At 71.0% G+C, this 44,778-nt stretch carries 42 protein-coding genes; 28 read left to right on the forward strand and 14 right to left on the reverse strand.

What is annotated here, in order from left to right:
• Nucleotides 1-80: 80 nt before the first annotated feature.
• On the reverse strand, nucleotides 81-1,520 hold the full coding sequence (locus tag Pma05_RS40085; RefSeq protein ID WP_203862776.1) for an MFS transporter: 1,440 nt from the start codon (nucleotides 1,518-1,520) through the stop codon (nucleotides 81-83).
• Between the two features lie 158 nt (nucleotides 1,521-1,678).
• Here Pma05_RS40085 and Pma05_RS40090 point away from each other — a divergent pair, with 158 nt between their 5' ends.
• Nucleotides 1,679-2,479, forward strand: a complete 801-nt coding sequence (locus tag Pma05_RS40090) for a helix-turn-helix domain-containing protein (RefSeq protein ID WP_203862777.1) — start codon at nucleotides 1,679-1,681, stop codon at nucleotides 2,477-2,479.
• A gap of 144 nt (nucleotides 2,480-2,623) precedes the next feature.
• Here Pma05_RS40090 and Pma05_RS40095 read toward each other — a convergent pair whose 3' ends face one another.
• Both Pma05_RS40095 and Pma05_RS40100 read right to left on the reverse strand, forming a co-directional pair.
• The gene (locus tag Pma05_RS40095; RefSeq protein ID WP_203862812.1) at nucleotides 2,624-4,426 is read right to left on the reverse strand and encodes a HAMP domain-containing sensor histidine kinase; all 1,803 of its coding nucleotides are present in this window, start codon (nucleotides 4,424-4,426) and stop codon (nucleotides 2,624-2,626) included.
• Nucleotides 4,426-5,100 (reverse strand): response regulator, encoded by a 675-nt coding sequence (locus Pma05_RS40100; RefSeq protein WP_203862778.1) that lies wholly within the window; start codon nucleotides 5,098-5,100, stop codon nucleotides 4,426-4,428. Before Pma05_RS40100 ends, Pma05_RS40095 begins: the two co-directional genes overlap by 1 nt.
• A gap of 100 nt (nucleotides 5,101-5,200) precedes the next feature.
• On the opposite strand from Pma05_RS40100, the gene Pma05_RS40105 reads away from it, so the two are divergent.
• From Pma05_RS40105 to Pma05_RS40120, 4 genes are all read left to right on the forward strand, one after another.
• A complete protein-coding gene (locus Pma05_RS40105) occupies nucleotides 5,201-6,397 on the forward strand; it encodes an efflux RND transporter periplasmic adaptor subunit (protein WP_203862779.1) in 1,197 nt (398 codons plus the stop codon).
• A 26-nt stretch (nucleotides 6,398-6,423) separates the two neighbouring features.
• Nucleotides 6,424-7,065, forward strand: coding sequence for an ABC transporter ATP-binding protein (locus Pma05_RS40110; protein ID WP_203862813.1), 642 nt, complete (start codon nucleotides 6,424-6,426; stop codon nucleotides 7,063-7,065).
• On the forward strand, nucleotides 7,062-8,240 hold the full coding sequence (locus tag Pma05_RS40115) for an ABC transporter permease (protein WP_203862780.1): 1,179 nt from the start codon (nucleotides 7,062-7,064) through the stop codon (nucleotides 8,238-8,240). The genes Pma05_RS40110 and Pma05_RS40115 overlap by 4 nt, the downstream gene beginning before the upstream one ends.
• A gap of 197 nt (nucleotides 8,241-8,437) precedes the next feature.
• Nucleotides 8,438-8,842: a hypothetical protein gene (locus Pma05_RS40120; RefSeq protein WP_203862781.1), complete on the forward strand. Its 405-nt coding sequence runs from the start codon at nucleotides 8,438-8,440 to the stop codon at nucleotides 8,840-8,842.
• Between the two features lie 57 nt (nucleotides 8,843-8,899).
• Here Pma05_RS40120 and Pma05_RS40125 read toward each other — a convergent pair whose 3' ends face one another.
• The gene (locus Pma05_RS40125; protein WP_203862782.1) at nucleotides 8,900-9,406 is read right to left on the reverse strand and encodes a monooxygenase family protein; all 507 of its coding nucleotides are present in this window, start codon (nucleotides 9,404-9,406) and stop codon (nucleotides 8,900-8,902) included.
• Between the two features lie 414 nt (nucleotides 9,407-9,820).
• Between Pma05_RS40125 and Pma05_RS40130 the strand changes: the two genes are divergently transcribed.
• Genes Pma05_RS40130 through Pma05_RS40140 form a run of 3 tightly spaced genes read left to right on the forward strand, consistent with a single transcriptional unit; the run spans nucleotide 9,821 to nucleotide 12,662 of the window.
• On the forward strand, nucleotides 9,821-10,660 hold the full coding sequence (locus Pma05_RS40130; RefSeq protein ID WP_239314130.1) for an alpha/beta fold hydrolase: 840 nt from the start codon (nucleotides 9,821-9,823) through the stop codon (nucleotides 10,658-10,660).
• Nucleotides 10,661-10,670: 10 nt separating this feature from the next.
• Nucleotides 10,671-11,945 (forward strand): MFS transporter, encoded by a 1,275-nt coding sequence (locus Pma05_RS40135; protein ID WP_203862783.1) that lies wholly within the window; start codon nucleotides 10,671-10,673, stop codon nucleotides 11,943-11,945.
• Between the two features lie 6 nt (nucleotides 11,946-11,951).
• Nucleotides 11,952-12,662, forward strand: a complete 711-nt coding sequence (locus Pma05_RS40140) for an alpha/beta fold hydrolase (protein WP_239314132.1) — start codon at nucleotides 11,952-11,954, stop codon at nucleotides 12,660-12,662.
• Between the two features lie 154 nt (nucleotides 12,663-12,816).
• Here Pma05_RS40140 and Pma05_RS40145 read toward each other — a convergent pair whose 3' ends face one another.
• A complete protein-coding gene (locus tag Pma05_RS40145) occupies nucleotides 12,817-13,521 on the reverse strand; it encodes a VOC family protein (protein ID WP_203862784.1) in 705 nt (234 codons plus the stop codon).
• Nucleotides 13,522-13,918: 397 nt separating this feature from the next.
• Here Pma05_RS40145 and Pma05_RS40150 point away from each other — a divergent pair, with 397 nt between their 5' ends.
• The 8 genes from Pma05_RS40150 to Pma05_RS40185 all read left to right on the forward strand — a co-directional run bounded on the left by Pma05_RS40150 (nucleotide 13,919) and on the right by Pma05_RS40185 (nucleotide 21,532).
• Complete coding sequence (locus Pma05_RS40150; RefSeq protein WP_203862785.1) at nucleotides 13,919-17,656, forward strand: purple acid phosphatase family protein; 3,738 nt, start codon at nucleotides 13,919-13,921, stop codon at nucleotides 17,654-17,656.
• A 204-nt stretch (nucleotides 17,657-17,860) separates the two neighbouring features.
• The gene (locus Pma05_RS40155; RefSeq protein ID WP_203862786.1) at nucleotides 17,861-18,223 is read left to right on the forward strand and encodes a DUF2089 domain-containing protein; all 363 of its coding nucleotides are present in this window, start codon (nucleotides 17,861-17,863) and stop codon (nucleotides 18,221-18,223) included.
• Nucleotides 18,220-18,480 (forward strand): hypothetical protein, encoded by a 261-nt coding sequence (locus tag Pma05_RS40160; protein ID WP_239314134.1) that lies wholly within the window; start codon nucleotides 18,220-18,222, stop codon nucleotides 18,478-18,480. The genes Pma05_RS40155 and Pma05_RS40160 overlap by 4 nt, the downstream gene beginning before the upstream one ends.
• A 21-nt stretch (nucleotides 18,481-18,501) precedes the next feature.
• Nucleotides 18,502-18,933, forward strand: coding sequence for an SHOCT-like domain-containing protein (locus Pma05_RS40165; RefSeq protein ID WP_203862787.1), 432 nt, complete (start codon nucleotides 18,502-18,504; stop codon nucleotides 18,931-18,933).
• 313 nt (nucleotides 18,934-19,246) lie between these two features.
• Entirely contained in the window at nucleotides 19,247-19,576 is a 330-nt protein-coding gene (locus Pma05_RS40170; protein ID WP_203862788.1) for a PadR family transcriptional regulator, read from the forward strand.
• Nucleotides 19,577-19,578: 2 nt separating this feature from the next.
• Nucleotides 19,579-19,950: a DUF1048 domain-containing protein gene (locus Pma05_RS40175; RefSeq protein WP_239314136.1), complete on the forward strand. Its 372-nt coding sequence runs from the start codon at nucleotides 19,579-19,581 to the stop codon at nucleotides 19,948-19,950.
• The gene (locus Pma05_RS40180) at nucleotides 19,947-20,759 is read left to right on the forward strand and encodes an ABC transporter ATP-binding protein (protein ID WP_203862790.1); all 813 of its coding nucleotides are present in this window, start codon (nucleotides 19,947-19,949) and stop codon (nucleotides 20,757-20,759) included. Before Pma05_RS40175 ends, Pma05_RS40180 begins: the two co-directional genes overlap by 4 nt.
• Nucleotides 20,760-20,770: 11 nt before the next feature.
• Nucleotides 20,771-21,532, forward strand: coding sequence for an ABC transporter permease (locus Pma05_RS40185; RefSeq protein WP_203862791.1), 762 nt, complete (start codon nucleotides 20,771-20,773; stop codon nucleotides 21,530-21,532).
• Between the two features lie 169 nt (nucleotides 21,533-21,701).
• Here Pma05_RS40185 and Pma05_RS40190 read toward each other — a convergent pair whose 3' ends face one another.
• Nucleotides 21,702-22,307 (reverse strand): hypothetical protein, encoded by a 606-nt coding sequence (locus Pma05_RS40190; RefSeq protein WP_203862792.1) that lies wholly within the window; start codon nucleotides 22,305-22,307, stop codon nucleotides 21,702-21,704.
• Nucleotides 22,308-22,583: 276 nt separating this feature from the next.
• Between Pma05_RS40190 and Pma05_RS40195 the strand changes: the two genes are divergently transcribed.
• Genes Pma05_RS40195 through Pma05_RS40210 form a run of 4 tightly spaced genes read left to right on the forward strand, consistent with a single transcriptional unit; the run spans nucleotide 22,584 to nucleotide 24,552 of the window.
• Complete coding sequence (locus Pma05_RS40195; protein WP_203862793.1) at nucleotides 22,584-23,294, forward strand: DNA alkylation repair protein; 711 nt, start codon at nucleotides 22,584-22,586, stop codon at nucleotides 23,292-23,294.
• A 60-nt stretch (nucleotides 23,295-23,354) separates the two neighbouring features.
• Nucleotides 23,355-23,729, forward strand: coding sequence for an ArsR/SmtB family transcription factor (locus Pma05_RS40200; protein ID WP_203862794.1), 375 nt, complete (start codon nucleotides 23,355-23,357; stop codon nucleotides 23,727-23,729).
• Nucleotides 23,726-24,199 (forward strand): SRPBCC family protein, encoded by a 474-nt coding sequence (locus Pma05_RS40205; protein ID WP_203862795.1) that lies wholly within the window; start codon nucleotides 23,726-23,728, stop codon nucleotides 24,197-24,199. Before Pma05_RS40200 ends, Pma05_RS40205 begins: the two co-directional genes overlap by 4 nt.
• A complete protein-coding gene (locus tag Pma05_RS40210; protein ID WP_203862796.1) occupies nucleotides 24,196-24,552 on the forward strand; it encodes a nuclear transport factor 2 family protein in 357 nt (118 codons plus the stop codon). The genes Pma05_RS40205 and Pma05_RS40210 overlap by 4 nt, the downstream gene beginning before the upstream one ends.
• Nucleotides 24,553-24,682: 130 nt before the next feature.
• Here Pma05_RS40210 and Pma05_RS40215 read toward each other — a convergent pair whose 3' ends face one another.
• Nucleotides 24,683-25,603 carry an acetyltransferase gene (locus Pma05_RS40215; RefSeq protein ID WP_203862797.1) on the reverse strand — a complete coding sequence of 307 codons (921 nt, stop codon included), beginning with the start codon at nucleotides 25,601-25,603 and terminating at the stop codon, nucleotides 24,683-24,685.
• Between the two features lie 255 nt (nucleotides 25,604-25,858).
• Between Pma05_RS40215 and Pma05_RS40220 the strand changes: the two genes are divergently transcribed.
• Nucleotides 25,859-27,760, forward strand: coding sequence for an NAD-binding protein (locus tag Pma05_RS40220; RefSeq protein WP_203862798.1), 1,902 nt, complete (start codon nucleotides 25,859-25,861; stop codon nucleotides 27,758-27,760).
• Nucleotides 27,761-27,842: 82 nt separating this feature from the next.
• Entirely contained in the window at nucleotides 27,843-28,580 is a 738-nt protein-coding gene (locus Pma05_RS40225; protein ID WP_203862799.1) for a class I SAM-dependent methyltransferase, read from the forward strand.
• A gap of 28 nt (nucleotides 28,581-28,608) precedes the next feature.
• Here the strand turns inward: Pma05_RS40225 and Pma05_RS40230 are convergent, their stop codons facing one another.
• Nucleotides 28,609-28,950: a DUF952 domain-containing protein gene (locus tag Pma05_RS40230; RefSeq protein WP_203862800.1), complete on the reverse strand. Its 342-nt coding sequence runs from the start codon at nucleotides 28,948-28,950 to the stop codon at nucleotides 28,609-28,611.
• Between the two features lie 227 nt (nucleotides 28,951-29,177).
• Between Pma05_RS40230 and Pma05_RS40235 the strand changes: the two genes are divergently transcribed.
• Nucleotides 29,178-29,342 (forward strand): hypothetical protein, encoded by a 165-nt coding sequence (locus tag Pma05_RS40235; RefSeq protein WP_203862801.1) that lies wholly within the window; start codon nucleotides 29,178-29,180, stop codon nucleotides 29,340-29,342.
• Nucleotides 29,343-29,435: 93 nt separating this feature from the next.
• On the opposite strand, the gene Pma05_RS40240 is transcribed toward Pma05_RS40235, so the two are convergent.
• Nucleotides 29,436-30,167, reverse strand: coding sequence for a hypothetical protein (locus tag Pma05_RS40240; protein ID WP_203862802.1), 732 nt, complete (start codon nucleotides 30,165-30,167; stop codon nucleotides 29,436-29,438).
• Between the two features lie 300 nt (nucleotides 30,168-30,467).
• Between Pma05_RS40240 and Pma05_RS40245 the strand changes: the two genes are divergently transcribed.
• Complete coding sequence (locus tag Pma05_RS40245; RefSeq protein WP_203862803.1) at nucleotides 30,468-31,241, forward strand: putative protein N(5)-glutamine methyltransferase; 774 nt, start codon at nucleotides 30,468-30,470, stop codon at nucleotides 31,239-31,241.
• A 36-nt stretch (nucleotides 31,242-31,277) separates the two neighbouring features.
• Here Pma05_RS40245 and ligA read toward each other — a convergent pair whose 3' ends face one another.
• Complete coding sequence (gene ligA, locus Pma05_RS40250; RefSeq protein WP_275414823.1) at nucleotides 31,278-33,698, reverse strand: NAD-dependent DNA ligase LigA; 2,421 nt, start codon at nucleotides 33,696-33,698, stop codon at nucleotides 31,278-31,280.
• 133 nt (nucleotides 33,699-33,831) lie between these two features.
• Here ligA and Pma05_RS40255 point away from each other — a divergent pair, with 133 nt between their 5' ends.
• The 3 genes from Pma05_RS40255 to Pma05_RS40265 all read left to right on the forward strand — a co-directional run bounded on the left by Pma05_RS40255 (nucleotide 33,832) and on the right by Pma05_RS40265 (nucleotide 36,721).
• On the forward strand, nucleotides 33,832-34,887 hold the full coding sequence (locus Pma05_RS40255; protein ID WP_203862804.1) for a cation diffusion facilitator family transporter: 1,056 nt from the start codon (nucleotides 33,832-33,834) through the stop codon (nucleotides 34,885-34,887).
• 252 nt (nucleotides 34,888-35,139) lie between these two features.
• On the forward strand, nucleotides 35,140-36,027 hold the full coding sequence (locus Pma05_RS40260) for a DUF1996 domain-containing protein (RefSeq protein ID WP_203862805.1): 888 nt from the start codon (nucleotides 35,140-35,142) through the stop codon (nucleotides 36,025-36,027).
• Between the two features lie 70 nt (nucleotides 36,028-36,097).
• Complete coding sequence (locus Pma05_RS40265; RefSeq protein ID WP_203862806.1) at nucleotides 36,098-36,721, forward strand: DUF305 domain-containing protein; 624 nt, start codon at nucleotides 36,098-36,100, stop codon at nucleotides 36,719-36,721.
• Nucleotides 36,722-36,750: 29 nt separating this feature from the next.
• Here the strand turns inward: Pma05_RS40265 and Pma05_RS40270 are convergent, their stop codons facing one another.
• From Pma05_RS40270 to Pma05_RS40285, 4 genes are read right to left on the reverse strand one after another with little or no spacing between them, the layout of a single operon-like run.
• The gene (locus Pma05_RS40270) at nucleotides 36,751-37,887 is read right to left on the reverse strand and encodes an ABC transporter ATP-binding protein (RefSeq protein WP_203862807.1); all 1,137 of its coding nucleotides are present in this window, start codon (nucleotides 37,885-37,887) and stop codon (nucleotides 36,751-36,753) included.
• A 3-nt stretch (nucleotides 37,888-37,890) separates the two neighbouring features.
• On the reverse strand, nucleotides 37,891-39,009 hold the full coding sequence (locus tag Pma05_RS40275; RefSeq protein ID WP_203862808.1) for an ABC transporter substrate-binding protein: 1,119 nt from the start codon (nucleotides 39,007-39,009) through the stop codon (nucleotides 37,891-37,893).
• Between the two features lie 30 nt (nucleotides 39,010-39,039).
• Nucleotides 39,040-40,890 (reverse strand): ABC transporter permease, encoded by a 1,851-nt coding sequence (locus Pma05_RS40280; protein ID WP_203862809.1) that lies wholly within the window; start codon nucleotides 40,888-40,890, stop codon nucleotides 39,040-39,042.
• 31 nt (nucleotides 40,891-40,921) lie between these two features.
• Entirely contained in the window at nucleotides 40,922-42,739 is a 1,818-nt protein-coding gene (locus Pma05_RS40285) for a thiamine pyrophosphate-binding protein (protein WP_203862810.1), read from the reverse strand.
• 252 nt (nucleotides 42,740-42,991) lie between these two features.
• On the opposite strand from Pma05_RS40285, the gene Pma05_RS40290 reads away from it, so the two are divergent.
• Entirely contained in the window at nucleotides 42,992-44,461 is a 1,470-nt protein-coding gene (locus Pma05_RS40290) for an aldehyde dehydrogenase (RefSeq protein WP_203862811.1), read from the forward strand.
• The last annotated feature ends 317 nt before the right edge of the window (nucleotides 44,462-44,778 follow it).

Below are 44,778 nucleotides of genomic sequence, written 5' to 3' on the forward strand. Positions count from 1 at the left end.
GCCGCCATCCTCAACGACATCAAGAGGTTGTCCGAACCATGTGGTGGCTATGTAGGGTTCCCGTGGTTGGCCGGAGCTTTTCAGACGTCGAGCGCATCTTCTGCGCGCTGATTTTGTCCGAGCGCGGTGGCTATGAGGACAGCGCCGAGCGCGAGGAGGGCGGCAGCGACGGTGAGCGCGAGTGAGAAGCCTTCCGTCGCGGCGTGCAGGGGGTCGTTCTGCACGGTCGGCGCGTCGCCGTGGCGTGTGGCCATAGCGACAAGCACCGCCACCCCCACAGCGCCTCCGATTTGTTGGACAGAGTTCAGGACGGCCGAGCCGAGCCCGGCGTTGTCGTCGGTGGTGCCTGTGAGTGCCGCGACGGTCAGGGCAGGCAGACTCAGTCCGCACCCGAGGCTCGTGACGAGCATGCCGGGCAGTACTCCGGAAGCGTAGCCGTCGCTCGATGTCACGCCGGACAGCAGCAGCAGCCCGGCTGCGGTGATCAGGAACGACATGACGAGGGCTGGGCGCACGCCGAGCCTGATCACCGCCCGGGAGGAGAGCCACATGCCCGCCAGGATGCCGGCACCGTAGGGCAGGTAGGCGAGGCCGGCCGCGAGCGGGCGGTAGCCCAGCACGGTCTGCAGATGCACCATCAACAGGAAGGCCATCGCGTACATGGCGGCAGAGAACAGCAGGGTGGCTCCATTGGCGACGGCGCGGATCCGGAAGGACAGGAACGGCAGCGGCACCAGTGGCTCGGCAGTTCGTACCTCGACCGCGACGAAGGCGACGGCCAGGAGCACGCCGAGAACCAGGGGTCCAACAGCGGCCGTGTCCCCCCAGCTCGACTCACCGGTCTGGAGCAGTCCGTAGACCAGGGACACAAGGGCACCAGTGCCCAGCACCGCACCGGGTACGTCGAGGCGTGCCGCCTGCCCGGCCCGGCTCTCGGGGACCAGGCGCGGGAGCAGCACGACGGCCGCCAGGGCTACCGGCAGGTTGATCAGGAAGATCCAACGCCAGGACGCGAGGCCGGTCAACGCGCCGGAGATCGCCAGGCCCATCGTGCCGCCCAAAGCCGCGATGCCTCCCCAGATGCCAAATGCCTTGGCGCGCTGCTCGGTACTGGGGAACAGCAGTGTGATCAGTGCCAGCGATGCCGGGCTGGCCATGGCCGCGCCCGCGCCCTGGACGAACCGCCCGGCCACCAGTTGCCAGGGCTCCTGTGAGAGCCCGCAGACCAGGCTCGCCGCACCGAACAGCGCCACACCGGTCAGGAAGACGCGCCTGCGGCCCAGCAGGTCGGCCATGCGGCCGAACAGTAGCAACAGCCCGCCGAAGGCGAGGAAGTAGGCGTTGACGACCCAGGCCAGGCCCGCGGTGCTGAAGCCGAGGTCGTCGCGCATGCTGGGGAGCGCGACACTCACCACGGTGTCGTCCAGGACGAGCATGAACTGCACGAAGCACAGCACCACCAGGGCCGGTCCACGGCGCCCAACGGCCTCGGCACTGGCCGTGGTTGATATCGACGTCATGCCGAGCGTCCTGCCCTCGTAAGCGGGCCGTTCGCACTGCGGTGGCGCCGGTGGCGCGGATGACTAATCGGCATGAGACGACGCTATGCACCCGCCGTGCTGGCCGCGATGCGCTACAAGGCCATGTCGTATCGCATTGAGGACATAGGCTCGGGAGCATGACCGACGCCGTCGTGTGTGCCGCCCCGACCGGGGTGGGCGCAATCGTCGTTGGGAGCTTTCCGTTGGCCTCTGGCCAGTGGTTCGTCCCGCACAGTCACCCGCAACACCAGTTGGCCTGGGCGCGGCGCGGGGTGCTCGGCGTCGCTATCGACGACGCCTACTGGGTACTGCCGCGCACACGGGCGTTGTGGCTGCCCGCGAAGGTTGTCCACCGGACCGGCGCGACCCGCGGCGCGGTGCTGTGCAGCCTCTACTTCGAGCCTGACCGATGCGATCAGGACTGGACGGATCCCACTCCGGTCGGCGTCGATGGGCTGCTGGCCCACCTGATCGTCTACCTGAGCCGCGACAACCTTTCCGATGACGCACGGCTACGGGCCGAGGCGGTCGTGTTGGACCTCCTGCGCCCCTTGCCGGCCACCCCCATCGATGTGCCGGATCCCGCCGACGAGCGCGTCCGCGCGGTGGCCGACGCGCTGCTCGCCAACCCTGCGGATTCCCGGAGTCTTGACGCACACGCACGGGTTGTCGGGGTGAGCCGACGCACCCTGACCCGGCTGTTCGTCCACGACACCGGCATGAACTTCGACCGCTGGCGCACCCATGTGCGGCTGCGTGCCGCGCTTCCCCTCCTCGCTGAGGGCCAGCCTGTTTCCCGGGTCGCGCACACCGTGGGATACGCGACACCGAGCGCCTTCCTCGTTGCGTTCCGGCGCACCGTCGGCACTTCTCCAGGCCGCTACCTCAATGGCGACGCATCGTTCGGGGCAGCTGCTACGAGCACCGACCATGAATGACCACCGCGAGGGTTCGGGCCTTGGGGAGCGGGAGAGCACGGTGTCCCGCCGCGATCACTTGCGGGCGGTAGGCCCGAGTAGCCGGCACTTCGCCGCCTTGGCCGGTACCGTGTTTGCCGGTCCGGGAGGCGCTGGACGACCTTGTCACTGCTCTGCAATCTGATCGCCGTCCCGGTAAGGCTTGTCTTGTCCCCTGTGGTCGGACCGTGCTCGTGCGACGAGTGTCCGCCTGCTGCTGTCTGTGGGTGGAAGCGTCAAGGTGAACACCGTGCCGGCACCGGGCGTGCTGCTCACCCTGAGATGCCCGGCGTGGGCTTGCGCCAGCTTTCGGGCGATGGTCAGTCCGAGTCCGCTGCCGCCAGTGGTACGGCTGCGGGAGGCGTCGATTCGCCAGAATCGGTCGAAAACACGAGGCAGATCCTCAGGCGTGATACCCGTTCCGGTGTCCTCCACTTCAACGCCGTGTGGGACGGGCCGCAGCGTGACGACACCGCCCGGGGGAGTGTGCCGGATGGCGTTGGAGACGAGATTCCCGATGATCTGCCGCAGCCGGTCCGGATCGGCCACGACGTGCGCCGGCGGCCCGTCCGGAAGCGACAGCGTGACCCCGGAGTGCGCGGCCGTTCCGCGATGAGAATCGGCGACCTGTCTCAGCACCTCGTGCACGTCGCAGGCGACCGGGTGCAGCCGCAGGTCGCCGGCGTCCGCGGCGGCAAGGTCGCGTAGGTCGTCGATGACCCGCTGCAGCAGCACCGCCTCCTCCAGGAGCAGGTCGACCAGGGTCCGATCGATCAGGGCCAGCCCGTCCTGGGCCGCCTCCAGCCAGCTGCGGATGTTGGTCAGCGGCGTGCGCAGCTCGTGCGCGACGTCGCCGACCATCTCGCGCCGCCGCCGCTCCACCGCGAGCCGGCGGGCGTCGAGGTCGTTCAGCGCGGCGGCGAGGTGGCCGATCTCGTCCCGACGGTCGACCGCGACAACCGGAAACCCGCCGGTGCGGGCCGCGGCCTTGGTGAGCCGGGTCAGTGGCCGGACCAGCCGTCGCCCGGCCACGATCGTCATCAGCACGGCGGCGGCCAGCACGGCCGCGGTCACTGCGACGATTCGGGCCGTGTTGCCGGGGGAGAGGTCGAACGCGGGTGGTGGCGTGGCCGATGCCGGATCGGTGACGAACAGCAGCGCGGCCGGTGCCACGTACGGGCGCAGCTGTGCCTGCCGGGTCTGGAACGCGCATTCGCGCAGCCGCTGCCCGGCCTCGGGAGCGGCGGCGGTGAAGGCGAAGTCCTCCGGGCTGAACCAGATCTCGTCGTTGCCGGCCGGCAGCCCGGCGCAGCGCGCGGTCGCCGAGGTCAGCTCGCGCAGCGGCCCGGCCTCGGTCGTCGTGACACCGTCGAAGACCGCGCAGTGGCCGGGATCGCCGCCGCGCACGGCCGGCCGCCCGCTGGGCAGTGTGACCTTCTCGGCTTCAATCCCGGCAGCGCGCATGCATTGCAGCTCCGCGTCGACCGGTTTGTGCAGATGGGTGATCTCCGCGTCGGTCAGCCGGTAGGGCCCGACCGCGCGTGGGTCGATCCGCGCGCTGCCGGCCGAGATGCTCAGCTCGACGTTGAGCGGGTCGATCAGCGCGGACGGCCGTGCCCCGCGCAGTGACGGGCCGGGCGACGTCTCCGCGATCAGGGTCCCGCCCTCGGTCATCAGCGTGATCCGCCGGCCGGTGGGGCCATGCCGGAGCACCTGCTCCGCGCCGTCCCAGGTGGTGTTGGTGGCGGCAAGCGCGATCAGCAGGTCGTACAGAGCGCGGTCGTCGGCCAGTACCTGGCCCTGCTCCTGGCGTAGCGTGCGGGTGGTCGTCTGCACCGCGAGCCAGGCGGTGGCCGCGATGGCGCAGACCGCGATCAGGATCGAGGTGGCGAGCAGCCGGACGACCAGGCTGCGCCGCCAGGGGACCATCACGCGACCAGCTTGTAGCCGGCGCCGTACACGGTCAGCAGCCGGGTGGGCCGCCGCGGATCGTCCTCGATCTTCTTGCGCACGTTCTTCACATGCGAGTCGATGGTCCGCTCGGTCGACTCGCGCTCCAGGCCGGCCGTCTGCCGCAGCAGCTGGGTACGGCTGAACACCCGTCCGGGCGCGTCCGCCAGCGCGGCCAGGATGCCGAACTCGCCGGGCGTGCAGACGATCTCGCGCCCGTCCAGCATGACCAGGTATCGGTCCAGATGGACGGTGAGCGCACCGACCCGCCGGACGTTGCCGGGGTCGACCGGAACCCGCCGCAGCAGTGTGCGTACCCGGGCCATCAGCTGCCGCGGGCTGTACGGTTTCGTCACGTAGTCGTCGGCGCCGGTGTCCAGCCCGAGCAACACGTCGTCCTCGGCGTCTCGCGCGGTCAGCATGAGGACCGGCACGTCGGACCGGGCCCTGATCATCCGGCAGGCGGTGAGGCCGTCGAGCGCGGGCATCAGTACGTCCAGCATCACCAGGTCGATGTCTCCGGCCCGGAGCCGGTCGACCGCTTGGTTGCCGTCAGTCACGACGACTGCCCGGTGCCCTTCGGCCTCCAGGTAGCGGCGGAGCACTTCCGCCTGCCGCGGGTCATCCTCGGCGACGAGCACATTCGCGCACATGGGGGCGGATTCTAGGCCGTTACCGCCCGGTTGATCCTCGATCAAACTCACACCGTGACCCGCACGGGTTCCACACAGTCCGTGCCCATCATCGGCGGACATGCCAGACGTTCGCCGAGTCAACGACGAGGAGACGGCCGTGATGCCCGCCGTCTCCGACCCACCATCCGGAAACCACCGACCTCCGGGGGTGCGCCGCGGCGTGCTCGCTGCCGCGGTGACCGCGTTGGCGCTGGTCGCCGCAGTGGGCGTCTACTGGCTTACCGGCCGGCCCTCGGCCCCGGTTGGGCCGGGGGAGGAGACGGCGGCGGTGGCGACGCAGCCGATCGTGCGGACCGACCTGTCCGCGCGCGACCAACTGCCGGGCGCCATCGGCTTCGGTCCGCCCCGGACCGTGAAGAGCGCCCGTGAGGGCACGGTCACCTGGTTGCCGGCCGCCGGCGCCAGGATCGAGCGCGGGCAGCAACTCTTCCGGGTTGATGACATGCCCGTCCCGCTCTTTTACGGCCCGCTGCCGCTCTACCGCACGCTGGACACGGTGGGCATGATCGGCCGGGACGTGAAGATCGTCGCCGAGAACCTGAACGCGCTTGGCTACCGGGTCCGACACCAGCCGGACACGGGTGAGAAGGTCTCCCCGCAGCCGAGCGCGGGCGGAGCCCCGGTGAAGGTTCGAGACGGCGAGGGTGTCTACACCGCGGAGCTGCAGAAGGCCGTGCGCCTCTGGCAGCGTGCCACCGGCCTGCCCGAGACCGGCACGATCGCGGCCGGGGACGTTGCCGTCCAGGGCGGCGCGGTCCGGGTCGACTCGGTCACCGCGCAGACCGGCGACCCGGCCGCGTCCGCGCTGCTCACCGTCACCGCCACCGGCAAGGTGATCACGTTGCTGGCCGAGCCTGTCCGCGCCTCCTCGATCCGCCGCGGCGACCAGGTCGTCGTCAATCTGCCGGACGGTACGGCCGCGGCCGGCCACGTTTCCGCGGTCGGTGCCGGCACCACCACACCGCCGGACGGGGCGGGGGAGCAGAAGATCGCCGTCACCGTGGTCACCAAGGACCCGGCCGCGGCCGACGGGCTCGACCGCGCCGACGTGACCGTGGATCTGAACGCGCAGACCCGTGCCGGTGTACTGGCGGTGCGGGTCGGCGCGCTGCTGGCCCTGCGCGAGGGCGGGTATGCGGTGCAACTCGCGGATGGGCCGCTGATCGCCGTGCAGGTCGGCATCTTCGCCGGCGGACTGGTCGAGGTCTCCGGCGACGGCCTGGCCGAGGGTGCGCTGGTGGTGACGTCCTCGTGAGCGTCATCGAGGTCCGCCGCGCCGGCATGACGTACGCCGGCGGGATTGTCGCCCTTGACGATGTGTCCCTGCGCATCGGCGGCGGTGAGCTACTCGCGATCGTGGGCCCGTCCGGGTCGGGCAAGTCGACGCTGCTCAACATCATGGGCACGCTCGACCGCCCGACCACCGGTACCGTGCTCATCGACAACCAGGACGTCGCCGGGCTGTCCGATGCCCGGCTGTCCCGGCTGCGCGCGCGCCGCCTCGGCTTCGTCTTCCAGCGCTTCCACCTCACCGACGGCCTGACCGCGGCAGAGAATGTGGCGGTCGGGCTGCTCTATGCGGGCGTGCCCCGGCGCCGGCGGCACGCGATGGCGCTGTCCGCGATCGCCCGCGTCGGCCTGTCGCATCGGGCCGGGCACCGCCCGCACCAGCTCTCCGGCGGCGAACGGCAGCGGGTGGCGATCGCCCGGGCGCTCGCCAACGACCCGGCACTGGTGCTGGCGGACGAGCCGACCGGTGCGCTGGACACCCGGAACGGTCGGGCCGTACTCGCGCTGCTGCGCCGCCTGCATGCCGAGGGCACCACGATCGCGGTGATCACGCACGACCGGGAGATCGCGGCGTCGATGCCCCGGTGCGTCGGGATCCGCGACGGCCGGCTCGTCTCGGACACCGCCGCATGAGCCCGATCGACCTGCTCGGATTGGGCCTGCTCGGCCTGCGGACCCGCCCGGCCCGCGCCGCGCTTTCCGCGCTCGGGATCGCGATCGGCATCGCCACCATGGTCGTGGTCACCTGCATCCCGGCGTCGAGCAGCGCCACGCTGACGCGGGAGCTCTCCGCTCTCGGCACGAACATGCTGCAGGCCACCGCCCCCGCAGGACAGGCGGCCCAGGTGCCGCTGCCGGAGGAGTCGGTGTCCATGGTGGAGCGCATCGGCCCGGTGACCGCCGTGAGTGCCGTGGCGAACACCCACACCGTGATACGCCGTTCCGACCGCTCCGATCCCGGTGACGGAGCCGGGCTGACCGTCCTGACCGCGTACCTGAACCTGCCGCACGTCCTGGAAGCGCGCGTCGACCGCGGGTCGTGGCTGACCGAGGCGACCGCCCGGTTCCCGGCCGTCGTTCTCGGCGCGGTCGCCGCGACCCGGCTCGGCATCACCGACCCGGCCGTGCCGGAGGGCGGGCCGCAGGTGCGCATCGGCGATCACTGGTTTACCGTCGTCGGCATCCTGGCGGCCACGCCGCTGTCACCGGACATCGACCGGTCGGCGCTGATCGGCTGGGAGTCCGCCCGGGCCTTCACCGGCTTCGACGGGCACCCGACCGTGCTGTACATCCGGGCGCACGAGCCGGCCATCGAGGACGTGCGGGCCGTACTACCTGCCACCATCAACCCGCAGAGTCCGGCGAACGTGCAGATAACCCGGCCGTCGGAAGCGCTGACCGCGAAGCGGGCCACGGAGAACACGTACGCGGGGCTGTTTCTGGGCCTGGCCGCGGTGGCACTGCTGGTCGGCGGCGTCGGGGTGGCGAACACCATGGTGGTGTCCGTGCTGGAGCGCCGCGGTGAGATCGGCCTGCGTCGCGCGCTCGGCGCCAGCCGCTGGCACATCCGAGCCCAGTTTCTCACCGAGTCGGTGGCGCTGGCAGCGCTCGGCGGTGTCGCGGGCACCACGTTGGGCGTGCTGGCCGGGGCCGGATGGGCGGTGCACCAAGGCTGGCTGGTGGTGATCCCGGCGTCCGCGACCGCGACCGGGCTCGGCGGTGCCCTGCTGGTCGGTGTCCTGGCCGGTGTCTACCCAGCTTCGCGGGCAGCCCGGCTCACCCCGGTCGAGGCGCTCGCCTCCGCGTGACACAGGTTTCACACACTCTTCGAGAAGGATCATCACCTATGAAGGTATTTGCGCGTATCGCAGTAGTTGTTGCGGTAGTCGGCACGCTCGCCGCCTGCGGACAGGCGGACACCTCCTCACCCGAAGTGGTCACGCTTCAGACGCCCGGTGTCGCCACGACCGGCGGCGCGCCCACAGCCTCGGGGGAGGAGCGCCCGGTGATCCGGCCGGACGCCACCGAGGAAGACATCCGGCTGCTCTGGAACGGCTGGGGCAAGTGCCTGGAAGACGCCGGCGTGCCGATGAACAAGGACGCGGCCGGCAACTACGGCAAACCGGACGGTGACCTGTACGGGCAGTACCGGCCGGCGGCCGACAAGTGTGCGGTGAAGCAGCCGGAGAGCTGGATGGACCGGGAACGGCGCAGCGACCCCGACTTCGCCGACCGTCTACGCGACGCCGTCAACTGCCTGAAGGAGAAGGGCTACCAGGCACGTGTCGACCCGGAGGGCCCCCGGATTGCCTACTCCAGCACCGAGGAGTTCGCCCGCGCCGACGCGGACCAGGCCACCTGCGAACGCGAGGCGTTCAGCGAGGCCATCGCCACCTACGGCAACGGCTGACCTGTTGTCACACTTGTTGGTGACGATCGCACGGAGAAGGTTCCGCGACCCGGCTGGTCAGGATCCATAGAGTTCCGTCTCGGAGATGGCCGGGCTGCCGCTGTCGGAGCGTCCCAGGCGGGCTGCGGAGCCGAACATGGGTCCATGGGCGCGCTGGAGCCCGGCGAACCTCCCGAAGCCGAGCGGTTTGGGCACGTCGTCGTAGACGGCCTCCATGCCGCCCCGTAGCGAGTACGTCTCGTGCCAGAACCCGGTGCCGCCGGAGTCCTGGAGGAAGTTCAGCCACCACTGCCGGTGTGGCTCGGAGCGGGCGAAGGCGAGTAGTGAGGGCAGGTCGCGCCAGTACTGGCGCATGCCCATGTTCATCGGGAAGAACGAGTAGTACACGGGCTCGTGCAGCAGCAGTCCGTCGGGTTTGTCCGCGACCGATTGACTGATCTTCCGGCCGAAGCTGAAGAATGTCCGGATCCCGTAAAGGTGGTTCACCCGCATGCCGAGGTAGAGGACCAGGAGGTCAGGGTAGGCGGACAGATCGACGGTCTGACGGTTCACTCTGGTTGGCATCGCGAACTCCTCAATGGTCTGCCGTTGTCCGGCCGCCGCCGTCCGGACTCGGCTTCGATGGATGGCCTGGGGTAGGGGCGGCGGCAGTAGTACACCAGGGCAGGCGGGGCACCGCCGCGGTAGTCACCTGGGCCAACGCCGGGCCGGTCGGCGCGACCGCGCCGACCGTCAAACGCCGGGCCGCTCGGTGTGACCGCGCCGACCGGCGGCGGATCGCGCACGAACTGGCGTCCCTCTGGACGGCCAGCAGAGGACGGGGACCCGTGGACCCCACTTCCGGACGGACTCCCTTTTCTTCGACCTCATTCCCGCAACGTAGGTCCACCCACTTGACGAGAACGGAATTTGTTCTGGATTCACCGGCCCGGTGCGGGCATGGCCTTGTTCAGTGCCTGTCAAGTAGGCGTTCGTACGGTGAGTCGGCTGGTCAACGAACTGAAGCCGAAGGGGTCCACACCGATGACGACCACTCGCCGTACACTGCTGGCCGGATCGGCCGCAGCCGCAGCCGGCGCCGCGCTCGGAGCGCCCGCCGCGCAGGCACACTCAGGGCGCGGCGGCATGCAAAAACCCACCGTGGTACTGGTACACGGCGCGTTCGCGGACGCCTCGGGCTGGAACGCCGTCGCCGGGCGGCTCATCCGCGCCGGCTACCCGGTCATCGCACCGGCGAACCCGCTGCGCGGGGTGGCCGCCGACTCCGCCTATCTGGCCAGCGTCCTGGCCACCATCGGCGGCCCGCTGGTGCTCGCCGCACACTCCTACGGCGGCCTCGTCGTGACAAACGCCGCGACCGGCAACAGCAACGTCAAGGCGCTGGTCTACGTGGCCGCCTTCGCGGCGGATCAGGGTGAGACGCTGCTGGGCTTGCAGACCACGTACCCGGGAAGCATGCTCAGCGAGACGGCGCTGGACTTCCGTCCGCACGGTGCGGGCGTCGATGGATACATCAAGAAGGCGGTCTTCCGAGACGTATTCGCCGGAGACGTCCCCAGGGCGACCACCGATCTGATGTGGGCCGGTCAGCGACCGGCTGACCTGCGCACGTTGCAGGAGCCGTCAGGCGTGCCGGCCTGGAAGACGACTCCTTCCTGGTACCTCGTGGCCCGCGACGACAACGTGCTGCCCGCCGCGGCGCAGCGGTTCATGGCGCGGCGGGCCGGCGCACGCACCGTCGAGGTCGCCGCCTCGCACGTCGCGATGATTTCCCAGCCCGCCGCGACAGCCGAGCTCATCATGCGCGCTGCCTGCTGAGGACGAGATGATGCATCAGCGCGCATACGAACGCCAGTGCACCGCGGAGGAGCAGCGGCACACGTCCGCGAAGTCGGCTATCGGCAAGCCGAAGCTGACCCTGTTCGCGCTGGCGCTGGGCACCTTCGCGATCGGCACCGGCGAGTTCGGCAGCAACGGCATCATCCAGCTGTTCGCGTCCGACCTGGACGTGTCGATCCCGGTCGCGACGTACGCGATCACCGCGTACGCCGTCGGGGTGATGGTCGGCTCTCCGGCCATCACTCTGCTCGCCGCCCGGGTCAACCGGCGCACCCTGCTCCTCGGCCTCATTCTGCTGTTCCTGGTGGGCAACGGGCTTTCCGCGCTGGCTCCGAACATCGCGCTGCTGGTCGTCTTCCGGTTCGTCGCAGGCAGCGTGCAGGGCGCGTTCTTCGGCGCCGGCGCCGTGGTCGCCGCTTATGTGTACGGGCCGGGCAAGGGCGGCAAGGCGTTCGCCACCGTGATGGGCGGGCTCACCGTCGCCACCATCTTCGGGTCGCCGCTGGGCACCTTCATCGGCCAGCACGCCGGCTGGAGCGTCATGTACTGGACCGTGGTCGCCGTCGGGCTGCTCGCCGGCACCGCCCTGGTGGCCTGGCTGCCACGCACCGACGACCTGCGCGGCAGCTCCATCACCAACGAACTGGGCGCGCTGCGCCGGGTCAACGTCTGGCTGATGGTCGCCGTCGCGGCGCTCGGCATCTCGAGCATCTTCGCCGTTTACACGTTCATCGGCCCGTTCGTCACCGACGCCGCGGGGAGGGACGCGACACTCATCCCGATCGCGCTCGCTGTGTTCGGCATCGGCATGGCGGTCGGCAACACCCTCGGCGGACGCGTCGCCGACCGGTACGAACACCGCGGTCTGATCTGGGGTTACGGCGGGGTCCTGGCGGTCCTGGCGCTGATCGGTGTGGCCGGCAGCGATCTGGTCATCCTGCTGCCGTGCCTGTTCGGCGTCGGCGCGACCATGATGCTCGCGATCCCCACCATCCAGGTCCGGCTGACCACCTTCGCCCCGGACGCCCCGACCCTGATGGGCGCGCTCAACCTCGCCGCCCTCAATCTGGCCAACTCGCTCGGCGCGATCGGCGGCGCGATCACCCTCGACGCCGGCTGGGGCACCCTGTCCACCGTCTGGGCCGGCGCCATCCTCACCACCGCTGGCCTGCTGCTGTACATCCTGACCGTCGCCCTCGCCCGGCCCGTACAACTTCCTGCCGTTGCGAGGCCCGTTTCTCATTTCGTCGAAACGAAAGGTTGATCAATCGTGAGCCGGAAGCCGACTATCGTGCTGGTGCACGGCGCCTTCGCTGGCGGAAGCGGGTTCCGCCCGGTCGCTGAGCGGCTGGTCGCCGCTGGCTATCCGGTGGCCGCCGCACCGAATCCGCTGCGAGGGCTCGCCTTCGACACGGAGCAGGTGCGGGCGCTGCTGGACAGCATCGAGGGGCCGATCGTGCTGGTCGGACACTCCTACGGCGGTGCGGTTATCTCCGCGGCTGCCCTCGGAAACGCGAACGTAAAGGCACTGGTCTACCTGGCGGCGTTCGTGCCGGAGACGGGCGAGAGCGTACAGGCGCTGGTCGAGAAGTATCCCGGCAGCACCGTGGGCGAGTCCTTGAAACCAGTGCGGCTGCCGGGTGGCCAGGTCGACCTCTACATCGACCCGCGGGTGTTCCACGCGCACTTCGCGGCCGACCTGCCGACCGGGGAAGCCGAGATCCTGGCGATCACGCAGCGCCCGGCCACCGCCGCCGCCCTCGGCGAGCCAGCCTCCGGGCCGCAGGCCTGGCACACCATCCCGAACTACCACCTGATCAGCGGCGGGGACCGGATCATCCCGCCGGCGGCGCAGGAGTTCATGGCCCGGCGCTCGGGCGCCACCGTCGAAGTGGTCGAAGGCGCCTCGCACCTCGTGTTCGTCTCACACCCGGCCACCACGGTGGCCCTCATCGACAAGGCGGCGACCGAGTATGCGTAAGTGAGTGTTTGAGAAGGGTCTATGCGGGCGGTTGGTGGTAGGAGTTCGTCTGGCCCGGGTTCTGTGGGAACCCGCAGTCGCCCAGCGACGTCGGAGTCCCGGTCGCTCCGGGACCGGGCGGCGTACCGGACTGGGCAACCCGGCCGCGCTGTGGTCAGTTCCCCTTCACACAGAACTCGTTGCCGTCGGGATCGGCCAGCACGACGGCGCCGTCCTCACCGACCTCGAGCCGCGTGGCCCCGAGGGAGAGCAGCCGGTCGACCTCCGCCGGCTGGTCGCCACCGACCGGGACGAGGTCGAAGCGCTGCCGGTTCCGTACCTCTTTCGGGGCCACCGGCGGGCCTCCCCACGCGACCTTCGTGCCGCCGTGCGGTGACTGGATCGCGGTCTCCTGGTCCTGGTCCCACACCAGCGGCCAGCCCAGCGCCTCGCTCCAGAAGAGGCCGACCTCCCGGGTGCCGTCGCAGGCGAGTTCCCCGAGCAGGCCACACCCGGCGAGGAAGGCGTTGCCCGGCTCGATCACGCAGAACTCGTTGCCCTCGGGGTCGGCCAGGACGATATGTCCCTCCTCGGGGCGCTGGCCGACGTCGAGGTGGCTGGCGCCGAGCCCCAGCGCCGTCGCCACCGTGTGCTGCTGGTCGGCGAGGCTGGTGCTGGTCAGGTGGAGGTGTATCCAGTTCAGCCCCACCTTCGCCGCGTCACTCGGGACGAACCGGAGGCCGAGCTGGGTCTCGTCGCCGGGCAGGAACGCATCACCGGCTTCCTCGACGACCTCCCGGCCGAGCAGACCGGCCCAGAACCGCGCCAGCCGAGCCGGGTCGTACGCGTCGAAGGTCACCGCCAGCAGTCGCGAAAGCATCACCACACGGTAGACGCGGGCCCGCAAGACAACAAAGGCATTTCCGAGCAGGGCGTACGTGACTCCGATGAGCGGGAGCAGCGCTGCCGAACGGTCGAGACGACGGAGGGCATTCTGCGAACAGCGAAAAACCCGACGGATTTGTTACATCCCTTGTGGACACAAGGAATCCGCCTTTCCGTTGCAGGGTTGGACATCGGCTGTTCACCTTTCGGTGCCGCCTACGGTGCGGTAGGGCCGCGATGGTGTGGGGTGGCGTGCCCGCCGGCCCGGCTTGGCGGTGGACGCACATATTGACGAGTGTATTGAGACGCTCGTTTACTGTGCAAGGGAGAGTTGAACCGTGCGTGTCCCTCGATCGAGGCGCAAATTCATAGGGTGGGGAGCGGCCATTTCGATGGCGCTCACCCTCTCCACGACGGCGTTCGTTGCCCAGCCCCATGCTGCTGCGGCCGAAAGCCCCTTCCCCGCGACCGACGTCCCGTCGCAGATCTCGATGCTGTACGGCCCGGACGGATCCGGACCGGTGTCGATGCGGTTCGCGTGGGTGACCGACCCCGACGTCACCAGGTCGGTACTGGAATACGCGACCAAGGCGTCGTACGACGCGACCGGTCGGCTCGACCAGCGCGTCGAGGGCCGCTGGGAGCGGGCCGACATCAACGTGGCCACCAGCCAGCCGATCAACGGCCACAAGGTCGAGGTCGACGGACTGGCTCCGGGCACGGAGTACGTCTACCGGGTCGGCGACGGCGGCTCGCTGGTCAGCGAGGTCGCCTCGTTCACCACCCGTGCGGCGGCGGTGGAAGAGTTTTCCTTCCACTGGTACACGGACCCGCAGATGAACGACTACGAGGGCTACGTCGAGACGATGGTCCCGGCGATGGATCGGGCCTTCGGCGAGGTACCCGACCCGGCGTTCATGCTGTTCACCGGTGACCTGGTCAACCACAGCTACAAGTCCCAGGAGTGGGACGGCTTCTTCAAGGCGCTGGAGCCCCGGACGGCGAGCATCCCGACGTACTTCACGATCGGCAACCACGAGTACGAGGGCAATCCCGGCGACGGCTACCTCGACTGGGAGTCGCCCGACCCGTACTTCACGAATTTCGCGGCTCGTACCAACATCCCCCCGAACGGCCCGGCCTACTTCGGTGCCGCCGGCGGTCTGCCGACCGCGGTCGGCGAGGAGGCCAGGACACTGCGCAACACCGCCTACTACTTCGAGTACGGCGATGCCCTGTTCGTGGTGCTCAACCACTTCGACCAGCTGAAGCTGTCCGAGTTGCGGCCGCAGCTCGACTGGTTGAAGACGGTCGTGCAGGCGTCGGACGCGAAGTGGAAGATCGCGGCCTACCACCACGGCCCCTACCTGGGTCGGCGTAACCACCCGTCGAACTACCTCGAGATCACCCGGGCGTTCGACCAGGCCGGCATCGACCTGTCGATCTCCGGCCACGACGGCATGTACCTGCGCACCCACCCGATGAAGGACGACCTGGTCGCCGGGGATGGTGCGGGCACGCCGTACCTCACCGGTGCCGCGGCGGGCGACGGGCAGGGCTACACCTGGAACCCGGAGATCGCGGGCGACTACACCGCGGTCTACAAGGACAACCAGGAAGCCAGCTACCAGACCGTCTCGGTCTCCCCGGAACGGATCGCGATCACCTCCACCAGCCGCGATCCCCGGACCGGCGGCTACAGCGTCAACGACACCTTCGAGATCACCCGGTCCCTGCCCTCCTCGCTGGAGAGCTGGGTGCCGCCGGCCTCCCCCGAGCCCGTACTCGACAAGGACTTCCCGCCCCTGGTCGAGGGCACCTACCAGATCAGCACGCCCCAGCAGTTGAGGTATCTGAGCAACAACCTCGGTGACGGGTTCGGGCAGCTACCGCTGGACGGTCACTACGTGCTGACCAGGGACATCGACCTGCAACACCTGCGCGGGTTCCGCCCGCTGGGTCTGCCGGCCGTGAACGCCGAGGAGGTCGGCCCGGGCTTCACCGGAACCTTCGACGGCGGGGGCCACTCGATCAACGGTCTCCACCTCGGGTACGACCAGGGCTGGGAGCTCGATGACGAGCCTTCGCCCACGGGTTTCGTGGGCCGGCTCGGTACGGGCGGTGTGGTCCGCGACCTGGGACTCGTCGACGTGGACTACCGCGACACCGAAGGCCCGGTCGGCGGCGTCGCCGGGGTGGTCGACGGCGGCACCCTGGACCGGGTGTTCGTCGCCGGCAGCGTGGACGGTGCCCGGGACACCGCGGGCGGCCTGGTCGGCGTGCTCGACGGTGGCTCCGTGACGGACTCGTACGCGACGGTGAACCTCGACGGCGAAGCCACCACGGCGGGCCTGGTCGGTGAGATCATCGGCGCGTCGACCGTCGAGCGCAGTCTCGCGGCCGGCGCGGTGATCACCACCGGGGACGCCGGTGGCGCGGTCGGCCACGTACGGTCCGCCGACGCCGTGTTGCGCGGCCTCGTCGCGGCGAACCGCGCCGTCACCGGAGCCACCGCCGGCAAGCTCTTCGCCGCCGCGGTCGCCGAGGCGAAGGTGGCCGACAACGTCGTGTGGGCCGACGTGCCGCTGACCGGCACGAAGGTCGCGCAGCGCGGCATCAGCGAACTCACCCAGGATGGCCTCACCGGCCAGGAGACCTACCAGGGTCTCGGCTGGGACTTCGGGACGGTTTGGGCGTGGCAGCCGGCCACCAGCTCGGCCGTCGCCTACCCGCAGCTCGCCGGCCTGTCCGGTCAGGTCAACACGCTGCCCTTCACCAACAAGGCGGCCCTGGCGGCCCTGTTGGCTACGGTGACCGGCGGGAACGCCCCGAAACCGGCCGGCTACACGCCGTACAGCTACCAGTTCCTCGCGGCGACCGTAGTCCGCGCCGGCGCCGTGCTGGACGACCCGTACGCGTCGCAGACCAGGGCCGACGCCGCCGTCGCCGACCTGACCACCGCGATCACGTTCCTCAACCCGCTCGTGACGGAGAAGCAGTTCCGGGCCGCGAGCATCGAGGAGCTTCGCTTCCGCATCGCCGAGATCGGCAGCGGCGAGGAGACGATCTGGATCACCGACGACCTCGTCGCCGATGACCAGGGCGGGGCGATCCAGGTCGACGCCGGCAAGATCCGCCTCACCGCGGACGCGCCGACCACGCTCACCGCGACCGGCAACGTCTACTTCAACGTGGACGATGCGCAGCTCACGGTCGGTCCGAACCTGACGATCGCGCAGAGTGCCGACAGCACCGCGCTGGCGGCGTTTCTCATGGTGCGCAACAAGGGTCACCTCGCGGTCGAAGACGCGACGATCCGGTCGGACGCCACCATGTCCGGCTCGCAGGGCGTCATCGTCACCGAGGGCTCCGGCCCGACCGTCACGGTCGACCGGTCCGCCGTCAGCGGCAAGGGCGCCCGCACCATCTACGCCTACAACGCGGGCCCACTGTTCACGATCACCGACAGCGCGATCACCAACACCAACACCGCGCTCTACCGCAGTGAGTACGTGCTGAACGGCAGCACGGTGATCACCGGCGGTACCGGTGGCGGCGCGGCGATCCACGACTTCCGTGGTAGCGAGGTCGCCGGGACGGTCGCGGACAAGGTCGTCACGCTCAGCAAGGCCGGTACCGGGCTCGCGGTGACCGACCCGGCGTACACGATCACCTATGTCGTGACCGAGCCCGGCGCCGCGGGGCCGGGCGACCTCCAGGCCGGCGTCGCCTACACCGAGCCGATCGCCCTCCCCGAAGGAGGCATCGTCTGGGCCGCGCTGACCCACGGAGGCCGCCACGGCATCATCAGGTCCTTCGTCGTCGAAGCACCCCAAGGTCCCGGCGACCCGTCGCCGGCCTGCCTCGCCGCCCGGAAGCAGGCTGACGCGGCAGCACGGGGCGTGGACAAGGCCGACGAGGCCGTCCAGAAGGCCCGGGCGAAGGTCCAGGACGCCGAGGCCAAGTTCGAGAGGGCCGTGGTGAGCGGGAAACCGGCCCAGGCCATCAAGCAGGCCGAGGAGAAGGTCACGAAGGCCAAGGTCCAGCTCGAGGAGACCGAGGCCACGCTGGCGACGGCGCAGACCACCCACGCGGCCGCGCTCGCTCAGGTGACCGCCGCCTGTCCGTAACACCGCAGGATCCGGGGCCGCCTACGTCAGCCAGGCGGTAGGTGGCCCCGGCCCGCCGGACGTCGAGCGGCAGGGTGCGCGAGAGATGGCGGACCAGGGGCAACCAAGATCGAATCAAAGAAATTAAGGTTCGGGCGTTGCCGGCTTAAAAAAATCAAGGTAAAAATGAATGGTGGGCAGTCGCCGAGAGTGAGGGAGCCGAGGGTGGACTGGCAGGAACTGACGGACCTGACGCACGGGCGGTCGTTCGTGGTCGAGCGGGTCCGCCTCGTCGGCAACGGCGTCGTGATCGAGGGTCAGTTCGAGCCGCCGCAGCTGGCTCAGCTCAGCATCGACGACCAGGTGTTCGTCGCCGCGTTCGTGCGGTCGCACGGTTCGATCAAGGAGATGGAGCGGATCTTCGGGGTGAGTTACCCGACGATCAAGTCTCGGCTGAACCGGATCGCCGAGCAGCTCGACTTCGTCGACACCGACCCGGCGCCCAGCGGCGCCGACGTCGTCGACCGGCTGCGGCGGGGGGAGATCAGCGTGCAGCAGGCCCTCGCTGAGTTGGAGGGGTCCAGATGATCCCGCACCTGGTGACGTATCGCCAACGCCGTCACGACGGCCGCTGGCTGCGGGTGTACGTCCCCGTACTGCCGGTCGTGCTCCTGCTGTCACCGCTGCTGCTGCTCGCCGTGCTGGGCGGAGTGGTCGCCTGCCTCATCTTCGGGGTGAGTCCGGTGGGTGCGCTGCGCGGGGCCGGGCGACTGCTGTGGGCGCTGCCCGGCGCCCGGTTCGAGATCGAGCAGGGCCGAATGGCCGTGCTGGTAAGCGTCAGATAAGTCGGAGGGGGAGGAGCGACAATGAACGAGCAGCGCCGCCAGATCCTACAGATGCTGGCCGAGGGCAAGATCACCGCGGACGAGGCCGAGCGGCTGATCGACGCCATCGAACGAGAGCAACCCGAGTCGCCGCCGGGAAGCGCGCTCCGCCCGAAGCCCCGACCCAAGTACCTGCGTGTGGTGATGAACTCGGAGGACAACGTCGGCGCCGACGGGCCAACCCGGATCAACGTCCGGGTCCCGCTACAACTGCTGCGCGCCGGGGTACGGCTCACCAGCCTCATCCCTCCGCAGGCGCTCACCCAGGTCAACGCCAAGCTGCACGAGTCGGGGGTACCCATCGACCTCACCCAGCTCAAGCCGCAGCACATCGAGGACCTCATCGAACAACTCGACGACCTCACCGTCGACCTCGACGACCCCGGCACCAAGATGCAGGTGTTCTGCGAGTGACGCCATCGCGACGCCGGACGCCCGCCCGGACCACGGGGTCGGGCGGCCCGTCCGGCCGGCGAGCCGTACCTCCGACGGCAACACCACCGTCCGCCGTTCCTGCCCTGATCTACGTCTAGGCCCACGCGGGGAGCAGGAACTCTTCGCGAGTCGACCACCCTCTGCGGTGCGGACGTCGGGTCTCACCGAAACGATCGCCTTGGCCAGCCATGGGGCCCTCGCGGCTCAGGTATTCGGTGTTGCTAGGTACCAGTAGTCAGTGTTACTGTCTACCGGTACCTAGCAACACCGATTAGGCAAGGGGAGGTGGTCCGTGGGCAAGCAGATGACGGAGATGCTCAAGGGCACGTTGGAGGGCATCGTCCTCGCGATCCTGTCCATGCGGCCCGCGTACGGCTACGAGATCACGGCGTGGCTGCGGGAGCAGGGCTTCTCCGACATCGCCGAGGGCACCATCTACGCCCTGCTCGTCAGGGTCGAGCAGAAGCGCCTCGTCGACGTGCGGAAAGTCCCGTCCGAGAAGGGGCCGCCACGCAAGGTGTACTCCCTCAACAAGCAGGGACAGGAATACCTCGAAGAGTTCTGGAGGACCTGGAGCTTCCTCACCGAACGACTCGAACAGCTCCACGAAGGAGGCAAGTGACCATGTCCGATGTCGAAAAGGGCGGCTTCATCGCGAAGGTGATCGGCCCCAAGCGCCGATGGCGGGAGTACAAGGCGCGGGTGAAACAGCTTCCCCCGAATTATCGGACGGCGGTCGAGGCGATCGAGCGGTACCTGCTGCATTTCGGGCCGATGACCGCCGACAACTCCGCCTCGCTGTTCGAGGATGTCGCCGACCTCTTCGAGCGGGCCGCCGCGGACAGGACACCGATCCGCGAGATCGTCGGGGAGGACCCCGTGGAGTTCGTGGAGGAGTTGATCCGGAACTACTCGAAGGGCGGATATGTCGACCGGGAGCGGGCCCGGCTGACACAGGCGATCGAAAGCGTCGAGCGAGCGGAGGAGAACCGATGACGACCACGCAGGTGCCAGGACCGGCGATCCAGGTGCGGGGTCTGGAGAAGTCGTACAAGGAACTACGCGTGCTGCGTGGCGTGGACTTCGACGTGGCGCGGGGTGCCATCTTCGCCCTGCTCGGCTCGAACGGGGCGGGCAAGACCACGGTGGTGAAAATCCTGTCCACACTGCTCAGGGCGGACGCCGGGGCGGCCAGCGTCAACGGCTTCGACGTCGCTACGAAGGCGGCGGACGTGCGGGAGTCGATCAGCCTCACCGGGCAGTTCGCGGCCGTCGACGAGATCCTCAACGGGCGGGAGAACCTCGTCCTGGTCGCCCGCCTGCGGCACCTCAAGAACCCGGGCAAGATCGCGGATGACCTGCTCGCCCGTTTCTCGCTGACCGACGCGGCCACCCGGAAGGTGTCGACGTACTCCGGTGGCATGCGCCGCCGCCTCGACATCGCGATGAGCCTCGTCGGGAATCCGCCGGTCATCTTCCTCGACGAGCCGACGACCGGGCTTGACCCCCAGGCGCGCGTCGAGGTGTGGCAGGCCGTCAAGAAACTCGCCGACCAGGGTACGACGGTGCTGCTCACGACGCAGTATCTGGACGAGGCCGAACAACTCGCCGACCGGATCGCGATCCTCCACCAGGGTCGGATCATCGTGAACGGCACCCTCGCCGAACTCAAGCAACTGCTCCCGCCCGCCAAGGTCGAGTACGTCGAGAAGCAGCCGACCCTGGAGGACGTCTTCTTCGCCATCGTCGGCGCCGACGGCAAGGACGGCGCCGCCAACGACCGCACCGTCGGCGCGGACAAGTAAGGGAAACGACGATGACCAAGCACTTTCTCGGCGACACCGCCGTCCTACTCGGCCGATCCCTGACCCACGTCAGCCGTAGCGTGGACACCATCATCACGACCGCGATCACGCCGATCGCCATGATGCTGCTCTTCGTCTACGTGCTCGGCGGCGCGATCAACTCGGGGCAGGACTCGTACGTGAACTACCTGCTGCCCGGCATCCTGCTCGTCACGGTCGCCTCCGGCATCGCCTATACCGCATTCCGGCTCTTCCTCGACATGAAGAGCGGCATCTTCGAACGATTCCAGTCCATGCCGATCGCCCGGTCGTCCGTACTGTGGGCGCACGTGCTGACCTCGGTGGTCGCCAATCTGATCTCGCTCGTGGTCGTCGTGGGCGTCGCCCTCCTGATGGGCTTCCGCTCCGGGGCGGGAGTGCTGGCCTGGCTCGCGGTCGCCGGCATCCTGACCCTGTTCACCCTCGCGCTGACCTGGCTCGCCGTCATCCCCGGTCTCGTCGCGAAATCCGTGGACGGCGCGAGCGCGTTCTCCTACCCGCTCATCTTCCTGCCATTCATCAGCTCGGCATTCGTACCCACCGACACCATGCCCGGCCCCGTACGCGCCTTCGCCGAGAACCAGCCCGTGACCTCCATCGTCAACGCACTCCGCGACCTGTTCACCCAGCAGCCGGTCGGCACCGACATCTGGACCGCCCTCGCCTGGTGCGTCGGCATCCTCATCGTCACGTACGTCTTCGCCACGGTCATCTACCGCCGCAAGATCTCCTAACAGCGCCGTGACCTGCTCAACTGGGCAGGTCACGGTGTCGACACCGGCAGGCCGAAACCTGCCGGTGCACGGCGTTCCGCACCCAGCGGAGAACGTACGGCCGGCAAACCCCAGCCCCCTCGATCGCGTCCGCATCACCAGCGCCCTCGCCCTGACCGGCGTCACGCGATCACCGGGGGATCACGTTCCAGGCGGCGAGGAGCAGCGCGGCGCCCAGACCGAAGTCGAGTACGAAGCAGAACTCGGTGAGCGAGCGGCTGACCACCTTGTCGCGGATGTAGTGGATCACGTCCCAGACCGCGTGCCCGATCGCGGCGATCGCCGCCAGGTACGCCGCCAGGGCGGGGCCGGACATCATCGCGGTCAGTGCGATGGCGCTGAATCCGATGAATCCCAGCGTCTGCAACCCGAGCTCGCGGCGACCAACCCCCGTGCCGCGAAGGAACCCGAACACGGCGAACCCCGCACCCATGACGAGCAGCGTGGTGGTCGGGTCCAGCCCGGTGACCTCGGCGCCGGCGACGGCGAGGGTGCCGACCGCCACCATCACCCAGGTACTGCGACGGGAGCCGAGAGCGGCGGTGGCCAGGTAACACATCGCGGCCAGGATGATGATCATCGCGGCCAGGTGGGAATCCAGTCCGCCCGCGGTGCTGGCGAGCAGAGTGAGCAGGCCGACGATGGAGGGCCAGCGTGCGAGCGCGTGGCCGCCGATGCCGGCGCCCTGGCCTGACCTGCGGCGATCTGCGTGCGGGAGGGTTGTCGTGTGATTCATGCCTGACAGTCTCGGCTCGGGTACCGCTTGCCGGACCCGTGCGATCTGTCATGAGAATCCGTGCACATCGCCCTGCCGTCCCGGGCGAAGTGCAGGGTGGCACAGCCGGGGTGCCCAGGGTCCGCCGTCGGGGCGGATGAACATCCTGAGCCGTTGAGCCAATGCGCCGCCCGCCGAGCGACGACCCTGGCCGGCAGGCAGACCGTTGTCGTACCTGGCGGGTCAGGCGGCCTCGTGACCCGGCGGACACCGGCGGTCGCGGTAGGTTGCACAGTCATGGCCACGACCGCGGACGTCCGTCGCGAACTCGCCAGCCTCGCCGACCCGCATCGGGCGGAGAGTGTGCGCCGGTTCCTGCAAATGGTTCCGGGCGGGTACGGCGAGGGCGACCGGGCCATCGGCGTCTCCGTACCGGAACAGCGCAGGGTGGCCGGCCGGTACTGGCGCGACCTCTCCCTGACCGGAGCGACGGAGCTGCTGACGAGCGGCGTGCACGAGGAGAGGCTGACCGCGCTCTTCATCCTGGTACGGAGGTTCGCCAAGGCGGACGAGGAGGAACGGGGCCGGATCTTCGACATCGTGCTGGCCAACACCGGCCACATCAACAACTGGGATCTGGTCGACTCGTCCGCGCCGTACATCGTCGGACCCTGGCTGGTCGACCGGGACCGGAGCGTACTGGATCGGTTGGCCGAGTCGAGCCTGGTGTGGGATCGCCGGATCGCGATCATGGCAACCTTCGCCTTCGTCAGGGCCGGAGACTTCCAGTGGACCTTCCGGCTCGGCGAACGGCTCCTGCACGACCCACACGACCTCGTACACAAGGCGGTGGGCTGGATGCTGCGCGAGGTGGGCAACCGGGACAGGGCGGCGGAGGAGGAGTTCCTGGCCGGCTGTTACCGGGTCATGCCCCGGACCATGCTGCGGTACGCGATCGAGAAGTTCGAACCGCAGCGACGCCGGGAGTACCTGTCCGGCGTGGCCTAGCTGGTAGCGCCTTCGCAAACGATGGCTTGTGCAAACAATCATTTGCGCTAGGGTGGGGCCATGGCTCCCCCGCTCGTGGCACCCGACCCAGACCTCGACTCCGCCTTCGCCGCCCTCGGCGACCCCGTCCGGCGCGCCCTGGTGACCCGCCTCGCCCGGGGCGATGCCACGGTGGGAGAGCTCGCCGAACCGTTCGACCTGACCCCGCAGGCGATCTCCCACCACGTCGGTGTACTGCGACGGTGCGGCCTGGTCGAGCAGCGGCGCGAGGGCACCAGGCGCCCTTGCCGGCTGAGGGTCGACCAGTTGTCGCTGCTCGGCACCTGGATCGACGATCAGCGCCGCGCCTGGGACGATCGGCTCGACGCCCTCGAGCAGCACCTCGCCGACGACGCTCCGCTCGGCCGGGGCCCGGCTGCCGGAGCGGTCCGTTGACCGCCAGTTCGGAACTCCGGGGCGACGAACTGATCGCCAAGCGCCACCTCCCGGCCGAGCCCGAACGCGTCTGGGCCGCCTTCACCTCGCCGGCAAGCATCGCGGCGTTCTGGGGCGGTTCGCACGCCGCCGTACCCCCGGAGTCCGTGACCGTCGACCTGCGTCCCGGTGGGGAGTTCGCCCTCGACACCCGCGCGCCGAACGGCGCGACCCGCCGGCTCCGGTTCGTCTACGTGAACGTCGCCGCACCGCACGAACTCGTGTTCGACGAGCCCGTCACCGGCCTCCGCACAACCGTGCACGTCCGCCCCGCCGGCGGCGGCACGGATCTCACGGTCCACCAGCGTCGGCTTCCCCCCGAGCTTCGGACGGCCCAGGCCGCCGACGGGCTCGCCTCGATCCTCGACGCGCTCGCCGCGCACCTGCGGCAGCAGCAGCACCGATCCACAGCAGAACGGAGAACATCGTGACCCGGCAGCCCCAGCGCGACCTTGTCGCGGAATACTTCGCGGGATTCCGGACCAGCGACCACCCGCGAATTCTCGCGACCCTCACCGACGACGTCGAGTGGGTCATCCACGGCCACCGGACCACCCGCGGCAAGGCGGAGTTCGACGGCGAGATCGAGAATCCGGGGTTCACCGGCAGCCCCGAACTCGACGTCCAGCGCGTCTACGAGGACGGCCCGGTCGTCATCACCACCGGCGACGGCCGTGGCACCAGCCTCGAACACGGACCGTTCCGCTTCGCCTTCAACGACCTGTTCACGTTCCGCGACGGACTCATCGCCCGGGTCGATTCGTACGTCGTCCCGCTGCCCTGAGCCGGGCGACTCGGCCGGAGAGCACTCCGGTGCCTGAGCTTCGTGGCAGGGCAACCCGCGTCGGCGGGACGATGGGGGGCCGCGCCAGGCGCGCGGTCCCCCATCCGTGGCAGCGGCGCGACCCGTCCGGTCAGCCGGTCGCGGCCTGATCCGGTACGCCGACCGCCGCCGTCGGTACGAAGACCACCCGGGAGCGCAACTGCCGGAACCCGGTCCGCTCCAGTTCGGCCAGTACGCGTACCCGATGGGCGTCCACGTCGGCGAGCACCTCCCGGGCGCCGCCCTCGGCCAGCACCCGAACCGCCTCGGCCAGCAGTTCACCCCGGACGGCGTCGTCGAGCAGCCCGAGATAGGCGATCAGCGGAAAGCAGGCGTCCCCGGCCGTTCCGACCAGCCCGACCGGCTGCCCGGCGTCGAACGCGATCCGCCAGTTCCCGGCCGGACGGTCCAGCCAGGTCAGCGGGTCGGTGGCCAGATCGACCCCGGCGACCGCCCGGGCGACCTCCTTGCCGGTCAGCACGTCCGGCTCGGCGATCCGGGCGACCAGGGCATTGATCTCCGCCGGGTCGGCGGCCGGCCGGAAGGTGTACCGGCCCGACGGCGTCGGCAGCGGCGTACCCGTCCACGAGCAGCGCAGCCGCTCCCCCCGCTCGACCAGCCCGGCGAGCCGGGCCGCCGCCATCGGCGCCTCGGCCACGGCCAGTACCTCCGGCCGGCGTCGCCAGTGCGCCGGCAGGGCGGCGTAGTAGATCTGGGGACCGCCGAGTGCCCGGTGTGCGGCGCGCAGCAGCGCGGCACCCACCTCCGGCTCGGCGTCCAGGTCGAACCGTTCCAGCCACGGTGCACCGACGGCACCGGGCGGCAGTACCCAGGCGGCCCGGCCGACCACCCGGCCGGCCAGCAGGGCGATCCAGGTGTGCTCGGGGCGGTAGCCGCCGCCGGCCAGCCCATCGGCGTAGCCGACCTGGCGCAGTTGGGGCAGCGGATCGGGCATGGAGTCGAACAGACTTTCCTCGCCCGCGACGAGCGGGCGGACGACCAGATCGGTCATGGCGTGATCCTCCAGAGGCGAGCGCCCCGGGTCAGATCCGCGTGGACGCCGGGGCGCGGAGGGGGCGCAGAACATCGGACATCGTTCTGACCTCCTTCCGGCTCGTCGGCGTACCGGGAACGTACGTGGCGCCCCCGCCGGCCGCAACGCAATTTTGCCTGTGGCTTTCCGGGCGCCGTGCCGGTCCTGCTGGCGAGCCGGTGACGTGTCGGTTAACCAAGATCTTCTGGGCGTACGGGAACTACGATGTTCAACGTGTCCGGCGACGCGGTTCCCCGGTTCGTGGTGTGGGGCGCGAACGCGCTCGCCCAGCGGCTGGTCGGCGAGCTGATGAACACCTACAGCGCGCACGTCACGGTGATCGTGCCGTCGGCCTCGGCAGACCAGGCGCCGGAGATCGCCGAGCTGGTGCCGGAGGACGGCGACCCGGCACTCCGGCCCGCGATGATCGTCGCACCCCGGCTCAACCAGGAGGTCTTCCGGCAGGCCGGAATCGAGAACGCGGCGGCGGTCGCCCTGGTCGACCGCGACGATGTCGCCAACGTGGACGCCGCCCTGATCGCCCGCGAGGTGAGCCCCACCGTCCGGCTCGTGGTCCGGCTCTTCAATCCGGTACTCGGGGACGGCATCACCACCATGCTCGGCGACTGTGGCGTACTCTCCGGTTCCGAGTTCGCCGCCCCGGCGTTCGTGGCCGCGGCGCTCGGCAACGACACCCCGACCTACGTACGGCTCGCCGACGAGCTGCTGATGGCCGCCCCTCGGGCCGATCTCGCCGACCGCCCCGACGACGTGCTCTGCGGGCTGGCGATCACCGAGGGGCGTGCCGAGCCGGTACGGTTGCCGGCCGACGAGGACGCCGCCGACCTGGTCCTCGTCCGGGCGCCGAGCAGCCAACCCCGGCCGGTACGGCGGCGCCGCCCGCATCCGATGCGCGCCACCCGGCTGCTGTTCGGCCGCAACCTCCGGCTGGCCCTGCTGGCGCTGGCCGGCGTACTGGCGACCGGTACGGCCACGCTCGCCCTCACCCGCGAGGACACCAGCCTGCTCCAGGCCGGATACCTGGCCGTGCTGACCGCGCTCGGCGGCGCCGACGCCGACACCGGCGCCTCGGTGGCCGAGAAGGCGGTCGCGGTGCTGCTCGTGGTCACCGGCGTGGCGCTGATCCCCACCGTCACCGCGTTGATCGTGGACGTCATCGTCAACGCCCGGCTCGCGCTGGCCGCCGGCGGGCTCACCGAGCCGGTCTCCGGCCACGTGATCGTGGTCGGGCTCGGCAACATCGGCGCCCGGGTGGTCCGGGAACTGCACGACTTCGGTCTGGACGTGGTCGCCATCGACCGGGTGGAGCACGCCCGGGGCGTGTCGGTCGCCCGTGAGCTGCGCATCCCGGTCCTGATCCGGGACGCCAACAACGCCGAGGCGTTGCGGGCCGCCTCGGTGGAGACCTGCCGCGCCCTGCTGGTGCTCACCACCGACGACGTGACCAACCTGGAGACCGCCCTGATCGGCCGGGCGGTGCACCAGCAGGCGCAGCGCGGGAACGGCGGGGCCGGCGAGGCGAAGCTGCGGGTCGTACTCCGGCTCTTCGACGAGGGATTCGCGCAGCGCGTCAAGCGGGCCTTCGGGATCGACCACTCGCGCAGCGTCTCCTACCTGGCCGCGCCCGCCTTCGCGGCGGCGATGATGGGCCGGGAGGTGGTGGGGGCGATCTCCGTCGGCCGTCGGGTGCTGCTCGTCGCGGAGCTGCCGGTCGGCGCCGGTTCCGAACTGGAGGGACGGCTCTGCCCGGACGTCAGCCGGCCCGGCGAGGTACGGCTGATCGCCGTCCGGACCGGCCGGGTCGGGCAGACGCTCTGGTCCCTGCCGGACCGCCGGCCGCTGGTCCGGACGGACCGGCTGCTGGTGGTCGCCACCCGGGCCGGGCTGGCCGGGCTGCTCTCGCGGACCGCCGCGAGCCCGGATCCGCCGCCGCTGGTCGAACCGATACCGCTGCGCCTACTGAGCGCCGCCGCCCGGCCACGACCCCGGCCACCGGTGGACTCCGGCACCACACCCGAGCCGCCCGCCGGGCCGGTGGACTCCGCCGCCGCGCCCGAACCGTCCGCCGGGCCGGCGGACCGGCCACCCCCGCAGCCTGAGCGAACGGCGGAGTGACCGGCGCTGCCGCGTCCTGTCGGGCGGGGGCCGGAGGGCCGTGCGACGATGGCATCGACCGGCCCGACGGTGCGGAGGCGGCATGTCCCAGCAGTACGACCTGATCGGCGAACTCTACGAGCGGGCCAAGCACCTGCCGATCGGGCAGGCCGAACAGGCTACGTTGCGGTCCGCACTCCCCGATCTGACCGGCAGGTCCGTACTGGACGTCGGCTCCGGCACCGGCTTCTATCCCCGGCTCTTCAGTCGACTCGGCGCCGCCCGGGTGACCGGGGTGGACGCGTCGCCGGAGATGGTGGCCCATGCCCGCCGGGTCGAGACGGCCGACCCGCTCGGCATCACTTACGAGGTACGCGACGCCGCGGCGCTGCCGAAGCTCGGCGAGTTCGACGTGGTGACCGCGGTCTGGCTGCTCGGCTACGCCCCGGGCGAGGCGGCCCTGGACGGCATGCTCGGCCAGTTGGTGGTGAACCTCGCGCCCGGCGGCACCCTGGTCGTGCTGGTGCCCAACCCCGACCTGGACTGGGCACGGCTGGACATCTTCCCGCGCTACGGGATCACCGCCACCGAGACGACACCCTCGCACGGCCGGCGGGGGTACGCCGTACACATCGACGGCGAGCCGCCGATCGACTTCGAGGGCTTCTCCTGGCCGCATCGAGTGGTCGAGGCCGCCCTGGACCGGGCCGGTCTGGCCGACGTACGCCGATATCCGGCGGTCGTCTCCGCCGACCTGGTGGCCGAACGTGGCCCGGACTACTGGACCGACCTGCTGGCGAACCCGACGTTCGCCGTCTTCACCGCCGTCCGCCCCGGCTAGGCCCCGGCCCGGCCCGGCCTTCTGGTGGTCAGCCGGGCGGCATCACGAACCTGCCGTCGGCGGTCCGTTCCAGGGGTGCCACGGCCACCACCGCGTCGAGGTTGATCGGACCGTAGATGTGCGGGAAGAAGATCCCCGGTGCGACCTCGTCGTCGCGTACCGGGGAGGAGAGCAGGTCCGGGTCGATGCGTAGCAGTAGCAGCGGACCGGCGTCCGTGTAGGCCGCCTCGGCCACGCCGAGCACCTGGCCCCGGCGGGAGGCGTGGATGAACCCCTCCTCGGCGAGGCTCCGCCCCCGGGTCGAGACCCGGTAGTCCCCGGAGACCTGCGCCGCCGCCCAGTCCGACTCCTCGGCGATGTGGAAGATCACCCTGGTGACTGTACCGGGCCCGTACTGGGATCTCGGGGGCCCGCTGCGTCGGGTACCGACCCGGCCGCGCGGCGGCTTCGTCCTCGTCCGGGGGTGATCGCCGGTTCGGCCGGCGCCCAGGCCGAGGCGGGTTCGGCCGGCCGTTTGCCGGCCCCGATCGGGGGAAGCCAGCGGTCCAGGATGGGGCCGGCTGCGGTGCCCCTGTCGGCGGAATGGGGAGGCTTGAGATGGCTGGTCGGGACGAACTTCATGACCTGCGCCAACGCGCTCACGAGGCAGGCATCCAGGGCAGCTCGAAGATGAGCGAGCAGCAGTTGCGGGAGGCGTTGAAGAAGATGGGCAAGGGAGCCGAACCGATGATCGCCAAGCGGGAGGCCAAGGGCTACCTGTAGTCGAGAGCCGAGTGACGGCCGGGGCGGCGATCCTCGGACCGGACGGCCAGGGACCGGCCCCGAACTGGGGGCCGGTCCCTGCGGGCGTACCGGTTACCGCTGGAGTTGTGACACGTCCTCGACGGTGGCGCCGGCCGGCGGGGCGAACGCCTTCTCGTCGACCTTCTCCGAGTACTCCACCAGTTCGATCGCGGCCTGCTCGCCGTTGTCCGTCCTACCGACGAACGAGGCCAGTACGCCGGACTCGGTGACGCAGACCGTGAGCTTGTCGAGCGTTCCCTCGGTACCGCCCTGCGGGTCGCTGACCCCGGTGACGTCGGCGCAGAGCGAGTCCTGACCGGCGATCTTCCGTTCCGTCGTCTCCACGTCGGTGTTCGGCACGATCGCGGCGGCGGCGACCAGGCCGAGCGCGAGTTCCGGGGTGACGAAGCCGGGTCCGGCGACCGCGGCGACCATGCCGGCGTCCGGGGTCGTCGCGGCGGCGGTGTTCGCGCTCCGCTGGCACTCGCCGTCGGAGCAGATGATCATGTGGTCGGGTGTGAAGATCAGCCGGCCGTCCGGGGTACTCAGCGCCGAGTTGGGCGGCTGCTGGGTGAGGGTGACGGTCTCGGTCTCCCGCTGACCGGCCTCCTCGCCGACGATCCTGTATTCGGCGGTGAAGGTGAGCTGGGCGGACTTGCCCAGCCGGTCGGCGAAGCCGCCCAGCGTGTTGGCCGTGTCGACCGCGTTCTGAACCGTGTCGATGACGCCACAGCCGGCGCCGAGCAGGACGAGGGCCGAGAGGGCGACGAGGCGCCCGGCGAAGTGGCTACGAGACGAAGTCATGCCAAGAACTGTGCGGTCGGCGGTGACCGCCGGCCACGGTCCGCGACCGGGACGGCACGAATTCGGGAGATCGCCGGCCGCGGCTCGTCCGGCCCGGTCCGCGCCGCCCCGCCGGTGGGGTACGTTGAGGGCCTCAGTCGCCGCGACCCGAGGAGGTGGGACCGATTTCCGTGTCGATCGGCCGGGTGCTCCCCGCCTGCGGGTCGGCGGCCTCCTCGGGGCACGTCGGGTCGCGATAGCCGGGAGAGCGCCCGCAGGCGTTCCGAAGGGCCGCACGTGTCAACACCCATCTCCACTCCGATGTCCACACCGGACCGTGCGGACGTCGTCCGCCGGCTCCGGGCCGCCGGCTGCGTCTTCGCCGAGGACGAGGCCGACCTCCTGAGTACCGCCGCGCGGAGCCCGGCCGAGCTGTCGGCCATGGTCGAGCGGCGGGTCTCCGGCCTGCCGCTGGAACACATCGTCGGCTGGGTCGACTTCTGCGGGCTGCGGGTCGCCGTCGACCCGGGGGTCTTCGTGCCGCGCCGCCGTACCGAACTGCTGGTCCGTCGGGCTGCCGCGCTGGCCCGGCCGGGGGCGACGGTACTGGACCTGGCCTGCGGCTCCGGCGCGATCGGGCTGGCGGTCGCGGCGCTGGTCGGCGACGTCGTGCTGTACGCGGTCGACATCGAACCAGCCGCCGTCCGCTGCGCCCGGCGCAACCTCGCCCCACTCGGCGGCCGGGTGTACGCCGGAGACCTCTACCAGCCACTTCCGTCCCGGCTGCACGGCCGGATCGACGTACTGGTGGCGAACGTGCCGTACGTGCCCAGCGAGGCGGTCGAGCTGTTGCCGCCGGAGGCGCGGCTGCACGAGCCGCTGGTGGCGCTGGACGGCGGGGACGACGGCCTCGACGTGCTGCGCCGGGTGGCCGCCGGAGCCCGGGACTGGCTCGTACCCGGCGGCCACCTGCTGCTGGAGACCAGCCTGGAGCAGGCGGAGGTCGCCGTGGACGTGTTCGACCTGGCCGGCCTCGCCCCGGTGGTGGTCACCGACGACGACCTCCCGGCGACCGTGGTGATCGGCCGCCGCTGACCCCTGCCGTTCTGGTCGTGGGCGGCCCGGCAGCTCTCAGCCGACCGAGGGTGCCGACTCCGCTTCGGCCGCCGGCTCTGCTCCGGCCTCCGGCTTCGACCCCGCCTCCGGATTCGGCTCGGCCTCCGGCTTCGGCTCCGTCGCCGGCTTCGACTCGGCCGCTGGCTTCGACCCCGCCTCCGGAATCGGCGCGGTGTCGGGAGTCGGCTCGGGGTCCGGCAGGGCCAGGATCTCGGCGATCGTCGCCGCGTCCCCGGCGGTGTGTGCGGCGAGCAGTTCGGCGAAGCGTTCCGCCGGCATCACCCGGACGCCGAGGTCGACGGCCTTCTCCGCCTTGCTGCCCGCGCCCTCGCCGACCACCACCAGATCGGTGCGCTTGGAGACCGAGCCGGACGACTTGCCGCCGAGCCGTTCGACCGCCTCGTTGCCCTCGTTGCGGGTCAGCCCCGGCACGGAACCGGTGACCACGACCGTCATCGGCGTGCCGTCCGGCCGGCGCAGCGGCAGCGCGGTCGCCGTCGGTACCTCCGGATCGCCCTCGCCCTCGCCCTCGGCGGTCGCGGCCTGGCCGGGAACGCCCGGCTCGGTCATGTTGACCTCGCGGGCGGTGAGCTTCTCGACGACCGGGGCCAGCTCGACCAACTCCGCCGCGATGGTGACGGCCCGCTCCGGGCCGACGCCCTCGACCTCTTGCAGGTCGGTGACGGAGGCGGCGAGCAGCGCCTCCATCGTGCCGAAGTGCCGGGCGAGCCGGCGGGACATCGACCGGCCGGTCATCCGTACGCCGAGGCCGGTGAGGACCCGGGAGAGCGGCTGCTTCTTCGACGCCTCGATGTTGGCGACGAGCTTGCGGGCCGAGGTCTCGCCCAGCCGTTCCAGGGTGGCCAGCGTGGCGGGGTCGAGGTCGTAGAGGTCGGCCGGATCGGTGACCATACCGGCGCTGACCAGCAGGTCGATGATCTTGCTGCCCAGCCCCTCGATGTCCATCGAGTCCCGGGCCGCGTAGTAGGAGAGTGACTCACGGGCACCACAGGCCCGGCCCTGGGTGCAGCGCCAACGCTTCTGCGAGCGGTCGATCTCGCCGTCGCAGCGCGGGCACCGAGTCGGCGGCTCGTACGCGGTGGCGTCCGCCGGCCGCTCGTCGAGCTTGGCTCCGGTGATCTCGGGGATCACGTCACCGGCCCGCCGGACGAAGACGGTGTCACCCGCCCAGACGTTGCGCCGGACCAGGTCGTCGAAGTTGTGCAGGGTGGCCGAGGTGACCGTCACCCCACCGACCTGCACCGGTGCCAGTACGGCGACCGGGGTGATCACTCCGGTCCGGCCGACCTGCACCTCGATCGAGAGCAGCGTGGTGGTGCGGGTGTCGGCCGGGAACTTGTAGGCGATGCCCCAGCGGGGTGCCCGGGTGCCCGACCCGGCCAGCTCACGGTCGGCCGGGTGGTCGGCCTTGATCACCGCACCGTCGATGCCGAAACCCAGCTCGCCCCGGCGGGCGTAGAGCGTCTCCACCACGGCGAGCACCTCCTCGATGGTGGTGCAGAGCGGCATCCCGGCCGGCGAACCGGCGGTGGTGGCGACGCCGAGGCTCTCGACGTATGCCATGGTGGCCGAGTGTGGGCGGGGCTCGGTCGCCCCGTCGGCGTCGTCGAGCCCGTGCACCGCGTAGGCGAGGAAGGAGAGCGGGGCGTCGTACGCCCGGTCCTGGGCCCGGAGCGTGCCGGCGGCGGCGCTGCGCGGATGCGCGAAGGCCGGCTCGCCGTGCCCGGTCCGCATCACCTGGGCCTCGGCGAAGTCGGCATCGGTCATGTAGACCTCGCCGCGGATCTCCACGGTCAGCGGCTCGCCGAGCTGCTCCGGCAGGCCGGCCGCCCGTCGTGCCTGTGGCGTCACGTCCTCGCCGGCCAGCCCGTCGCCCCGGGTGGCGACCTGGGTGAGCCGGCCGTCCACGTAGCGGGCGGCGATGGCCAGCCCGTCGATCTTGGGTTCCACGGTGTAGCCGGCGGCGGGTCGGCCGAGCAGCTTGTCGAGCCGGGCCGCCCAGCGGGCCAACTCCTCCTCGCCGAAGACGTTGTCGAGGCTGAGCATCGGGACGCTGTGCACGACGTCGCCGACCAGCCCGGCACCGGCCGCCACCAGCTCGCTGGGCGAGTCGCCGGTCTTCCAGCCCGGCTGGGCGGCCTCGGTCGCGACGACCCGGGCCATCAGCGCGTCGTAGGTCGCGTCGTCCATCGCCAGGTCCGCGCCGTTGTAGTAGTCGGCGGCGGCCGAGCGGATCTCGGCGATCGCCGCGTCGTAGGCCGGACGGTCCGGGAACGGCTCGGCGAGCGCGGCGTCCACCACCGGGTCGACCGGATCGACCACCGGCTCGACGACCCGCTCCACCGGATCGACCCCGACCCCGTCCGGCTGCTCGGGCCGCTCGTCGGGTGCCGTCACCACTGCCTCGTACGCCACGAAGTTTCCTCCCCCAGGCCCGCATGCTCGGCGTTCAGCCTAGAGAACGGGTACGACGAACCGCCGCCCCGAGGTCTCGCCGGACTCCACGCAACCGCCGGATGGGGCGGGTCCCGACACCTAGGCTGACCTCATGGCCGAGCCGGCGCACAGTCCGGAGCAGGAGCCGGGCGTACGCGGGCCGGACGGCGCCCGGAGTACGCAGCACACCGAGGGGCAGGCCGGCGGCGAGACGCCCTGGTCGCAGGCGGGGCCGCTCAGCTCGTCGCGTTCGCAGCGCAGCCAGAGCGTCGGTACGGTGATCATCGCGGGTCTGGCCAACCTGGCGGTGGCGGTGGCGAAGGCGATCGCCGGGGTGGTCTCCGGCTCGGCGGCGGTACTCTCCGAGGCGGCCCACTCGGTCGCCGACACCACCACCGAACTGCTGCTCTTCATCGCGCTGCGCCGGGGCGCCCGGCCACCGACCAGCCAGTACCCGTTCGGCTACGGCCGGGAGAGCTATCTCTGGGCGTTCGTCGCCGCCGTGGTCACCTTCGTCCTCGGTGCCGGGTTCTCCATCTACCAGGGGGTGCAGGCGGTCCAGCAGCGGCACGAGAACCTGGACCCGACGGTCGCGTACGTGGTGCTGGTGGTCTCCTTCGTGGCCGAGAGCGTCTCGCTGACCCGGTCGGTCCGACAGTTGCGCCGTCGGGCGGCCCGCTGGCACGTCTCCTGGCTGCGGGTGGCCCGGCGTACCCCGAACACCACGATCAAGGCGGTGCTGCTGGAGGACAGCGCGGCGCTGATCGGCCTGGTCCTCGCGGGTGTCGGGGTGGGGGTGTCGGAGCTGACCGGTACCCCGCTGTGGGACGGCATCGCCTCGATCCTGATCGGCGTGCTGCTGCTGGTGGTGGCGACCACCCTGGCGCACAACAACATCGCGCTGCTGGTCGGCCGGGCGGCCCAGGACGCGGTACGGGCGGAGATCGAGCAGGAGTTGGCGGCGGTGCCGGATCTCCGGAGCGTGGACCGGTTGATGACGCTGCAACTCGGTCCGGAGGACATCCTGGTGGCGGTGAAGGTCAACTTCGCCGACGACGCCAGCCGGGCGGAGATCGAGGTCGCCGCCGACGAGGCGGAGCGGCGGCTGATCGCCCGCAACCCGGCGATCCGGTACGTCTTCCTCGACCCGACCCAGCGCCGGGAGTAGAGCGGAGCCGGCTCCGGGCGGACATGGTGCCGGGAGCGGAAACGGTGCCGGGAGAAGTGGTTCGGGTGGCGGCGGTTCGGGTCGGAAGTATTGACAGGTTTCGACGGCGGGCTCAAGCTGGTGGATGAGAGAGAGCGCTCTCTCACACCTCGAACGAGGGCAGACCACCACCAGTCTGGCCAGCGACCTCCGACGCCTTCGGCGGCGGCGCCGGAACCCCTCGCTGGCCGCTCACCAGCTAGGAGTGCCCACATGGAAAGGGCCGCACCCCTGCACGCGCTGCGCCGCCGGCTGAGGTTCGTGACGCTGCTCGGCGCCCTGCTCGCCCTGCTCGGCGGCTATGCCGTGATCGAGCGGGCGGAGCCGGCCGAGGCCCGGATCGTCCGGGTCGCCGAGTTCCTGGCCGACTGTCCGTACAGCCACCGGTTGCCGGACGACCCGATCATCTATCCGGGCCTGCCCGGCGCCTCGCACATGCACAGCTTCTTCGGCGCGACGACCACCAACGCGTACACCAACCTGGCCGACCTGCTGAACTCCAACACCACCTGCAACCCCCGGGTCGACGTCTCGTCCTACTGGGTGCCCACCCTGTACGCCGACAACGTCCCGGTGGAGCCGGCCATCGTCACGTTCTACTACCTCGGCGAGGGCGTCCGCAGCGACATCGTCGCCAACACCCAGCCCCTGCCGCTGGGCCTGCGGATCGTGGCCGGCAACGCCCGGGCCACCGGCCCGGACTCGACCACCATCTCCCGGTGGTCCTGCCTGCACGCCGGGCACGTCGGCGCGTCCAAGGACTTCGTCAACTGTCCATCGGGGACGATGCTGGAGTCGTACCTCGACTTCCCGCAGTGCTGGAACGGCCGCGACCTCGACTCGCCGGACCACAAGAGCCACATGGCGTACCCGGTCAACCAGGCGTGCCCGCCCACCCATCCGGTGGCGGTGCCGAAGCTGCGCCAGGTGCTGCGCTATCCGGTGAGCGGCGACCCGGCCCGGTTCCGGCTCGCCTCCGGCGGCGGGTTCACCATGCACGGTGACTTCTTCAACGCCTGGCCCGAGGCCGAGATGCTGCGCCGGGTGCAGGACTGCATCCGGCCCGTGATCAAGTGCGGCGCGGACGGCCGCTCGAGCTGACCGTGGGGCCCATGGGTGGGTCCGGATGCGGCCGGGCCCACCCACGGAACAGCGACCGGAGAAGGACTCCATGAGACCGAGCGCCGTGACACCGGCCGCCGCCACGCTGCTCGTCGTGGTCCTGCTGGCCGTCGGCTGTGCCGGCCCCGCCGCCACCCCGGCACCCGTTTCGGGTACGCCCACCGGCGCGGCCCCGGTCACCACCGGTGCACCGCCCACCCCGGCGGGTACGCCCAGCCCGTCCGGCCCGTTCAACGGTACCGACATCGCCTGGCTGCAACTCACCGTCGCCATGCACGAGCGGGTGTTGCCGCTGCTGGACCTGGTGCCGGAGCGCACCGCCGAACCGGCCGTACGCCGGCTCGCCGTCCGGGTCCGGGAGACCCACCGTGCCGACCTGGACCGGTCCCGGCGGCTGCTCGACCGCTCTGGTGCCCCGCAGACCAACCCGCACGAGGGGCACGACATGCCCGGCATGGTCACCGCCACCGAGCTGACCACGCTCGGCACCGCCCCGGACGCCGAGTTCCGCCGCCTCTTCGGCGAACACCTGCGCGCGCACCTGGAACAGTCCGTCCGGGTCGCCACCGCCGAGCAGCGCTCCGGCGCCGACCCCGACACCACCGCCCTGGCCGGCGCGGTCGCCCGGACCGGCACCGGCTACCTGAGCCAACTCGCCCAGCTTCCGGGCTGAGTCCCCCGCGACCGGCCGACCGCAGCAGCTCAGCCGACCGCCGCCGGTGCCGCCTCGGCGACCGGAGCCAGCGGTACGACCGCCCGGGCCGGCAGGTGCACCGTCAGTTCGTCCCCCGGGCCCGGCAGTTCCGGCCCCACCCGCCCCAGCGCCTCCTCGTCGAGCTGGGTACGCAGCCGCACCCCGGCCACCTCGACCAGCAGGTTGAGGCTCCGCCCCAGGTACGTCGACCGGAGCACCCGGGCGGCGAGCGCGGCGGCCGGGCCGTCGGCGGGCGGGTCGAGGCGTACCGCCGAGGCGCGGAAGGCGACCGAGGTGGCGGTGCCGGCTGGTCCGGGCGGCACCCCGGGTACGGCGACGGTGAGCGTGGACCCGTCGACCCGGACGAGATGCCCGTCGCCCCGGACCTCCGCCACCACCCCGGGCAGGATGTTCTGGTAGCCCATGAAGTCGGCCACGAAGGCGTTGCGGGGCTGGGAGTACAGCTCACGCGGCGGGCCGACCTGCTCGATCCGGCCGGCGTTCATCACCACGATCCGGTCCGAGAGGGCCATCGCCTCCTCCTGGTCGTGGGTGACGTACACCGAGGTGGTGCCGAGCTGGTCGTGCAGGCTGCGGATCTCGTCGCGGAGCTGGTAGCGCAGCTTGGCGTCCAGGTTGGACAGTGGCTCGTCGAAGAGCAGCAGCTCGGGGCGGCTGGCCATCGCCCGGGCCAGCGCGACCCGCTGCTGCTGGCCGCCGGAGAGCGAGACCGCCATCTCGTCGGCCCGCTCGGCCAGCCCGACCCGGCCGAGCATCTCGTGTACCCGGTCCCGGATCTCCGCCCTCGGCACCTTCGCCATCTTCAGCGGATAGCCGACGTTGGCCCGTACGGTCATGTGCGGCCAGAGGGCGTAGCTCTGGAACACCATGCCGATCCGCCGCTTGTCGGGGGGTACGAAGACCGCCCGGCCCGGTGCGGCGAAGACCCGGCCCCGGAACGAGATCTCACCCGCGCTCGGCAACTCCAGACCGGCGACGCAGCGCAGCGTGGTGGTCTTGCCGCAGCCGCTCGGCCCGAGCAGGGTGAGGAACTCGCCCGGCCGGACCCGCAGGTCGATCCCGTCCACGGCGGCCGTGTCCCCGAACCACTTGACCAGTCCCTCGATCACCAGATCCGCCGACATGGTTCAGCCCCGGCCGAAGATCTGCTTCGACTTCGCCAGGTACGCCGCCTGGGCCGCGTTGACCTCGGCGATGGCGAACGGCTTGAGCTGGTCCATCGTGCTCAGTGGCGGCAGCCCGTCGACGTTCGGCGCGTTCGGCATCGTCGGGGCGTACCCGGCGTCGGCGACGGCGCGCTGCCCCTCGGGGGTGAAGAGCCAGGTCATCAGCAGCTTGGCCGCGTCCGGGTGCGGTGCACCGTCGACCAGTCCGAGGTAGTGCGGCGAGACCTGGTTGCCGCCGTCGACCGGGAAGACCAGGTTGACCGGGGCATGCTTCGCCTTGTCCCGCAGATAGAAGCTGTACGGGTAGACCGGCGCCACCGCGAACTCCCCGGTCGCCACCGCGTTGCCGGCGACCGGTCCGGAGGCGACCCAGTGGATCTCCTGTCCGGCGAGCCCGGCGAGGTACGTCTCGCCGTACCGGCCGTCGTGCAGCATCCGGGAGAAGGTGCCGGCCACCGCACCGTTCTTGGTGGCGTCGTCGAGCACCATCCTGCCCTTCCAGCGCGGGTCCAGCAGGTCCCGCCAGCCCTTCGGGGCATCGGCTGCGGGCACCCGGTCGACGTTGTAGAGGATGCCCATGATGCTGCCGGAGGCGGCGTAGACCGTCCCGCCCGGATCCTGGTACTCCTTGCCCAGCGTGGCGGCGGTGACCGGGGCAAACTTTGCGTACCGCTGCTCGTCGAGCTGGGCGGCGACGGTGGTGTCGCCGCCCTGGACCAGGTCCGCGACGTGCTTGCCGCTGCCGAACTCCTGGTTGATCTTGCTGGCGAGCTGCGGCCCGACAAGGTATTCGCCGCTGACCCGGATGGCCGGGAAGCGCTGCTGGAACGCCTTGTAGACGTCGACCTTGTCGTTCTCGCCGGGTCCGTAGACCACCACCTCGGTCTTGCCGGCCGCCTTGGCGGCCTCGTACAGCGCGGTCATGGTGTCGACGGCGGCCTGGCCGCCGAGGTCGTCGGTGCTGCCGGCCACGTTGGCGGCGGCGTCCGAGGCCGGTCCGCCGCCGGTGCCACAGGCGGCCAGCGCCAGGGCGACCGCCACCGCGACCGCGCCGGTCCGGAGCAGGTTCCGCGAGTTCATGGTTCTTCTCCTAACCGAGGGGTGCGGGTCTCATCCGAGGGGTGCGGGTGCCGACGACGGGGTCGGCGTCTGTGGCGTACCGGCGGACCGCACCGGATCGCCGGGGGAGGTCGGGCCGGCGGACGGCGCCGGTGGGGTCGGCCCGGCCGGCGGTACGGCTCGGGACGCGGCGGCGAGTGCCCGGCGGCGCAGCAGCGCGGCCAGCCGGGCCAGCCCGGCCAGCACCGCCAGGCCGACGCAGAGCAGCACCATCATGATCACGAAGAGCGCGGCGGCCCGCGACGTCTCGCCCGCCGTGTAGAGCTCCAGGACCAGCAGCGGCACGGTGGCGTTCTGCTGCGAGGAGAGCAGGATCGGCACCGCCAGGTTGCCCGAGACGACGATGGCCGAGACGAACCAGCCGGCCAGGAAGCTCGGCGCGATCAGCGGCAGCACGATGCCGGCGAACATCCGCAGTGGACCGGCGCCGCCGACCCGGGACGCCTCCTCCAGCTCCTGGCCGAGCTGGGCCAGCGCCGGCTGGGTCGCCCGCTGCGCGATCGGTACCGTCGCGGCGACCAGGGCGAGCAGCACGATCCAGACCGTGCCGTAGAGCTGCCGCAGCCCCGGCACGCTGATGTACGCCCAGGCGATGCCGAGGCTGAGCACCACCCCCGGTACCGCCCAGGGCAGCCAGGTGAGCATCTCCACCACCCGGCGCAGCCGGGTCCGGTTGTGCCCGATGGCGTACCCGATGAGCAGCGCCAGCAGCATCGCGCCCAGCCCGCCGACCACCGAGACGAGGAGCGTGGCGCGCAGCGCCGACACGGTTTCCGGTTCGGCGAGCAGTTCCCGGTAGTTGACCAGGGAGTAGCCGGCCGAGCCGCCGAAGAACGGCTGGAGCGAGCCGAGTACCAGTTGCACCAGCGGGGCGACGACGGCGAGCAGCGCGTAGAGCAGCAGGAAGGCCGTACCGGCCCAGCGCCAGCGGCCGATGTCCCAGGCGTCGGCGCGGTAGCCCTTGCCGGTGACCGTCGTGTAGCGGCGCCGGCCCAGCAGCCGCCACTGCACCGCGACCAGCACCATCACGATCGCCACCAGCAGCAGCGACAGCGCGCTCGCCGCGCCGTAGTCGGCCGGGGTGCTTTCGCTGATCAGCCCGTAGACCCGGGTGGAGAAGACCTCGATCCCGGCCGGCGTACCGAGGAATAGCGGTACGTCGAAGAACTCCAGCCCGATGACGAAGTTGAGGATGACCACCCCGCTGACCGCCGGGGCCAGTACCGGCAGGTCGATGCCGAGCAGCGTACGCAGCTTGCCCGCCCCGGAGACCTGTGCCGCCTCCTCCAGCCCTCGGTCGACCGCCAGGAACGGGCCGAGCAGCATCAGATAGCTGAAGCCGGCGGACTTGAGCGAGATCACCAGGATCAGCCCGGTCCACGAGTTGACGTCGAAGACGGTCGCCTCGCTGCCGGTCAGGTCCCGGAAGAGCGTGTTGACCGGGCCGATCCGGGGATTGCCGAGCATTCCCCAACTGATCGCGTAGAACAGCGGCGGCAGCGCGACGACCAGCAGCATGCCGGGGGTGACCAGCCGGCGCAGCGGGGTCCGGGTCCGGGTGACCAGAAAGGCGCAGAGCAGGCCGATCGCCGTACCGAGCACCGTGACGGCGGTGGAGAGCAGCAGCGAGTTGCGCAGCGTCTCGTACGTCGCCGGGCTGGTGTACGCGGTCCGGAAGCCGTCCCAGCCCCAGTTCGCGGGCAGGCTCGGATCCTGGTTGCGGAAGGCGCCCACCACCAGCATCACGATCGGGAAGGCGAAGAGGAACGCGCAGACCACGATCAGCGGCAGCAGCCCCCGGGCGGTACTGAACGGTCCGGTGCTCGGCTTCCTGGCAAACACGGCAACCCTCCTGCCTGCTCGGTCCGGCCGGTCAGGACGGGGCGCCCGCGTCGCCGCCGTCGCGTCGTGGAAAGTCGGGATCGAGGTACCGCCCGGACGGTGCGTCCGCGCCGTCGCCGTCCCGCGGTGAGAAGTCGGGATCGGCCTGCCGGCCGGGCCCGGTCAGTACCTCGACCAGGGCGGGACCGGCGGTGTCGCGTACCGCCCGGAGCGCCGCCGCGAGGTCGGCCGGGCCGGTCACCCGGGTCGCCGGTACCCCGAACCCGGCGGCGATCTCGGCGATCCGGGGCCCGCTGATGTCGGTCCCCGGCCACCGCCCGGTACGCCGGGCCGCGCCGCCGAACCGGTGCAACGCCGAACCGACCGCGCTGTAGCTGCCGTTGTTCAGCACCACGAAGGTGACCGGGATCCGGTAGTGCGCCGCCGTCCAGAGTGCCTGGATGCCGAACTGGAACGACCCGTCGCCGAGCACGGCGACCACCGGCTGGCCGGGTCGGGCCAGCCGGACGCCGAGCGCGGCCCCGGTACCCCAGCCGAGCGAGCCGGACGACGAGAGCAGCACCTGGTCGGAGCGGTGCTGCGGCAGCGCGGAGAGCAGCGCCGGGGTGGCGGTGGTGGCGTCCAGCACCACGGTCGCGTCGGTGCCGAGCCCGTCGACCAGCGCGGCCACCACCGGCCCGAGCCCGACGTGTCCCGGAAAGCCCGGCCGCCCGGCCGGGTTCGCGGCGCTCTGCCCGGCGGGGTTGCCGGCGCTCGGCGGGGCCGCTCCGCCCCGCACCGGTTCGCCGCGAGGGCCGGTCGGCGGGCCTGGCGGCAGCACGGCGAGCAGGTCGTCGAGGACCGCCCCGAGGTGTCCGACCAGCCCTCGGTGCACCGGATAGAGCCGGCCCACCTCGGTCGGGTCCACGTGCGCGTGCACGACGGTGGCGTGCCGGGGAAACTCGTCCCCGGCCGGCGCCTCGAACTCGGTGAAGACCCGGCAGCCGACGAAGAAGACCAGGTCGGCGCCGACGACCGCCGGATGGGTCGCGGCGTACCAGCCGGCGAACCGGTGATGTGCGGTCGGGAAGGCGGTGCGTTGGAAGCCGCGCCGGTCCTCGCCGAGCACGGTCGCGCCGAGTCGTTCGGCGAGTGTGACCAGGGCGTCGACCGCGCCGTGCCGGGCCACGTCGCCGCCGGCCACCAGCACCGGCCGGGTCGCCCCGCCGAGCAGTCGGGCGGCGTCGGCCACCGCGTTCCGGTCCGGCCGGTTCCGGGGTACGTCGACCGCCCGTCGCGCCTCCGCTGCCGCCTCCACCGGCACGGTCGACTCCAGTACGTCCTGCGGCAGCCCGATCCAGGTCGGCCCGGCCGGCTCGGCGACCGAGGTACGCAGTGCCCGCGCCACGTCGGCGGCGAGCGAGTCGGCCGAGCTGACCTGGCGGGCCCACTTGACGTGCTGCCGAACCAGGTCCCTCGGGTACGGCACGGTGGTGAAGCCGTCCCGGCCCTGCAACGCGGTGGACTTGAGGCCGTTGAGTACCAGCACCGGGGCGTTGCCGAGCTGCGCGGCGGTCAGGTGCGCCACCCCGTTGGCCAGTCCCACGTTGGTGTGCAGGTACGCCACCTGCGGTTGGCCGGTGACCCGGGCGGCGCCGTCGGCCATCGCCACCGCGACGGACTCGTGCGTGGTGAGCACGAGTTCGACCTCACCGGACCGTTCGACGACCGCGTCCAGGAAGGCCGCCTCGGTGCTGCCGGGACAGCAGAAGACCCGTCGGATCCCCCAGCCGACCAGGACGTCCAGCAGGGCGTGCGCGGCCGGGCTGCCGCTGTTCCGTTCGGTCGGGCGGAGCACCGTACCGGTCATGGCCGCTCCTCGTACCTGATGTCGATCCGGTGTGCCGATCGAGTCGAAGTGGTTACGGCGATGTGTGGCGACAGTAACGCCAATGATCGGGATGCGGAACGAACAAAGCCCAGATTCTTCTAAGCAGAATCAAGAAGTCGTTCTGCAAAACAGAATCCTGCTGCCACTGATTCTCTCGTGGTGGATAGTGCGGAGACAGCGCCCGGTAGGGGCGTACCCCGGCAGCAGCCCCGTCACGGAGGTGTTCGCGCGATGCAGACGATGGACGACGCGGTGGGTCCGACCCGGCTCGACGCGGTGGCCCAGGTGGTCGACGGGGAGGTCGGCGAGAGCGCCGAGGGGGCGTACTTCGACTCGGTGGACCCGTGGACCCAGCGACCGTGGGCCCGGGTCGCCCGGGCCGGCCGGACGGACGTCACCGCCGCCGTCGCGGCGGCCCGCCGCGCCTTCGACGCCGGCCCGTGGCCCCGGATGCCGCAGCGGGAACGCTCCGCCCTGCTGCACCGGCTCGCCGACCTGATGGAGTCGCACGCCGACGAACTGGCCCGGCTGGACACCCGGGACATGGGTATGCCGGTGACCAACAGCCGGAACTGGAACCTGACCAGTGCGGTCAACCACTTCCGGTTCTTCGCGGCGCACGCCCAGCAGTCGACCGCCAGCACCTATCCCGGCGACGACCGGCTGCACCAGTACCTGCGCTACGAGCCGGCCGGGGTCTTCGCCGCGATCGCACCGTGGAACTACCCGCTCAACCTCGGCGTCTGGAAGATCGCCCCGGCCCTGGCCTACGGCAACACCGTGGTGCTGAAGCCGGCCGAGCAGTCGCCGGCCTCGGCCGCGCGGGTGGCCGAACTGGCCCTGGCGGCGGGACTGCCGCCCGGGGTACTCAACGTCGTACACGGCTTCGGGCCTGACTCCACCGGCGAGTGGCTGACCACGGCACCGGGCATCGACCGGATCACCTTCACCGGCGAGTCCCGGACGGGCTCGGTCATCGCCGCCGCGGCGGCCCGCTCACTGGTCCCGGTCTCCCTGGAGTGCGGCGGCAAGGGCGCCAACCTGGTCTTCGCCGACGCCGACCTGGACGTCGCGGTGGCCGGCTCGACCCGGGCGATCTACAGCAACTCGGGGCAGGTCTGCCTCTCCACCAGCCGGATCTACGTGCAGCGGCCCGCGTACCAGGAGTTCCTCGACCGGTTCGTCCGGGCCGCCGAGGCACTCCCGTACGGCGACCCGCACGATCCGGCCACCCACGTCGGCCCGCTCGCGAGCGCCGAGCACCACGCCAAGGTGACCGGTTACCTGGACTCGGTCGACGCCGACGGCGGTGAGCTGCGTACCGGCGGCCGGGTCGACGGCAGCCTGGTGGTCCGGCCCACCGTCGCGGTCGGGCTGGACGCGTCGGCCCGGGTACTCCGCGAGGAGGTGTTCGGGCCGGTCGCCGTGGTCACCCCGTTCGACGACGAGGCCGACGCGCTGCGGCTGGCCAACGACACCCCGTACGGGCTCTCCGCCGTGCTCTTCACCCGCGACCTGGGCCGGGCCCACCGGGTCGCCGCGCGGCTGCGGGCCGGCACGGTCTGGATCAACACCTTCGGGGTACGCGAGCCGCGCGCACCCTTCGGCGGCTTCGGCCTATCCGGAGTGGGCCGGGAGGGCGGCGACTTCAGCCGCGAGTTCTGCACCGAGCCGAAGACGGTGATCGCCGCCGTCGACTGAGTCGGGCGCGGTCACTCGGGGCTGCCAGCAGAGTCGGATATTCCAGATTTACCCGCAGGAATTGTCGCCGCCGACACCCCGATTTGGCGTTGGCGGCCCCGCCGTGTAACTTTCTCTCCCGGCAGGGCACCGGGCAAGCCCGCGGAGCAACACCGCGGCGGCCGGCCTGCCGAACCCCGAACGATCGCGGCGGTAACCCGCTGCGTCCGTACGGGTGCACGACGGCTGGACGAAGCATGACAAACCGGGAGACACCGGTTTGACGAGGCGGAAACAGTCGGGTAAGGTATAAAAAGCGCCGGCCGGAAACGGAAGGC

This window comes from Plantactinospora mayteni (assembly GCF_016862935.1).
Lineage (GTDB): Bacteria > Actinomycetota > Actinomycetes > Mycobacteriales > Micromonosporaceae > Plantactinospora > Plantactinospora mayteni.

Coding starts and splice junctions, on each gene's coding strand:
- Pma05_RS40090 (WP_203862777.1), top strand. CDS start 1,679: ATGACCGACGCCGTCGTGTGTGCCGCCCCGACCGGGGTGGGCGCAATC.
- Pma05_RS40125 (WP_203862782.1), bottom strand. CDS start 9,406: ATGCCAACCAGAGTGAACCGTCAGACCGTCGATCTGTCCGCCTACCCT.
- Pma05_RS40150 (WP_203862785.1), top strand. CDS start 13,919: ATGGCGCTCACCCTCTCCACGACGGCGTTCGTTGCCCAGCCCCATGCT.
- Pma05_RS40195 (WP_203862793.1), top strand. CDS start 22,584: ATGGCCACGACCGCGGACGTCCGTCGCGAACTCGCCAGCCTCGCCGAC.
- Pma05_RS40255 (WP_203862804.1), top strand. CDS start 33,832: ATGGCCGAGCCGGCGCACAGTCCGGAGCAGGAGCCGGGCGTACGCGGG.
- Pma05_RS40290 (WP_203862811.1), top strand. CDS start 42,992: ATGCAGACGATGGACGACGCGGTGGGTCCGACCCGGCTCGACGCGGTG.
- Pma05_RS40175 (WP_239314136.1), top strand. CDS start 19,579: ATGTCCGATGTCGAAAAGGGCGGCTTCATCGCGAAGGTGATCGGCCCC.
- Pma05_RS40185 (WP_203862791.1), top strand. CDS start 20,771: ATGACCAAGCACTTTCTCGGCGACACCGCCGTCCTACTCGGCCGATCC.
- Pma05_RS40110 (WP_203862813.1), top strand. CDS start 6,424: ATGACGTACGCCGGCGGGATTGTCGCCCTTGACGATGTGTCCCTGCGC.
- Pma05_RS40270 (WP_203862807.1), bottom strand. CDS start 37,887: ATGTCGGCGGATCTGGTGATCGAGGGACTGGTCAAGTGGTTCGGGGAC.
- Pma05_RS40085 (WP_203862776.1), bottom strand. CDS start 1,520: ATGACGTCGATATCAACCACGGCCAGTGCCGAGGCCGTTGGGCGCCGT.
- Pma05_RS40180 (WP_203862790.1), top strand. CDS start 19,947: ATGACGACCACGCAGGTGCCAGGACCGGCGATCCAGGTGCGGGGTCTG.
- Pma05_RS40160 (WP_239314134.1), top strand. CDS start 18,220: ATGATCCCGCACCTGGTGACGTATCGCCAACGCCGTCACGACGGCCGC.
- Pma05_RS40235 (WP_203862801.1), top strand. CDS start 29,178: ATGGCTGGTCGGGACGAACTTCATGACCTGCGCCAACGCGCTCACGAG.
- Pma05_RS40200 (WP_203862794.1), top strand. CDS start 23,355: ATGGCTCCCCCGCTCGTGGCACCCGACCCAGACCTCGACTCCGCCTTC.
- Pma05_RS40095 (WP_203862812.1), bottom strand. CDS start 4,426: ATGGTCCCCTGGCGGCGCAGCCTGGTCGTCCGGCTGCTCGCCACCTCG.
- Pma05_RS40225 (WP_203862799.1), top strand. CDS start 27,843: ATGTCCCAGCAGTACGACCTGATCGGCGAACTCTACGAGCGGGCCAAG.
- Pma05_RS40145 (WP_203862784.1), bottom strand. CDS start 13,521: ATGCTTTCGCGACTGCTGGCGGTGACCTTCGACGCGTACGACCCGGCT.
- Pma05_RS40190 (WP_203862792.1), bottom strand. CDS start 22,307: ATGAATCACACGACAACCCTCCCGCACGCAGATCGCCGCAGGTCAGGC.
- Pma05_RS40285 (WP_203862810.1), bottom strand. CDS start 42,739: ATGACCGGTACGGTGCTCCGCCCGACCGAACGGAACAGCGGCAGCCCG.
- Pma05_RS40240 (WP_203862802.1), bottom strand. CDS start 30,167: ATGACTTCGTCTCGTAGCCACTTCGCCGGGCGCCTCGTCGCCCTCTCG.
- Pma05_RS40275 (WP_203862808.1), bottom strand. CDS start 39,009: ATGAACTCGCGGAACCTGCTCCGGACCGGCGCGGTCGCGGTGGCGGTC.
- Pma05_RS40115 (WP_203862780.1), top strand. CDS start 7,062: ATGAGCCCGATCGACCTGCTCGGATTGGGCCTGCTCGGCCTGCGGACC.
- Pma05_RS40215 (WP_203862797.1), bottom strand. CDS start 25,603: ATGACCGATCTGGTCGTCCGCCCGCTCGTCGCGGGCGAGGAAAGTCTG.
- Pma05_RS40165 (WP_203862787.1), top strand. CDS start 18,502: ATGAACGAGCAGCGCCGCCAGATCCTACAGATGCTGGCCGAGGGCAAG.
- Pma05_RS40265 (WP_203862806.1), top strand. CDS start 36,098: ATGAGACCGAGCGCCGTGACACCGGCCGCCGCCACGCTGCTCGTCGTG.
- Pma05_RS40135 (WP_203862783.1), top strand. CDS start 10,671: ATGCATCAGCGCGCATACGAACGCCAGTGCACCGCGGAGGAGCAGCGG.
- Pma05_RS40105 (WP_203862779.1), top strand. CDS start 5,201: ATGCCAGACGTTCGCCGAGTCAACGACGAGGAGACGGCCGTGATGCCC.
- Pma05_RS40245 (WP_203862803.1), top strand. CDS start 30,468: ATGTCCACACCGGACCGTGCGGACGTCGTCCGCCGGCTCCGGGCCGCC.
- Pma05_RS40100 (WP_203862778.1), bottom strand. CDS start 5,100: ATGTGCGCGAATGTGCTCGTCGCCGAGGATGACCCGCGGCAGGCGGAA.
- Pma05_RS40260 (WP_203862805.1), top strand. CDS start 35,140: ATGGAAAGGGCCGCACCCCTGCACGCGCTGCGCCGCCGGCTGAGGTTC.